The 54,950-nt window shown below is 66.5% G+C and carries 57 protein-coding genes and 1 other RNA gene (1 of these 58 only partly in view); 20 read left to right on the top strand and 38 right to left on the bottom strand.

Going from position 1 to position 54,950, the window contains the following annotated elements; genetic code table 11:
• From CRO07_RS06045 to CRO07_RS06020, 6 genes are all read right to left on the bottom strand, one after another.
• Nucleotides 1-50 carry the beginning of a ribbon-helix-helix domain-containing protein gene (locus CRO07_RS06045; protein ID WP_097029772.1) on the bottom strand. Its footprint begins 166 nt before the window's first position, so the window shows 50 of its 216 coding nt (coding positions 1-50); it begins with the start codon at nt 48-50; its stop codon lies off the left edge, out of view.
• A complete protein-coding gene (locus CRO07_RS06040; RefSeq protein ID WP_097029771.1) occupies nt 47-295 on the bottom strand; it encodes a DUF4169 family protein in 249 nt (82 codons plus the stop codon). The genes CRO07_RS06045 and CRO07_RS06040 overlap by 4 nt, the downstream gene beginning before the upstream one ends.
• Complete coding sequence (fumC, locus tag CRO07_RS06035; protein WP_097029770.1) at nt 295-1,689, bottom strand: class II fumarate hydratase; 1,395 nt, start codon at nt 1,687-1,689, stop codon at nt 295-297. Before fumC ends, CRO07_RS06040 begins: the two co-directional genes overlap by 1 nt.
• Before the next feature lie 159 nt (nt 1,690-1,848).
• Complete coding sequence (locus CRO07_RS06030; RefSeq protein ID WP_097029769.1) at nt 1,849-2,298, bottom strand: SspB family protein; 450 nt, start codon at nt 2,296-2,298, stop codon at nt 1,849-1,851.
• 223 nt (nt 2,299-2,521) lie between these two features.
• Nucleotides 2,522-2,875, bottom strand: a transfer-messenger RNA (tmRNA) gene (ssrA, locus tag CRO07_RS06025).
• Nucleotides 2,876-3,105: 230 nt separating this feature from the next.
• A complete protein-coding gene (locus CRO07_RS06020) occupies nt 3,106-4,152 on the bottom strand; it encodes an extracellular solute-binding protein (protein WP_097029768.1) in 1,047 nt (348 codons plus the stop codon).
• Between the two features lie 164 nt (nt 4,153-4,316).
• On the opposite strand from CRO07_RS06020, the gene CRO07_RS06015 reads away from it, so the two are divergent.
• The 9 genes from CRO07_RS06015 to CRO07_RS05975 all read left to right on the top strand — a co-directional run bounded on the left by CRO07_RS06015 (nt 4,317) and on the right by CRO07_RS05975 (nt 15,642).
• On the top strand, nt 4,317-5,306 hold the full coding sequence (locus tag CRO07_RS06015; RefSeq protein WP_097029767.1) for an MDR family oxidoreductase: 990 nt from the start codon (nt 4,317-4,319) through the stop codon (nt 5,304-5,306).
• A gap of 72 nt (nt 5,307-5,378) precedes the next feature.
• On the top strand, nt 5,379-6,665 hold the full coding sequence (locus tag CRO07_RS06010) for an aminotransferase class V-fold PLP-dependent enzyme (RefSeq protein ID WP_097029826.1): 1,287 nt from the start codon (nt 5,379-5,381) through the stop codon (nt 6,663-6,665).
• 154 nt (nt 6,666-6,819) lie between these two features.
• Nucleotides 6,820-8,232 carry a cryptochrome/photolyase family protein gene (locus tag CRO07_RS06005; RefSeq protein ID WP_097029766.1) on the top strand — a complete coding sequence of 471 codons (1,413 nt, stop codon included), beginning with the start codon at nt 6,820-6,822 and terminating at the stop codon, nt 8,230-8,232.
• A gap of 37 nt (nt 8,233-8,269) precedes the next feature.
• The gene (locus tag CRO07_RS06000) at nt 8,270-9,481 is read left to right on the top strand and encodes an SAM-dependent methyltransferase (protein ID WP_097029825.1); all 1,212 of its coding nucleotides are present in this window, start codon (nt 8,270-8,272) and stop codon (nt 9,479-9,481) included.
• A 24-nt stretch (nt 9,482-9,505) separates the two neighbouring features.
• Nucleotides 9,506-9,946, top strand: coding sequence for a TrgA family protein (locus tag CRO07_RS05995; protein WP_097029765.1), 441 nt, complete (start codon nt 9,506-9,508; stop codon nt 9,944-9,946).
• On the top strand, nt 9,922-11,052 hold the full coding sequence (locus CRO07_RS05990) for an NUDIX domain-containing protein (protein WP_097029764.1): 1,131 nt from the start codon (nt 9,922-9,924) through the stop codon (nt 11,050-11,052). The genes CRO07_RS05995 and CRO07_RS05990 overlap by 25 nt, the downstream gene beginning before the upstream one ends.
• A 306-nt stretch (nt 11,053-11,358) precedes the next feature.
• Nucleotides 11,359-12,393 (top strand): cysteine synthase A, encoded by a 1,035-nt coding sequence (locus CRO07_RS05985; protein WP_097029763.1) that lies wholly within the window; start codon nt 11,359-11,361, stop codon nt 12,391-12,393.
• Nucleotides 12,394-12,400: 7 nt separating this feature from the next.
• Nucleotides 12,401-14,923 carry a DUF3772 domain-containing protein gene (locus CRO07_RS05980; RefSeq protein ID WP_097029824.1) on the top strand — a complete coding sequence of 841 codons (2,523 nt, stop codon included), beginning with the start codon at nt 12,401-12,403 and terminating at the stop codon, nt 14,921-14,923.
• Nucleotides 14,923-15,642 (top strand): alanyl-tRNA editing protein, encoded by a 720-nt coding sequence (locus tag CRO07_RS05975; protein WP_097029762.1) that lies wholly within the window; start codon nt 14,923-14,925, stop codon nt 15,640-15,642. Before CRO07_RS05980 ends, CRO07_RS05975 begins: the two co-directional genes overlap by 1 nt.
• A 122-nt stretch (nt 15,643-15,764) precedes the next feature.
• Here CRO07_RS05975 and CRO07_RS05965 read toward each other — a convergent pair whose 3' ends face one another.
• Both CRO07_RS05965 and CRO07_RS05960 read right to left on the bottom strand, forming a co-directional pair.
• Nucleotides 15,765-16,868: a glycosyltransferase gene (locus tag CRO07_RS05965; protein WP_097029761.1), complete on the bottom strand. Its 1,104-nt coding sequence runs from the start codon at nt 16,866-16,868 to the stop codon at nt 15,765-15,767.
• Nucleotides 16,865-17,659 carry a UDP-2,3-diacylglucosamine diphosphatase gene (locus tag CRO07_RS05960; RefSeq protein ID WP_235840940.1) on the bottom strand — a complete coding sequence of 265 codons (795 nt, stop codon included), beginning with the start codon at nt 17,657-17,659 and terminating at the stop codon, nt 16,865-16,867. Before CRO07_RS05960 ends, CRO07_RS05965 begins: the two co-directional genes overlap by 4 nt.
• 306 nt (nt 17,660-17,965) lie before the next feature.
• Here CRO07_RS05960 and rpmG point away from each other — a divergent pair, with 306 nt between their 5' ends.
• From rpmG to CRO07_RS05940, 4 genes are all read left to right on the top strand, one after another.
• Entirely contained in the window at nt 17,966-18,133 is a 168-nt protein-coding gene (rpmG, locus tag CRO07_RS05955) for a 50S ribosomal protein L33 (RefSeq protein WP_002722806.1), read from the top strand.
• Nucleotides 18,134-18,469: 336 nt separating this feature from the next.
• Entirely contained in the window at nt 18,470-20,296 is a 1,827-nt protein-coding gene (locus tag CRO07_RS05950) for an OmpA family protein (protein WP_097029759.1), read from the top strand.
• An 85-nt stretch (nt 20,297-20,381) separates the two neighbouring features.
• On the top strand, nt 20,382-21,356 hold the full coding sequence (locus CRO07_RS05945; RefSeq protein WP_097029758.1) for an XdhC family protein: 975 nt from the start codon (nt 20,382-20,384) through the stop codon (nt 21,354-21,356).
• Nucleotides 21,356-22,363 carry a molybdopterin-binding protein gene (locus CRO07_RS05940; RefSeq protein ID WP_097029757.1) on the top strand — a complete coding sequence of 336 codons (1,008 nt, stop codon included), beginning with the start codon at nt 21,356-21,358 and terminating at the stop codon, nt 22,361-22,363. The genes CRO07_RS05945 and CRO07_RS05940 overlap by 1 nt, the downstream gene beginning before the upstream one ends.
• A 366-nt stretch (nt 22,364-22,729) precedes the next feature.
• Here the strand turns inward: CRO07_RS05940 and infC are convergent, their stop codons facing one another.
• The 7 genes from infC to cobA all read right to left on the bottom strand — a co-directional run bounded on the left by infC (nt 22,730) and on the right by cobA (nt 28,372).
• Complete coding sequence (gene infC, locus CRO07_RS05935; RefSeq protein ID WP_097029756.1) at nt 22,730-23,275, bottom strand: translation initiation factor IF-3; 546 nt, start codon at nt 23,273-23,275, stop codon at nt 22,730-22,732.
• 321 nt (nt 23,276-23,596) lie between these two features.
• Nucleotides 23,597-24,403, bottom strand: a complete 807-nt coding sequence (locus CRO07_RS05930; RefSeq protein WP_097029755.1) for a ferredoxin--NADP reductase — start codon at nt 24,401-24,403, stop codon at nt 23,597-23,599.
• Between the two features lie 62 nt (nt 24,404-24,465).
• Nucleotides 24,466-24,873 (bottom strand): DUF934 domain-containing protein, encoded by a 408-nt coding sequence (locus CRO07_RS05925; RefSeq protein ID WP_097029754.1) that lies wholly within the window; start codon nt 24,871-24,873, stop codon nt 24,466-24,468.
• Nucleotides 24,870-25,625 carry a phosphoadenylyl-sulfate reductase gene (locus tag CRO07_RS05920; RefSeq protein ID WP_097029753.1) on the bottom strand — a complete coding sequence of 252 codons (756 nt, stop codon included), beginning with the start codon at nt 25,623-25,625 and terminating at the stop codon, nt 24,870-24,872. Before CRO07_RS05920 ends, CRO07_RS05925 begins: the two co-directional genes overlap by 4 nt.
• Nucleotides 25,615-27,285, bottom strand: a complete 1,671-nt coding sequence (locus tag CRO07_RS05915) for a nitrite/sulfite reductase (protein ID WP_097029752.1) — start codon at nt 27,283-27,285, stop codon at nt 25,615-25,617. The genes CRO07_RS05920 and CRO07_RS05915 overlap by 11 nt, the downstream gene beginning before the upstream one ends.
• Before the next feature lie 20 nt (nt 27,286-27,305).
• The gene (locus CRO07_RS05910; protein ID WP_097029751.1) at nt 27,306-27,611 is read right to left on the bottom strand and encodes a DUF2849 domain-containing protein; all 306 of its coding nucleotides are present in this window, start codon (nt 27,609-27,611) and stop codon (nt 27,306-27,308) included.
• Nucleotides 27,608-28,372: a uroporphyrinogen-III C-methyltransferase gene (gene cobA, locus CRO07_RS05905; protein WP_097029750.1), complete on the bottom strand. Its 765-nt coding sequence runs from the start codon at nt 28,370-28,372 to the stop codon at nt 27,608-27,610. Before cobA ends, CRO07_RS05910 begins: the two co-directional genes overlap by 4 nt.
• Before the next feature lie 142 nt (nt 28,373-28,514).
• On the opposite strand from cobA, the gene CRO07_RS05900 reads away from it, so the two are divergent.
• Nucleotides 28,515-28,976, top strand: a complete 462-nt coding sequence (locus tag CRO07_RS05900) for an Lrp/AsnC family transcriptional regulator (RefSeq protein ID WP_097029749.1) — start codon at nt 28,515-28,517, stop codon at nt 28,974-28,976.
• A gap of 112 nt (nt 28,977-29,088) precedes the next feature.
• On the opposite strand, the gene CRO07_RS05895 is transcribed toward CRO07_RS05900, so the two are convergent.
• The 6 genes from CRO07_RS05895 to CRO07_RS05870 form a co-directional block, all read right to left on the bottom strand.
• A complete protein-coding gene (locus CRO07_RS05895; RefSeq protein WP_097029748.1) occupies nt 29,089-30,270 on the bottom strand; it encodes a cytochrome P450 in 1,182 nt (393 codons plus the stop codon).
• Nucleotides 30,271-30,339: 69 nt separating this feature from the next.
• Nucleotides 30,340-31,077: a triose-phosphate isomerase gene (gene tpiA / locus CRO07_RS05890; RefSeq protein WP_097029747.1), complete on the bottom strand. Its 738-nt coding sequence runs from the start codon at nt 31,075-31,077 to the stop codon at nt 30,340-30,342.
• A 63-nt stretch (nt 31,078-31,140) separates the two neighbouring features.
• Nucleotides 31,141-31,497 (bottom strand): HesB/IscA family protein, encoded by a 357-nt coding sequence (locus CRO07_RS05885; RefSeq protein ID WP_097029746.1) that lies wholly within the window; start codon nt 31,495-31,497, stop codon nt 31,141-31,143.
• Between the two features lie 22 nt (nt 31,498-31,519).
• Nucleotides 31,520-31,882, bottom strand: a complete 363-nt coding sequence (locus CRO07_RS05880) for an SUF system Fe-S cluster assembly protein (RefSeq protein ID WP_097029745.1) — start codon at nt 31,880-31,882, stop codon at nt 31,520-31,522.
• Nucleotides 31,883-32,069: 187 nt separating this feature from the next.
• On the bottom strand, nt 32,070-32,849 hold the full coding sequence (locus CRO07_RS05875; protein ID WP_097029744.1) for a Bax inhibitor-1/YccA family protein: 780 nt from the start codon (nt 32,847-32,849) through the stop codon (nt 32,070-32,072).
• A 163-nt stretch (nt 32,850-33,012) separates the two neighbouring features.
• The gene (locus CRO07_RS05870) at nt 33,013-33,243 is read right to left on the bottom strand and encodes a DUF1127 domain-containing protein (protein WP_097029743.1); all 231 of its coding nucleotides are present in this window, start codon (nt 33,241-33,243) and stop codon (nt 33,013-33,015) included.
• A gap of 123 nt (nt 33,244-33,366) precedes the next feature.
• Here CRO07_RS05870 and CRO07_RS05865 point away from each other — a divergent pair, with 123 nt between their 5' ends.
• Nucleotides 33,367-34,308, top strand: coding sequence for a LysR family transcriptional regulator (locus CRO07_RS05865; RefSeq protein ID WP_097029742.1), 942 nt, complete (start codon nt 33,367-33,369; stop codon nt 34,306-34,308).
• Here CRO07_RS05865 and CRO07_RS05860 read toward each other — a convergent pair.
• On the bottom strand, nt 34,298-35,257 hold the full coding sequence (locus tag CRO07_RS05860) for an NADPH:quinone oxidoreductase family protein (RefSeq protein WP_097029741.1): 960 nt from the start codon (nt 35,255-35,257) through the stop codon (nt 34,298-34,300). The two genes, CRO07_RS05865 and CRO07_RS05860, sit on opposite strands and share 11 nt — an antisense overlap.
• Nucleotides 35,258-35,624: 367 nt before the next feature.
• Here CRO07_RS05860 and CRO07_RS05855 point away from each other — a divergent pair, with 367 nt between their 5' ends.
• Nucleotides 35,625-35,987, top strand: coding sequence for a helix-turn-helix domain-containing protein (locus CRO07_RS05855; RefSeq protein WP_002722818.1), 363 nt, complete (start codon nt 35,625-35,627; stop codon nt 35,985-35,987).
• Nucleotides 35,988-36,083: 96 nt separating this feature from the next.
• Entirely contained in the window at nt 36,084-36,887 is an 804-nt protein-coding gene (gene hisN, locus CRO07_RS05850; RefSeq protein WP_097029740.1) for a histidinol-phosphatase, read from the top strand.
• A gap of 57 nt (nt 36,888-36,944) precedes the next feature.
• On the opposite strand, the gene guaD is transcribed toward hisN, so the two are convergent.
• Nucleotides 36,945-38,222 (bottom strand): guanine deaminase, encoded by a 1,278-nt coding sequence (gene guaD / locus CRO07_RS05845; protein ID WP_097029739.1) that lies wholly within the window; start codon nt 38,220-38,222, stop codon nt 36,945-36,947.
• Between the two features lie 130 nt (nt 38,223-38,352).
• On the opposite strand from guaD, the gene mgtE reads away from it, so the two are divergent.
• Both mgtE and CRO07_RS05835 read left to right on the top strand, forming a co-directional pair.
• On the top strand, nt 38,353-39,723 hold the full coding sequence (mgtE, locus tag CRO07_RS05840; RefSeq protein WP_407919621.1) for a magnesium transporter: 1,371 nt from the start codon (nt 38,353-38,355) through the stop codon (nt 39,721-39,723).
• Entirely contained in the window at nt 39,720-40,280 is a 561-nt protein-coding gene (locus CRO07_RS05835; RefSeq protein WP_097029737.1) for a 5-formyltetrahydrofolate cyclo-ligase, read from the top strand. Before mgtE ends, CRO07_RS05835 begins: the two co-directional genes overlap by 4 nt.
• Here the strand turns inward: CRO07_RS05835 and CRO07_RS05830 are convergent.
• From CRO07_RS05830 to CRO07_RS05770, 13 genes are all read right to left on the bottom strand, one after another.
• On the bottom strand, nt 40,267-41,577 hold the full coding sequence (locus CRO07_RS05830) for a P-loop NTPase family protein (RefSeq protein ID WP_097029736.1): 1,311 nt from the start codon (nt 41,575-41,577) through the stop codon (nt 40,267-40,269). The two genes, CRO07_RS05835 and CRO07_RS05830, sit on opposite strands and share 14 nt — an antisense overlap.
• Nucleotides 41,578-41,601: 24 nt before the next feature.
• Nucleotides 41,602-42,096, bottom strand: coding sequence for a prepilin peptidase (locus CRO07_RS05825; RefSeq protein WP_097029823.1), 495 nt, complete (start codon nt 42,094-42,096; stop codon nt 41,602-41,604).
• Between the two features lie 4 nt (nt 42,097-42,100).
• The gene (locus tag CRO07_RS05820) at nt 42,101-42,946 is read right to left on the bottom strand and encodes a tetratricopeptide repeat protein (RefSeq protein WP_097029735.1); all 846 of its coding nucleotides are present in this window, start codon (nt 42,944-42,946) and stop codon (nt 42,101-42,103) included.
• 33 nt (nt 42,947-42,979) lie between these two features.
• Nucleotides 42,980-43,555, bottom strand: coding sequence for a tetratricopeptide repeat protein (locus CRO07_RS05815; RefSeq protein WP_235840939.1), 576 nt, complete (start codon nt 43,553-43,555; stop codon nt 42,980-42,982).
• Between the two features lie 6 nt (nt 43,556-43,561).
• Nucleotides 43,562-44,533, bottom strand: a complete 972-nt coding sequence (locus CRO07_RS05810; RefSeq protein ID WP_097029734.1) for a type II secretion system F family protein — start codon at nt 44,531-44,533, stop codon at nt 43,562-43,564.
• Nucleotides 44,534-44,537: 4 nt separating this feature from the next.
• Nucleotides 44,538-45,506 (bottom strand): type II secretion system F family protein, encoded by a 969-nt coding sequence (locus tag CRO07_RS05805; protein ID WP_097029733.1) that lies wholly within the window; start codon nt 45,504-45,506, stop codon nt 44,538-44,540.
• A 4-nt stretch (nt 45,507-45,510) separates the two neighbouring features.
• Nucleotides 45,511-46,953 carry a CpaF family protein gene (locus tag CRO07_RS05800; RefSeq protein ID WP_097029732.1) on the bottom strand — a complete coding sequence of 481 codons (1,443 nt, stop codon included), beginning with the start codon at nt 46,951-46,953 and terminating at the stop codon, nt 45,511-45,513.
• A gap of 22 nt (nt 46,954-46,975) precedes the next feature.
• Nucleotides 46,976-48,235: an AAA family ATPase gene (locus CRO07_RS05795; protein WP_097029731.1), complete on the bottom strand. Its 1,260-nt coding sequence runs from the start codon at nt 48,233-48,235 to the stop codon at nt 46,976-46,978.
• A 236-nt stretch (nt 48,236-48,471) separates the two neighbouring features.
• A complete protein-coding gene (locus tag CRO07_RS05790; RefSeq protein ID WP_097029730.1) occupies nt 48,472-49,113 on the bottom strand; it encodes an OmpA family protein in 642 nt (213 codons plus the stop codon).
• 4 nt (nt 49,114-49,117) lie between these two features.
• Complete coding sequence (locus tag CRO07_RS05785; protein WP_097029729.1) at nt 49,118-50,497, bottom strand: type II and III secretion system protein family protein; 1,380 nt, start codon at nt 50,495-50,497, stop codon at nt 49,118-49,120.
• A gap of 213 nt (nt 50,498-50,710) precedes the next feature.
• Nucleotides 50,711-51,535 (bottom strand): Flp pilus assembly protein CpaB, encoded by an 825-nt coding sequence (gene cpaB / locus CRO07_RS05780; RefSeq protein WP_097029728.1) that lies wholly within the window; start codon nt 51,533-51,535, stop codon nt 50,711-50,713.
• A gap of 105 nt (nt 51,536-51,640) precedes the next feature.
• A complete protein-coding gene (locus CRO07_RS05775; RefSeq protein ID WP_097029727.1) occupies nt 51,641-51,832 on the bottom strand; it encodes a hypothetical protein in 192 nt (63 codons plus the stop codon).
• 169 nt (nt 51,833-52,001) lie between these two features.
• On the bottom strand, nt 52,002-52,211 hold the full coding sequence (locus CRO07_RS05770) for a Flp family type IVb pilin (protein WP_097029726.1): 210 nt from the start codon (nt 52,209-52,211) through the stop codon (nt 52,002-52,004).
• A 358-nt stretch (nt 52,212-52,569) separates the two neighbouring features.
• On the opposite strand from CRO07_RS05770, the gene CRO07_RS05765 reads away from it, so the two are divergent.
• Nucleotides 52,570-53,445, top strand: a complete 876-nt coding sequence (locus CRO07_RS05765; protein WP_097029725.1) for a lytic transglycosylase domain-containing protein — start codon at nt 52,570-52,572, stop codon at nt 53,443-53,445.
• A gap of 144 nt (nt 53,446-53,589) precedes the next feature.
• On the opposite strand, the gene CRO07_RS05760 is transcribed toward CRO07_RS05765, so the two are convergent.
• Nucleotides 53,590-54,219 (bottom strand): CoA transferase subunit B, encoded by a 630-nt coding sequence (locus CRO07_RS05760; RefSeq protein WP_097029724.1) that lies wholly within the window; start codon nt 54,217-54,219, stop codon nt 53,590-53,592.
• 2 nt (nt 54,220-54,221) lie between these two features.
• Nucleotides 54,222-54,923: a CoA transferase subunit A gene (locus tag CRO07_RS05755; protein ID WP_097029723.1), complete on the bottom strand. Its 702-nt coding sequence runs from the start codon at nt 54,921-54,923 to the stop codon at nt 54,222-54,224.
• Nucleotides 54,924-54,950: the final 27 nt, after the last annotated feature.

Raw genomic sequence — 54,950 nt, 5'->3', positions numbered from 1 at the left:
GTGCGGTGGCCGTGCAGGGTCAGCGAATGTTTCTCGGGGCGGCCACTCATTGCGGGCGGTCGTCCGGATCGTTGGCCGGGGTGGCGCCGGGGGGATTGGTGGCGGGGGATATCGGCGCTGGCGCCGCGCGGCGGTGGGCGTCAAGGTCGGCGCGGGCCTTGTCAGCCCGCGCCTGTTCCAACTCGCGTTCGGCCTTGGTGCGGCCGAACTTCGCCGCATTCTCGTCGCCCTTCCGGCGGCGGGCGTCGCGCGCCGCCGCCTTGCGCCTTTCGCGAAGGTTGACGATCTCGGCCATCAGCCCTTGGGGCCGATCATGTCTTCGGGGCGCACGATGCGGTCAAAGGTTTCGGCATCGACATAGCCCAAGGCAATCGCCTCTTCGCGCAGCGTGGTGCCGTTCTTGTGCGCGGTCTTGGCGACCTTGGTGGCGGCATCATAGCCGATGGTCGGCGCCAGCGCCGTCACCAGCATCAGGCTTTCCTTCATCAGCTTGTCGATGCGCGCCGTATTGGCCTGCGTGCCCACCACCATGTTGTCGGTGAAGCTGCCCGCGGCATCGCCCAGAAGCTGCATGGATTGCAGCACGTTATAGGACATCATCGGGTTGTAGACGTTCAGTTCGAAATGGCCCTGCGATCCGGCGAAGCCCACGGCCGCGTCGTTGCCCATGACATGGGCGCAGACCATGGTCAGGGCCTCGGCCTGGGTCGGGTTGACCTTGCCCGGCATGATCGAGCTGCCGGGTTCGTTTTCCGGCAGGATCAGCTCGCCCAGACCCGAGCGCGGGCCCGAGCCCAGAAGCCGCATGTCGTTGGCGATCTTGAACAGGCTGGCGGCGACCGTCTTCAGCGCGCCCGAGAACATCACCATCGCATCATGCGCGGCCAGTGCCTCGAACTTGTTTTCGGCGGTGACGAAGGGCAGGCCGGTGATCTCGGCGATCTTGCCAGCCACGCGGGTGTCCCAGCCCACGCGGGTGTTGAGGCCGGTGCCGACGGCAGTTCCGCCCTGCGCCAGTTCGTAGATGTCGGGCAGGCAGGCCTTCACGCGGGCGATGCCCTTTTCCACCTGCTTGGCATAGCCCGAGAATTCCTGACCCAAGGTCAGCGGCGTCGCGTCCTGCGTGTGGGTGCGGCCGATCTTGATGATGTCCTTGAATTCCTCGGATTTCGCCAGAAGTGCTGCGTGCAGCTTTTCCAGCCCCGGCAGCAGCACGTCGCGCGCCATCATGCCGATGGCCACATGCATCGCGGTGGGGAACGTGTCGTTCGAGGACTGCCCCATGTTGACATGGTCGTTCGGGTGAACAGGCTTCTTCGAGCCCATCACGCCGCCCAGCATCTCGATCGCGCGGTTCGAGATCACCTCGTTCGCGTTCATGTTCGACTGCGTGCCCGATCCGGTTTGCCAGACCACCAGCGGGAAGTTGTCGTCGAATTTTCCGTCGATCACCTCGGTCGCGGCGGCGGCGATGGCCTGGCCCAGTTCAGGTGTGATGTCGCCCTGATCGATGTTGACCAGCGCACAGGCCTTCTTGATGACGCCCAGCGCGCGGATGATGGCAACGGGCTGGCGTTCCCAACCGATGGGGAAGTTCTGGATCGAACGCTGGGTCTGCGCGCCCCAGTATTTGTCGGCGGGAACCTCGAGCGGGCCAAAGCTGTCGGTTTCGGTGCGGGTGGCGGTCATGCGAGGCAAGCTCCGTTGATGTGCTGCCAGCGTCTTAGGAAGAAGCGGCGTGGAAATCAATCGGTGTGCCGTGGCATGCGGGGGAAGGGGGGGCTTCTGCCCCCCGTCTCCGGCAAGGGCCGGAGACTCCCCCCGAGGATATTTGGGCCAGCGTGAAGGTTACTTGCGGAACTTGTCGAGGCTGACCACCTGTGCGTCGTGGCGCGGCGGTTCGTCATCGTCGTCAGGTTCGGCTTCGGTGTCGTCATCCTCGTCGTCGTGGGTTTCGAAGCGCAGGCCGAATTCGACCGACGGATCGACGAAGGTGCGCATGGCATCGAAGGGGATCACCAGCGGTTCGGGCTGGTTGCCGAAGTTGAGGGTCACCGCAAAGCCGCGGTCGTCCACCGACAGGTTTTCATACCAGTGCTGAATCACCACGGTCATTTCCTGCGGGTAGCGTCCGCGCAGCCAGTCGGCCATTTCGACATCGGGGTGGGTGGTGTCGAAGGTGATGAAGAAATGGTGCGCCCCCGGCAACCCATGCTCGGCCACGTCGGCAAGCACACTTTGGATCAGGCCCCGCATCGCGCGGTGCATGAGGTTGCCGTAGTCGATGGAACGCGCCATGCCGGATCCTCTTTCCGTTTCGGGGTCAGCATAGGGGATTCGGATTGGAAGGGAAGGGGGCGGCGCGGGCGATTTTCCGCTTTGGCCCGCAACCTGTGGGTGCAACCCCTTGCGCAGGAGAGGGGCGGGCGCTGTGTCGGCGGTTGTGGTCTTGGCTGCGCGGTTTGATCCCGACGGGTGTCGGATGGCGGCGGGTGCCGGTCTGGTCTTGCGGAGAGGGGAAAGTGCAGGTTTCTGTTGCCAGGTACCTGCGAACCCCGCCTTACGCGGCTAAGCGCAAGGGCTTAAGTTTCGATCGCTCGAACTGCTTACGCAGCCAGAGCCATCGGAGCACGGTTGTCGTTGGCAACTGTACTTTTCGGACCGATAACGGTGGTACCTCACCGGGACAAAGCAACCCCTTTAGACGTTCGTCGATCCTGTTTCGGCCCCCTCCGCCCCCAACGAGGGAGTTTTGGTGGAGCCGCCGGGTACCGCCCCCGGGTCCGATCCGCTTATGACGAGCGCGTTTATGCCCATAGTCCGGATTGCTCCGGACAGGGCGAATATAGGGCGGGGGCATGGGGTGTGCAAGGGTGGCGCCGGGGCCGTGGCATCGCGCGTATCGGCGGGCGGTGGTGACGGTCAAGCGCGCTGTGGCATCGCGCGTATCGGGCTTGCGCTGCCGGCACGCGCCGGCCCGTCTTGCCAGCAGGTGCTTTGCCCCTTTTGGTCGAAGGATCGGCGTGATCCGCGCATCGGCTGTGGCGCCGATGCCGTCTTGGGTGGCGCGCCCGGACGGGTCCGGGCGCGGGCATTGGCGAGGGATCAGAAGCCCGACTTGATCTTTTCGAACTCTTCCAGCATCCGGTCGCGCATCTTGGCATCAAGCGGGTTTTGCGCCAGCAGCGTCGCGTTCACCGGCGCCAGTTCCGCGGCCTTGATATCTTCGGCCGGGATCTCGGCCATCGCGGCATCGTTGGAATGGGCATAGCCATGGCTGGCCAGCAGCGATTTCGCCGAGCTGTGAGCGAGCCACGCGTTCATGAAATCATAGGCCTTGTCTTCGCTACCGGGGGCGTCCTTGAAGTTGACGTAGCCGCAGAAGAAGGTGGCCGAGCCTTCCTTGGACTCACGCTGGAAGCCGACGGGGAAGCCTTCCTGCCGCATCAGTGCGATGGCGTCGTTCCAGGTCCAGGCCAGTTGCACCTCGCCGGTGGCCATCAGTTGTGCCAGTTCCGACGGGTCGGCCCAGTAGGCGCGGACGTTCTCATGCGCCTGCCGCAGCCAGGCGGCGCCGGCCTGGAACTGTTCTTCGGTCAGGTTGGTCCAGTCCGAGACGCCCGTTGCCAGCAGTGCAAGCGACCAGATGTCGTCGGTGTTGTCAGGCAGCGAGATCCGGCCGGCATATTTCGGATCAAGGAAGATCTGAACCGAGGCGACATCTTCGGGCGGCACGGTCTCGGTGTTGTAGGCAAGTGCGGTGTAGGCGTAGTCGGTCGGGATATACCAGACGCCCTGATCGTCCGAGAAGATCTTCGATTCCTTGAACCGCTGCGGCAGGTTCGCGTATTCGGGGATGCGGCTGACGTCCCACGGCTCGATCAGGTCCGCGTCGCGGTATTTCGACACCATTTGCGAGCAGGGATGCGCGACATCCGCCTTGAACCCCGAGGCGACCTTCTGGAACGCTTCGTCGTCGTCGCCATAAAGCGCATAGGTCGGCATCTGGCCATGTTTGGCGACATAGTCCGAGACGAGGCTTTCGCTTTCGAAGCTCGCCCAGTCGAACACGATCAGATCGGGATCGGCGGCGGCGGCGGGCAGGGCCACGGCTGCGGCAAGGCTGGCCAGAAGGGAAATGCGACGGATCATGGAAGCTCCTTCGATCGTGGGTCTGTGGCGGGTCCGGGCTGGCCGGGGGATGAAGGAACGCTAGAATAGGCCCGGGGTTCGCTCAAGCACAGAATCAGCGTGTGGCTGGAACGGCTTGTCGGGCCGGTGTGGGCGGGATGGCACTGAACGCGAGGGGTGGGAACATGTTTCGGGCGCTGGTGGTCGAGAAGGATGCCGCAGGTGCAACGCGCGCCGTGGTGCGGGAACTGGAGGACTCCTGCCTGCCAGAGGGCGAGGTGACGGTTGCGGTCGAATACTCGACCCTGAACTACAAGGACGGGCTGTGCCTTGGGGCGGGGGGCGGTCTGGTGAAGGTCTGGCCGCATGTGCCGGGGATCGATTTCGCGGGGCGGGTGGAAAGCTCGGCTGACCCGCGGTTTCAGCCGGGGGATCGGGTGGTGCTGACCGGCTGGCGCGTCGGGGAAATCCGCTGGGGCGGGTATGCGACGAAGGCGCGGGTGAAGGCCGACTGGCTGGTGAAGCTGCCCGAGACGCTGACGACGCGGGCGGCGATGGCCGTGGGCACCGCCGGGTTGACGGCCATGCTGGCGGTGATGGCGCTTGAGGATCACGGGCTGGTGCCGGCATCGGGCGAGGTGCTGGTGACGGGGGCCGCGGGGGGTGTGGGCTCGGTTGCGACGGCGATTCTTGCGGCGCGGGGCTACCGGGTGGCCGCGGTGACCGGGCGGCCCGAGACGGCGGACTATCTGCGTGGTCTGGGTGCCGCACGGATCGTTCCGCGCGAGGATCTGGCCGAAACGGTGAAGCGCCCATTGGAATCAGAGACCTGGGCCGGCTGTGTGGATGCGGTGGGCGGCGCGATGCTGGCCCGCATTCTGGGGCAGATGGCCTATGGTGCCTCGGTTGCGGCGGTGGGGTTGGCCGGTGGGGCGGCGCTGCCGGCGACGGTTGTGCCGTTCATTCTGCGCGGGGTGAACCTGCTGGGCATCGACAGCGTGATGCGCCCCTTGCCCGACCGGGTGCGGGCATGGGCGCGGATTGCCACCGAACTGCCGATGGACAAGCTTGAGGCGATGGTCCGTCCGGCCACGCTGGCCGATCTGCCGGCGCTGGGCGAGGCGATCCTGAAGGGCGGCGTGCAGGGCCGGGTGGTGGTGGATGTGACGGCCTGAGCGTCGGGGCGGCGGCACCTTGTCAGCGAAAGGGGCGGGGTCTAGCCTTGGCCGATGATCCCCGGAGATGCCATGACCACCCTCGATATCGACTTTGTCCGCGCGCGGTTTCCTGCCTTGTCCGAGCCGTCGTTGGCGGGGCAGGCGTTCTTTGAAAATGCGGGCGGGTCCTATACCTGCGGCGCGGTGATCGACCGGCTGTTCCGGTTCTATCACCAGCGCAAGGTGCAGCCCTATGCCGCCTATGCCGCCAGCCATGCCGCGGGCGCCGAGATGGACGAGGCGCGCAGCCGGCTGGCCGCGCTGATGGGGGTGGATGAGGACGAGCTGTCCTTCGGTCCCTCGACCTCGGCCAATACCTTCGTGCTGGCGCAGGCGGTGCGCGGCTGGCTGAAGGGACGGGCCGGGGCGGTGGTGGTCACCGATCAGGACCACGAGGCGAACTCGGGCGTGTGGCGGCGGCTGGCCGAGGACGGGATCGAGATCCGCGAATGGAAGATCGACCCGGACACCGGCCATCTCGACCCTGCGGGACTGGTGCCGCTGCTGGCGGACGGGCAGGTGCGGCTTGTCTGTTTTCCCCATTGTTCCAATGTGGTGGGCGAGATCAACCCGGTGGCCGAAATCTGCGCCACGGTGCGCGCGGCGGGTGCGTTCAGCTGTGTCGACGGCGTCAGCTATGCGCCGCACGGGTTGCCGGACATGGGGGCGCTGGGGGCGGATGTGTATCTGTTCTCGGCCTACAAGACCTATGGGCCGCATCAGGGGCTGATGCTGATCCGCCGCGCCTTTGCCGGGATGCTGCCGGCGCAGGGGCATTTCTTCAACGCGGATGTGCTGTTCAAGCGTCTGACACCTGCGGGGCCGGATCATGCGCAGGTCGCGGCCTGCGCCGGGATGGCCGATTACATCGACGAGGTGCACGTCCATCACGCCGCCGCGGCGGTCGGAGGGGGCGGGGCGGGCGAGGCGCATCCGCGGCTGGCAGCCGCCGGCATCGCCGGCCCGGTCGACCGCAACCGGGCGGTTCACCGCCTGATGCGCGAGCATGAGATCCGGCTGCTGCGTCCGCTTCTCGATCAACTGGCGGGGCGGCGCGGCATCCGTCTGCTGGGGCCCCGGCAGGCGGAACTGCGGGCGCCGACGCTGGCGATCGCGCTTGACCGGCCGGCGGCGCCGGTGGCGGCGGCGCTGGCGGCGCAGGGGATCATGGCGGGTGCGGGCGATTTCTATGCTGTGCGCCCGCTGGCGGCGATGGGGGTCGATCCGGCCCAGGGCGTGTTGCGGCTGAGTTTCGTGCATTACACATCAGAGGCCGAGGTGGCGCAGCTGATGCTGGCGTTGGACGCGGTTCTCTGACGTTCGCGCGGGGGGCTGTCTGCCCCCCGGCCCGGCCCTTGGGGGCCGGGCTCCCCCCGAGGATATTTCTGCCAGAATGAAGGTCGTAGCCGGATGGAGTGATCCGGTTCGGCGGCTGTGGCGTAATGTGTTGAAACGAGGTGCAGAAGGTCAGATGTCAGAGGCTCCGCTTATTCTGTGGTTCAGGCGCGATCTGCGGCTGGCGGACAATCCCATGCTGGCCGAGGCGGTGGCCTCGGGGCGTCCTTTGCTGCCGGTGTTCATCCTTGATCCCGAGACCGAGGCGTTGGGGGCTGCGCCGAAGTGGCGGCTTGGGTTGGGGCTTGAGGTGTTTGCCCGGGCGCTGGAGGCGGTGGGAAGTCGTCTGGTGCTGCGGCGGGGGCCGGCCTTGCAGGTTCTGGCCGATCTGGCGGCCGAGGTCGGGGCTGTGGGTGTGCGCTGGGGGCGGCTTTATGAACGCGGCTGGCGAGCGCGGGACGAGGGGGTGAAGGCCGGCTTGAAGGCGCGTGGGCTGGAGGCGGTGAGCCATCCGGGCCACACGATCCACGAGCCCTGGGAGGTCGAGACCGGGCAGGGTGGGTTCTACCGGGTTTACACTCCGTTCTGGCGGGCGGTGAGGGATCGGCCGGTGGGCGGGCCGCTTCCGACGCCGAAGGAGGTGCGGCCGGTGTCGGTCTGGCCGGCGTCCGACCGGCTGGAGGACTGGCGGCTGGGGCAGGCCATGGTGCGCGGGGCGGGTGTTGTGGCGCGCCATGTCGGGGTGGGCGAGGCGGTGGCGCGGGCGCGGCTGGCCGGGTTTCTGGATGGGCCGGTGGATCGTTATGCGGCGCTGCGCGACGTGCCTGCCGAGGCTGTGACCTCGGGTCTGTCCGAGAACCTGACCTATGGCGAGATTTCGGCCCGCACCGTCTGGCATGCCGGGATGCGGGCGCTGGATGAGGGGCGGGCGGGTGCGGCCAAGTTCCTGCAAGAGCTGGTCTGGCGCGAGTTCGCCTGGCATCTGTTGCATCACACCCCCGAGATCGCCTTGCGCAACTGGCGGGGAGAGTGGGACGCGTTCCCCTGGCGCGGCGACAGCCCCGAGGCCGAGCTTTGGCGTCGCGGCATGACGGGCGAGCCCTTCGTCGATGCCGCGATGCGCGAGATGTTTGTGACCGGCACCATGCACAATCGTGCCCGGATGATCGCGGCCAGCTATCTGACCAAGCATCTTCTGACCGACTGGCGGGTGGGGCAGGCCTGGTTCGAGGACTGTCTGATCGACTGGGACCCGGCTGCGAATGCGCTGGGCTGGCAGTGGGTGGCTGGATCGGGGCCGGATGCCGCGCCCTATTTCCGCATCTTCAACCCGGCGACGCAGGCCGGGAAATTTGACGCGGATAGCGTTTATCGCCGCCGTTTTGTGGCAGAATTGTCCCGCGATCCGGGTGCCGAGGCGCTGGCGTTCTTCGAGGCTGCGCCGCGCAGTTGGGGGCTGTCGCCGCGGCAACGTTATCCGGCGGCGGTGGTGTCGCTTGTGGCAGGGCGAGAGCGCGCCCTTGCCGCCTATGGGCAACGCAACAAATGAAAAGGGCGCGCAGGCGCCGGAACGGGAAGGGAACGGGATGACGGCACTGGTCAGCACGCGGGGGCAGCACGATCTGCCGAGATATTTCTCGCAGGTGTATGAGGTGATGCAGAACCTGCGGCATGGGCGGCTGGATTTCGTTCTGGACGACGGCCGCCGGTTCCGGGTCGAGGGGGCGGGGCCAGGGCCGGTGGCGGAACTGGACATCCACGATCCCGACATCTTCGCCCGGCTGATTCGCGAGGGCGATCTTGGTTTCTGCGAAGCCTATGTGGATGGCGGCTGGTCCACGCCGGACCTGCAAGCCTTCATGGATCTGGTTCATGCCGACAATGACGGCGTCTATGACGGCTTTCCCGGCATGGCTTTGCTGCGTGCCTATGAAAATCTGCGCCACTGGTTGCGGGGCAATTCCAGGCGGCAGGCGCGGCGCAACATTGCCGCGCATTACGACCTTGGAAACGAGTTCTATGCCCTGTGGCTGGACGACAGCATGACCTATTCCTCGGCGCTGTTCCGCACCGGGCAGGAAAGTCTGGAAGAAGCGCAGCGGTTGAAATACGCCAGCATGGTCGATCGGATGGGGGCGAAGCCCGGCGATCATGTGCTTGAGATCGGCTGCGGCTGGGGCGGGTTTGCCGAATATGCCGCCAAGGAACGCGGGTTGCGCGTCACCGGCCTGACGATCAGTCAGGCGCAGCACGATTACGCGGTCGAGCGGATCGCCCGGGCGGGCCTGTCCGACCGGGTCGAGATCCGCTTGCAGGATTACCGGGACGAGCGTGGCAGCTATGATGGCATCGCCTCGATCGAGATGTTCGAGGCGGTGGGCGAGAAATACTGGCCGGTCTATTTCCAGACCCTGCGCGAAAGGCTGAAGCCCGAGGCCCGCGCCACGCTTCAGATCATCACCGTTCAGGACAAACGCTGGGAGGTCTATCGCCGCAGCGTTGATTTCATCCAGAAATATATCTTCCCGGGGGGAATGCTGCCGTCTCCGATGGCGCTGCGGGCCGAGATCGGCCGGGCGGGGTTGACGGTGGTGGACAGCATCGAGTTCGGCGAAAGCTATTCCATGACGCTGCGCCGCTGGCACGAGACGTTCAACGAACGCTGGGATCGGGTGGCGGCGATGGGTTTTGACGAGAGGTTCCGCCGCATGTGGAACTTTTACCTCACCTCTTGCGCGGGCTCTTTCCACGGTCGAAACTGCGACGTGACACAGATCACGGTAATGCGGGCCGCCTGAGACGGCCCCTTGGGGCAGGTGGGAATGCCGACGGCAGCCAAACTTTTCGCCGCGCTGGCGTTTGCCGCGCTGGGCTTTCTGGCGGGCGGGCTTTTCGGGCAGCAATTGCCCGAAGGGACGCCCACCGCCACCTTCGGTCCGGCGGCGGCGCTGATCGGGCTGATCTGCGGCTGGCGGATCAGTGGCGCGCTGGCCGGGCGCGGGTTCGGGGTGGCGATGGGCACCGGGGTCCGTACCGCCGTGACCATCCTGTTCTGGGGGCTGCTGGCCTATTCGATCCAGATCATGCTGATCCGCGCCATGCGCAAGCTGTATCACGGCCCGATGGAGGCGCTGGTCGGGGTGGTGGATCTGATGCTGGATCACGCAAGGCTTGCGCTGGCGCCTGAACTGTTGGCCGCGCTGCTGGTGGGCGGGTTTGTCGGGGGTGCGCTGGCCGAATGGGCCGGGCGGCGGTGGTCGTGACCTCTGTCCGCGTCTTTCTGGCCGGTCCGCTGGCATCTGATACCTTGCGCGCGGCGGTTCTGGGACGCGCGGTTCAGGGCCATGCCGCGCGGCTGGCGGATCATGCGATCTGCGCCGATCGGGCGCGTGTGGGGCTGGCCGCAGCGCCGGGGGCCGAGGCCGAGGGGCTGCTGGTCACGCTTGGCCCGGACGAGGCCGCGCGGCTTGGGTTTTACCAGACTGCCGTGGGGCTTTGCCCGGGGACGGTCACGGTGGCGGGGGCCACGGCCACGGCCCATCTGCTGGCGGTGCCAGACGCCGGCCCGTGGCAAGCCGCGTCATGGGCGGCGCAGTGGGGGCCGACCGTCGCCGCCACTGCGGGCGATGTGATGGCGCTGTGGCCCGAGGTTCCGGCCCGGTCGGTCGCGGCGCGCTACGGGATGATGCTGGTGCATGGGGCCAGCCGGGTGCGCGCGGCGGCCGAGGCCCCGTCGGGGCCATGCCGCCGGCCCGGCCCCGACGATCTGGCGGTGGCCCGCCGGCGTCAGGTCTATGCAAGGTTTTTCGCGGTCGAGGAATATGACCTGCGCTATCGCCGCTTCAATGGCGAGATGAGTCCGCAGGTCAATCGTGCGGTGTTCCTGTCGGGGGATGCGGTGACGGTGCTGCCCTATGATCCGGTCCGCGACCGGGTGTTGCTGGTCGAACAGTTCCGCATGGGCCCCTTTGCCCGCGGTGATGGCCAGCCGTGGCTGCTGGAGCCGATCGCCGGCCGGGTCGATCCCGGCGAAACCCCCGAGGACACCGCCCGCCGCGAAGCGGTGGAAGAGGCCGGCCTTGCGTTGGGGGCGGTGCTGCCGGTGGCGAATTACTACCCCACGCCAGGAGCCAAGGCGGAATATCTTTACTCTTTCGTGGCGATTGCCGATCTGCCTGACGGGGTCGAGGGCGTCTTTGGCATCGAGGGCGAGGCCGAGGATATCCGCGGCCATCTTGTCGGCTTCCACCGGCTGATGGATCTGGTGGCATCCGGCGCGGTCAGCAATGGCCCGCTGATCCTGACCGCGCTCTGGCTTCAGCGCGAGCGGGACGGGTTGCGGGCGGCGGTGGCCCGGTCTGCGCCCTGACGGGGCTGCGCGGCGGCGGCGGTCACGGCAACGGCGCGCGTGGCGATTGTGCTTCCTGCCCGATCCAGCGCCTTGTGCAGTGTAACGGCAGGCCGCGTGCCCTTGCCGTCCGCAGTCGGGCGGCGGGCGGGCTGTGCCCCCGCACGGCGGGCCGGGCGCGCGCCTCTGCCCGGCGATCCGCCCCAGCCGACGACCCTGTGCGTTCCCCGCCTTTCCGACCGGCGCCGATCCGCCTTTCCCGCAGGGGCGGCGCTTGAGTTCCGACCCCCTCGCCCCTACACAGGAGCCACAGCAAAGGACAAGGCCATGCGCATCCAAAGAGACCTTGCCGACACGATCGGCAACACCCCCCTGATCCGTCTCCGCAGGGCCTCGGAACTGACCGGCTGCGAAATCCTTGGCAAATGCGAGTTTCTGAACCCCGGCCAGTCGGTCAAGGACCGCGCGGCGCTTTACATCATCCGCGATGCGGTGGCGCAGGGCGTGTTGCAGCCGGGGGGCACCATCGTCGAGGGCACGGCCGGCAATACCGGCATCGGTCTGGCGCTGGTCGGCGCCTCGATGGGGTTCCGCACCGTGATCGTGATCCCCGAGACGCAAAGTCAGGAAAAGAAGGACATGATCCGGCTTGCGGGGGCGCAGCTGGTGCAGGTGCCCGCGGCGCCCTACCGCAACCCGAACAACTATGTGCGCTATTCCGGCCGTTTGGCCGAGGCGCTGGCCCGGACCGAACCCCGCGGCGCGATCTGGGCCAACCAGTTCGACAATGTGGCCAACCGTCAGGCCCATATCGAGACCACCGGCCCCGAGATCTGGGACCAGACCGGCGGCAAGGTTGACGGCTTCATCTGCGCCGTCGGCTCTGGCGGGACGCTGGCGGGCGTGGCCATGGCGCTTCAGCCCCGGGGCGTGAAGATCGGTCTGGCCGACCCGGAGGGCGCCGCGCTGCATTCCTATTACACCCAAGGCACGCTGGACGCGCCCGGAAGCTCGATCACCGAAGGCATCGGGCAGGGGCGGATCACCGCCAATCTGGAAGGGCTGCACCCGGATTTCAGCTACCGCATCCCCGATGCCGAGGCGCTGCCGATCATCTACGATCTGGTGCAGGACGAAGGGCTGTGCCTTGGCGGCTCGTCCGGGATCAACATCGCCGGCGCCATCCGCATGGCGCGCGAGATGGGGCCGGGCCACACCATCGTCACGGTGCTGTGCGACTATGGCAACCGCTATCAGTCCAAACTGTTCAACCCCGCCTTCCTGAAGGACAAGGGCCTGCCGGTGCCGCGCTGGCTGGATGAGGCGCCGCCCGCCCTGCCTTCGGTGTTCGAGGATTTCTGATCCGATGCTGCCCTTGGTGCGATTGCTGCGGCTTTGGCTGCTTTGTCTTGTTCTGGCCGGTGCCGCGGCGCAGGCCGGCTGGTTTGCCGCCCCAGCCGTCGCGCAAGAGGCAAGCAGCCCCGCGAAGGATGGCGACCAGTTCGATCCGCCCGACTACCGGGCGTGGGAAAAGACCGCCACCCGCGCCGAACGCGAGGTGGCCGACCGCGAGACGCCAAGCGCCGATTACGATGCGACGCGCGGCTATCTGGTGGAATGGCGCGACACGTTCCTGCGGGCGCAGGGGATCAACGCCAGCCGCATCGCCTCGACCCGGGGCCAGATCGACGCGCTGGGCCCAGAGCCTGCCGATGGCGCGGCCGAAGCCCCCGAGATCTCCGAGCGACGCAGGAAACTGGCCGATGAACTGGCCGAACTGCGCGCCCCGGTCACCGCGGCCGAGGAAGCCTATCGCCGCGCCGACGGCCTGATCCGCGAGATCGACAGCGTGGTGCGCGACCGTCAGGCGCAGGAACTGCTGCGCGACTGGCCGCTGCCGGTGAACCCGGCCAACTGGGCCGAGGCCGCCGGCGCCCTGTCCGAGGCCACGCTGCTGCTGTGGTCCGAGGGGCAGGAAGGCTGGCAGTCCAATGAGGTTCAGGACGGTATTCGCGAGAACCTGCCCGTGCTGCTGGGGCTGCTGGCGGTGGGCCTTTTGCTGATCGCCCGCGGCCGCGCGCTGATGGAGGGGCTGACCCAGCGGATGCAGGATCAGGCCTCGGCCCGCGGGCGCAAGGTCTGGTCGCTTCTGGTGTCGCTGGGCCAGATCGCGGCGCCGGTGGCGGGGGTCGTGGCGCTGGCCCATGCGATCACCCTGTCGGGTCTTGCCGGGCCGCGAACGGCCGTCGTGGTCGAGGCGCTGCCCGCCATTGGCTTCATCCTTTATGCGGCGGGCTGGCTGGCGGGGCGGCTGTTTCCGAAAGACCCCCACCAGTCCGCGCCCTTGCGCCTGCCGGCCGAGCGTCTTCGCGAGGGGCGCTTTCACACGGCAGCCTTCGGGGTCGTCATTGCCATCGATGCGCTGCGGCTGGTGGCGCTGCCGCCGGCGCGGGTGGGCGAGGCGGCGACCTCGGTCTTTGTGTTCCCGCTGATCGTGGTGGCGGGGCTTTTGCTGTTCCGCATCGGGCAACTGATGCTGGCACATCTGCGCAGCGACACAGCCGGGGACGAGCCGACAAGCTATCGCAACGGCCTGATCGGGCTTCTGGCGCGCGGGGCGATCCTGATCGGCGTCGTGGGGCCCCTGCTTGCTGCCGCGGGCTATGTCGCGGCCGCCACGGCGCTGGTCTATCCTGCCGGGGTGACGCTGGGCCTTGTGGGGCTGCTGTTCATCCTTCAGACGCTGGTGATCGACCTTTACGGTCTGGCCACAAGGGCCGAGAACGACGGCCGCGACGCGCTGTTGCCGGTGCTGATCGGCTTTTTGCTGGCACTGGGCATGGTGCCTTTGCTTGCCTTGGTCTGGGGCGCGCGGGTGGCCGACCTGACCGAGATCTGGGCGCGGTTCCGCGAAGGCTATACCATCGGCTCGACCCGGATTTCGCCCACCAGCTTCCTGTTGCTGGCGGTGGTGTTTTCGGTGGGCTATGGCGTCACGCGGCTGTTTCAGGGCGCGTTGAAGGCCTCGATCCTGCCCAAGACCCGGCTGGATCAGGGCGGGCGCAACGCGGTGGTGGCCGGCGTCGGCTATGTGGGCATCATCCTTGCCGGCCTTGTCGCGATCAATTCCGCAGGGCTTGACCTGTCGAACCTTGCCATCGTCGCCGGTGCGTTGTCGGTCGGTATCGGGTTCGGTCTGCAAACCATCGTGTCGAACTTCGTCTCGGGCATCATCCTGCTGATCGAGCGTCCGGTGTCCGAAGGCGACTGGATCGAGGTGGGCGGCGTGCAGGGCACGGTCAAGTCGATCTCGGTCCGCTCGACCCGGATTCAGACCTTCGACCGCACCGATGTGATCGTGCCGAACCAGGATCTGGTGGCCGGCCGGGTGACGAACTGGACCCGCTACAACATGACGGGGCGGCTGATCGTGCCGGTGGGCGTGGCCTATGGCAGCGACACCCGCCATGTCGAACGCATCCTGCGCGAAATCGCCGAGGCGCAGCCGCTGGCCATTCTGAAACCGCCGCCCACCATCGCCTTCATGGGCTTTACGCAGGAAGTGCTAAGCTTCGAGATCCGGGTGATCCTGCGCGACGTGAACTTCTCGCTCGCGGTGCGGTCCGACATCAACCACATGATCGTCAAGCGTTTCGCCGAGGAAGGCATCGGTCTGCCGCATATCGCGCGCGAGGTCTGGCCCCCGGCGCAGCCCGAGAACGGGCTAGGCGAGGCCGAACTGGTCGCGCTGATGAACCCGCCCGGGGCGGCACCGGCCAAGGCGCAGAAGGACGAGGTTCTGAAAGGCACCGCCGCCGTCCATTCCGACGAGGATGAGGATGCCGATGGCGACGATTCCGACGGCGACGAAGGCAACGGGGGCACCCGCTGATGACCGAACCGCTGTTCCGGCTTGATCCCTACCTGCGCGAGGCCGGGGCCACCGTCATCGGCCACACCGCCGAGGGCGCGATCCTGATCGACCGCTCGATCTTTTATCCCACCGGCGGCGGTCAGCCCGGCGACAGCGGCGATCTGCTGTGGGACGGCGGACGGTTGCCCATCGCCACCACCCTCAAGGCCGAGGCCGGTCGCATCGCGCTGGTTCCCGCCGCGGCGCAGGCGATGCCGCCGATCGGTGCCCCGGTGCGGCAGGTGCTCGACTGGGACCGCCGTCACCGCCTCATGCGGGTTCATACCGCGCTGCATCTGTTGTCGGTGGTGATTCCCCTTCCGGTCACGGGGGGCCAGATCGGGGCCGAGCGCGGCCGACTGGATTTCGACATGCCCGAGCCGCCTTCGGACGTGGCCGAGCTGGAACAGCGGCTGAATGCGCTGATCGGGCGCGATCTGGCCGTGACCGAGGACTGGATCACCGACGAGGCGCTTCTGGCTGATCCCTCGATCGTCAAGACCATGTCGGTGATGCCGCCGGTCGGGCAGGGCCGGGTGCGTCTGGTGCGCATCGGGCAGGGTGCGGCTCAGGTCGATCTTCAGCCCTGCGGCGGCACCCATGTCGCCCGGACCAGCGAAATCGGTCGCATCGAATTCGCCCGGATCGAGAAGAAGGGCCGCCAGAACCGCCGCGTCACCATTGCGCTTGCGGACTGACCCCGGGGGCCTGACCCGGTCGCCGTGAAGGCCGTGAAGGCCGTGAAGGCCGTGAAGGCCGTGAAGGCCGTGAAGGCCGTGAAGGCCGTGAAGGCCGGTCAGCCGATTGTCCGGCCGCGGCGTCAGCCGCGGGTTGATCGGCGCCGCGGTGCGGGCGCCATCCTTGTGCCGCGCCATTCGAATCCGGGCCGTGCGAAGGTCGCCCCCCACAGCAGCGGCAGCGACAGGTCGCGCAGCAGCCATGCGGCCAGATCGCGGCCGCCGCGCGGCCAGTCCATTGCGCGGCACAGCAGCCATTCGCCGCCATACCAAAGCGCAAGGAACGGCAGCGCCAGCGCCGGCTGCACCAGCGACAGCGACGCCACCGGCAGCACCGGCGACAACAGCGGCTCCAGTGCGAACAGGCCCGGCACGCCATGGCGGCGGATGCGCGACCAGCGCAACTGCCGCGCCCAGACATCGCGCGGGTGGCGCCGGCCAAGCGGTTGCGCGAAGGGGTGCGGCACCAGCCGCACGTTCAGCCCCGCCTTGCGCACCACGCGGGTGGCCGCGACATCCTCGGCCAGTTCGCGGCCCAGCACGGCCAGCCCACCCTGACGGTCAAGAAGCTCGCGGTGAAGGAACATGGTCTTGCCCTGCGCATAGCCCAGCCCGCAGCGTGCGGCGGCCAGTTGCCAGCGCCCTTGAAGCCCGTTCAGAAAGGCGGCCTCGACCGCGGCGGCCAGCCCCTCGGGGCGGGTGCCGGCTGGGGGCGAGGTGACCAGCCCGATACCGGGTGCCCAATGCGCCAGCAACTGGCACAGGTAGTCGCGCGGCAGCATCAGGTTCGCATCGGCGATCACCACCCAGTCGGCCGCGCTGCCCGCCCAGCCCTTCGCCAGATTGTTCAGCTTGGGATTGTCCGAGATCGGATCGGTCCCGATCAGCAGTCGCGCCCGCGCGCCCGGATGCTGGCGGATCAGCGCCTCGACCAGCGGCACCGCCGGATCATCGGCCCGGGCGGCGCAGAACACGATCTCATGGGCGGGGTAATCAAGGCCAAAGCTGGATCCCAGCGTCTCGGGCTCGGGGCCGTCCAGACCGCAGACCGGGCGCAGCAGGCAGATGAAGGGGGTCTCGTCCGGCCGTGGCGGCGGCCTGCGGCGGGCGTGCGAAACCGCCAGCATCGCGGCAGCCAGATGCAGCGCAAGCACTGCGCCCGCCAGAAGCACCAGCGCCGCCGTCATGCCCGGGCCTCCAGCGGCAGGTGCGGGCCGAACTTTGCCGCCGGGGCGGGGGCCGCGGCGGCCTGCAACAGGGAAAGGCGCCCGTGCGCATCCTCGGCCAGTGCGGTGAAACTGTCGAGCCAGTCGCCGCAATTGGCATAGGTCAGGCCGTGGCGGTCATGCAGCGCGGGCTTGTGGAAATGGCCGCAGATCACCCCGTCACAGCCGGCGCGGCGGGCGCGCTCGATCAGCCGGATCTCACTGGCGCTGCCAAGGCCAAGGGCCGCATCGACGCCGGCCAGCAACGCCTCGATCAGGCTGCGGCGCCGGGGGCGAAGGGGGGGGCGCAGCTGTTGCAGCCGCGCGTCAAGATTGCGCAGCAACCAGTCCAGCCGGCTGCCGATCCGTGTCAGTCCATGCCAGCGCAGCAGCCGCCGGTCGCAGATGTCGCCATGCAACACCAGATAGCGCCGGCCGTCGGCGGCGACATGCACGGTTTCGGTCAGGATGGCGACGCGGCGGCCCCGGGTGCCCCGCCCCTTGCGCATCGCCGCATCGTGGTTGCCGGTCAGGTAATGCAGCCGCGTGCCCTGCCGCATCCGTTGCCAGAGCAGCGCAAGGATCGCGTCATGGGTGGGCGTCCAGTGCGGCAACGGCGGGTGCCACAGGTCGAGGATATCGCCGACAAGGTAGATGTCGCTGGCCTCATGCGCCTGAAGGAAGGCCAGAATACGCTCGGCCCGGCAGCCCCGCGCGCCCAGATGCAGGTCCGACAGGAACAGGCTTCGGTGGCGGTGCGGGGGGGCGATCATCATGGCAACCTTTGCATGCTTCGGCCGGGGCCTGTGGCCGGGCCATGCCGTGGCGCCGACCGCGACCGCTTGTCCCCCGTCGCTGCCCGCCGGGCAAGGGGCGGGCGTGCCGCAGGGCGGAAGATTGCCCGCCCGCCGCCTTGGAGAGGGGGCTTGACCCCGCCCGTCGATCGGTGGCGTCTTTCCCCTGTCGCCGCCTCTTTCGCATCGGGCTTTTGCGGTTGACTCTGGTTTCATCCCGGGTAAAAGGCGGGCCTCAAGGATTTTCGCGGGGGGCTTCTGCCCGCCGGCTGTAGGAGAGACACCATGGCGAAGCCGACGACGATCAAGATCCGGCTGAACTCGACGGCGGGCACCGGGCACTTCTATGTGACCAAGAAGAACGCCCGCACCATGACCGACAAGATGGTTGTGCGCAAATACGATCCCGTCAAGCGCGAGCATGTCGAATACAAGGAAGGCAAGATCAAGTAAGATCTGCCTTCAGCGGCGTCCGGACGGGCCGCGCCGCTGGCGCGGCCTTTGCCTTTGATGCCGCGGGTTCTGTGCACGACCGGCGCCGGGGGTGCCAGCCTGTCCGATGATCCGGGCGGGTTTCTGTTGTGTGTGGCATCGCTTCGGTCAGCTTTGCTGGCAGTTATGGTGGCGCCACATCCTTGGTTTGGCCTGCATCCTGTGTCATCGTTTGGTTGGCGCAGCAGCAGGCTTTGACGGCGGTCTTGGGAACGTTCCCCGTGCCGCTGCCGTTTCCTTCCCCGGACCGTCCGGGCCGCCCTGTGGCTGCCTGACGATGAAGGAAAGGAAGCGCCCATGAAAAGCCGCCTGTTAGGCACTACCGCTGCCCTGTCGGTGGCACTGGCTGCGTTCCAGCCGATGCCGCTTGTCGCGCAGGATGCGGGTGCGGACTGTATCCCTGCCGATGGCGTGGATTGCCCGCCCGCCGCGCAGAACGAGCCTCAGGCCATCGAGGATGAGGCGCCGCCGCCCGTCGAGGAACCTGCCGAGGCCCCGCCGCCCGAGCCCGAGCCCGACAGCGGCGATGCGGCGCCAGAGCCGGATGTGATCCCCCCGGACGCGCCAGAACCGGCGATGGACGAGATGCCCGCCCCCCCGGCCGATGCCGAAATCGCGCCCGAAGCACCGGCCGATGGCGCGGATCTGCCGGCCGAGGACAGTGCCCCGGCCGACGAATTCTTCGCCCCGGACGCTGGTGCGACCGTGGCCGAGCCGCAAGAAGCCCCGACAGACCCGGCGACAGAACCGCCGTCGGCCGAGGCGGACGGGGCCGATGCCGGCCCGACCGAAGGCGCGCCCCTGCCCGATGCAGAGCAGGCACCTGCGGCCGACGAACCCGCAGCGGAAGACGATGCCGCCGACACGCAACCCGACGCCGATGCGCTGCGCCAGATGCTGGAAGACAAGGCAGCGGCCGATGCGCTCGCGGATGCGGCCGGCGACGGTGTTGCCCCGAAGGCCGAAAGCCCGGCCCCTGATGAAGCAGGTCAGGAACCGGCCGAGGGGGCCGGCGCCCAGACAGCGGGTGACGAGGCGAAGGCTTCGTTGCTGGATGCGCTTGGCGATGATGCCGAGGACGGCGCCGAGCCGCCCGCCGCCGCCGAGGCCGAGGGCGAACCGGCCGGTGCTACGGCTGCCACCCGCATCACCGAAGACAACAGCCGATCAAGCAGCGAGGATTTCTCCTCGCATGCCAAGACCGGCGCCCAACGCCAGCGGACCGACGACGACGGCCTGAGCAATTTTCAGAAGTTCGGCCTTCTGGCGCTGGGGGCGCTGGCGGTCGGATCGGTGCTGAACAATGGCGATCAGGTGGTGTCCAACACCGGCGACCGGGTTGTGGTGCAGCGGCAGGACGGCCGCTACAGGGTGCTGAAGGACGATGACACTCTGCTGCGCCGGCCCGGCTCTGAGGTCAGGACCCGAACCTTCAGCGATGGTTCGACCCGCTCGGTTGTGCTGCGGCAGGATGGCAGCCGGATCGTCACGATCCGCGATGCCTCGGGGCGGGTGCTTCGGCGGTCGGCCGTCGATCCCTCGGGGCGCGAGGTGCTGCTGATCGACGATCTGGCAAGCTATGACCGGGTTGATGTTTCGCGCTTGCCGGAACCGGCGCCGGTCATCCGCTTTACCGAAGCGCGCGACGACCGCGCCCTGCGCGAGGCGCTGGAACAGGCCCGCAGCCGCGATCCGGGCCGCAGCTACAGCCTGCGTCAGATCCGCGACTACCGCGAGGTTCGCGCGCTGGCCCCGGCGATCGATGTCGATCAGATCACCTTCGAGACCGGCTCGGCCGCGGTCCGCCCGCAAGAGGCGGAAAAGCTGGCGGCACTGGGCCGGGCCATCACCCGGATGATCGACGAGCGCCCGAACGAGCTGTTCCTGATCGAGGGCCATACCGACGCGGTGGGGTCTGATGCCTCGAACCTTGCGCTGTCGGACCGGCGGGCCGAATCGGTGGCGCTGGCGCTGACGGAATATTTCCGCGTGCCGCCGGAAAACATGGTGGTGCAGGGCTATGGTGAAAGCGATCTGCGGGTGCGGACCGATGCCGCCGAACAGCTCAACCGCCGGGTGGCGGTGCGGCTGATCTCGCCCTTGCTTCAGACCGCTGCGCGCTGACGCCAAGGGGGCTGTCATGCCACCTTTTGCCAGTGGCGGCCCCCGGTTCCGCCCGCCATGATCCCCCGGCAACAGGGAGGATCGCGTGAGCGGCGGACACGACAACATCCCCGAAACCGCCCTTGGCTGGCACCGTGCCGGCCGCGGCGCCGTGCTGGCCACGGTGGTCGAGACATGGGGCTCGGCGCCGCGGCCGGTGGGCAGCCAGCTTGCAGTGGCCGGGAATGGCGAGATCGCGGGCTCGGTCTCGGGCGGCTGCGTCGAGGGCGCGGTGATGGCCGAGGCCGGGCTTGCGTTGACGGACGGCCGGGCGCGGGTTCTGACCTTCGGGGTCTCGGACGATCAGGCGTTCGCGGTGGGGCTTGCCTGTGGCGGCACCATCCGCGTGCTGGTGGAGCCCGTGGGCGCCGCGCTGCCCGAAGCCACGTTGGCAGAGCTGGTAACGGCCCGCGCCGCCCGCCGGCCCGTGGCGCTGCTGACCCATCTGGATGGCGGCGGGCACCGCCTTGCCGGCCCGGATGATCCCGCCGTGGCGGCCCGGCTGCGCAGCGACCGTTCGGGGATCGAGGACGGGGATTGGTTCGTGGGCATCCACAACCCGCCCCTGCGGTTGATCGTGGTGGGGGCGGTCCATATCGCGCAGCCGCTGATCGCGATGGCACGGCTTGCGGGCTTTGATCCGGCGCTGATCGACCCGCGCGGCGCCTTCGGCTCGGCTGCGCGGTTCCCCGGCGAGGTGATCCTGGACGACTGGCCCGACGAGGCGCTGGCGCGGCTGGCGCCCGATGCCCGGACCGCGGTGGTCACGCTGACCCATGATGCCAAGCTGGACGATCCGGCGATCCTGGCCACCTTTGCCACGCCGGCGTTTTACCTTGGCTGTCTCGGCTCGCCCCGCACCCATGCCAAGCGGCTGGAACGGCTGCGCGCGGCCGGCGCGACCGAAGATCAGATCGCCCGTATTCACGCCCCCGTGGGCCTTGATATCGGCGCCCGCAGCCCGGCCGAGATCGCAGTGTCGATCCTTGCCCAGATCACCCAGCGGCTAAGGCGGGGCTGATGCGGTTCGGCCCGGTTCCGACCGCCGAGGCGCTGGGCGCGATCCTGGCCCATTCCGTGCCGTTGCCGGGGGGCGGGCGGCTGCGCAAGGGCATGATCCTTGGCCCCGAGGATCTGGCGGATCTGCGCGCGGCCAGGATCGCCGAGGTCACCGTGGCCCGGCTGGACCCCGGCGACGTGCCCGAGGACGCGGCGGCCGCCCGGCTTGCCGCGGCGCTTGTCCCCGATCCGGCGGCGGCGCTGCTGGCGCGGTCGGACGCCTTCACCGGCCGGGTGAACCTGAACGCGATGGCGCCGGGTCTTGTGGCGCTGGATGCGGCGCGCATCCATGCGCTGAACCGGATCGATCCGGCGATCACGCTGGCGACGCTGGCGCCGCTGATGCGGGTGACGCCGGGGATGCTGGTGGGAACCGTCAAGATCATCTCTTATGCCGTTGCACCGGGGGCGCTGGCCGCGGCCGAGCATGTCGCGCGGGCGGCCATTCGCATCCTGCCGGTCACGCGGGCCTCGGCCGGATTGCTGCTGACCGAGGTGCCGGGACAGGACGAAAAGCTGGCCGCCAAGGGCCGCCGCGCGGTCGAGGGGCGGCTGGCCGCGCTGGGGATGACACTTGCGGGCTGTGTGGTCGCCGCCCATGACCCTGCCGCGATGGCGGCGGCGCTGGCGGATCTGCCGGGCGATATGCTGTTGATCCTGACCGGCTCGGCCACATCGGATCTGCACGACACCGCGCCGCAGGCGCTGACCCTTGCGGGCGGCCATGTGGCGCGGTTCGGGATGCCGGTCGATCCCGGCAACCTGTTGTTTCATGGCCGCCTGAAGGATCGGCCGGTGATCGGCCTGCCGGGCTGTGCCCGTTCGCCCGCGCTGAACGGTGCCGACTGGGTGCTGGAGCGGATGGCCTGCGGCCTTGACCCAAGCGATGACGACATCGCCGCCATGGGGGTGGGGGGGCTTTTGAAAGAGATCCCGATCCGCCCGCAACCGCGCGAACCCAGACCCTGATCGGAACTGAACCAGCCGAGCGGCCGCCCTCGCGCTTGCGCATCAGTGCGCTGCGCCGTCAAAGGGTCAGCCCCGCCGCCCCGCGCATCAAAAGCCCACGATGGGAAACCGGCGCGACAGCACGGCCAAGGCTGGCAGCCATGACGAGGCCGCCCCGCGCACCAGAAGCCCGCGATGGGAAACCGGCGCGACAGCACGGCCGCCCCGCCTTGCGCTGCGCCGGGAACCACGCGGCACGCCGTCAGGCCGACCGCGACTCCATCGCCCCGGAGGCCAAGGGGGCGGCTGTCGTGGCACGGGCGTCGCGGCAAACAAAAGGGGAGCCGCAGGCTCCCCCATGTGATCTGACGGGCGTGAATGCCGGGCCTATTTCGGGCCGATCATCATCACCATCTGCCGGCCTTCCAGCTTCGGCATCGACTCGACCTTGCCGGCTTCGGCTTCGGCCACCTGCGCGGCCACGCGGTTCAGAAGCTCCAGCCCCAGTTCCTGGTGCGCCATCTCGCGGCCACGGAAGCGCAGCGTGACCTTCACCTTGTCGCCTTCTTCAAGGAACTTCAGCAACGAGCGCATCTTCACGTCGAAATCGTGGGTATCCGTGCCCGGACGGAACTTGATTTCCTTGATCTCGATGATGTGCTGCTTCTTGCGGGCCTCGGCCTCGCGTTTCTGCTGCTCATACTTGAACTTGCCGAAGTCCATGATCTTGCAGACCGGCGGTTCCGCGTTCGGCGAAATCTCCACCAGATCGAGGCCAGCCTCTTCCGCCATCATCATCGCGCGGGACGGGGTGACGATGCCGATGTTCTCGCCGTCGGCGCCGATCAGGCGGATCTCGGGGCAGCGGATGCGTTCATTGACGCGGGGACCCGTATCGCGTTGCGGCGGGGCGTTGTGGGGTCTGCGGGCTATGGTGGCGTTCCTTCAGCGGTTAACAAATGTGTCGGGAAAATAGTGTCAGAGGGCCGGTCTTTCAACCGGATTCGCAGGCGCCGGCCAATGCCGACCCGGGGAATGCCTGCGACATGGCGGCGTGGGGCGCGGCAGGACACAAAAACGGGTGCCGGCGCAAGAGACCGGGAAAGCGCCCGCCGCCCCCAAGGTCCGCGGCACGGCGTGAAAAGCCGGGTCTGGCGGTGGGATCGGCTTGGCCACGGGGCGCGCGGCGGTGGCGAAAATGCAAAGGCGCCGCGCGACTGGCCGCGCGGCGCCTTGCCAAGGATCAGCCGGGCGTCAGATGCCGTCGCCGACAAACGCCTTCTCGACCACATATTCCAACGGTTCCGAGTTCGCGCCTTCACGCAGGCCGAAGCTTTCCAGCACGTTCTTCACATCGATGTTGAACTGAAGCGATCCGCAGACCATGGCGCGGTCTTCTTCCATGTTCATCTGCGGGATGCCCAGATCGGTGAACACCTTGCCCGAGGTCAGGTTGTCGGTGATGCGGCCCATCCGGTCCGACGCTTCGCGCGTGGTGGTGGGATAGTAAAGCAGCTTGTCGCCCACCATCTCGCCGATCAGCGGATCGTCCTTCAGGCTTTCGACCAGCTGCCGGCCGTATTCCAGTTCCGACGCCTCGCGGCAGGTGTGCATCATGATCACCTGCTCGTAGCGTTCATAGGTATCGGGGTCGCGCATCAGCGAGGCGAAGGGCGCAAGGCCCGTGCCCGTCGCAAGGAACCAGATCCGCTTGCCCGGCAGCAGCGCATCGAGCACCAGCGTGCCCACCGGCTTCGGGCGCAGGATGATCTGGTCGCCCGGCTGGATGTGTTGCAGCCGCGAGGTCAGCGGCCCGTCCGGCACCTTGATCGAGTAGAACTCCAGTTCCTCGTCCCAGTTGGGCGAGGCGATGGAATAGGCGCGCATGATCGGCTTGCCGCGTTCGTCCAGAAGCCCGATCATCACGAATTCGCCCGAGCGGAAGCGCAGCGACTGCGGCCGCGTCACGCGGAAGGAAAACAGGCGGTCTGTCCAATGCTGCACCGAGGTGACGGTCTGCGCATCGGGCATGGTTTTCACAACTGCGGCGTTCTGGTTCATGGCACGGTCCCCTTGGTCCGCTCTTTCAGTAAAACTTCGCACCTTGCGAAGAAAGCCCGGAATCAGGCTTTAAGCTGCGACTGATAGTCATGGTTTCGCCAGTCGGCGCGGAACAGCCACTGCTCCTGTGGCTGACGGGCGGCCAGATCGTCGGGGATCTCGACCTCATCAAAGCCGGACCGGCGGGCCATGGCATACTGGTCGGCCAGCAGCGGGCCATGGGCCCGCAGGCGGCCAGTATATCCCATCCGGCGCAGGCGTTTGGCCAGCGTGAAGCCGCGCCCGTCGCCAAAGGCGGGAAAGGCGATGCGGATCAGCTTCAACCCCGCCAGCCGGTTTCCAAGCCGGGCGGGATCGTCGGTATTGGCCAGATCCAGCGCCTCGGCGCCATCGGCAAGGCTGTCCAGACCTGCAAAGCCTGCCTGCCAGTCATCGGCGCGAAAGCCTGCGTCGGTGACGATGACGCTCATGCGGCGTCCTCCTTGTTGACGGGTCCGCGCACGGCGCGGCCGTTGATGAAATGGATGCCGCATTCGGTCTTGTCAGAGCCGCGCCACCGGCCCGCGCGCGGATCTTCGCCCGGTTTGACCGGCGAGGTGCAGGGCTCGCATCCGATCGACGGATAGCCCTTCGCCACCAGCGGATGCCGCGGCAGGTTGTTGTTCGCGATGTAGTCTTCCAGATCCTCGCGGCCCCAGTGCGCCAGCGGGTTCACCTTGATGCGGCGGTCGTCTTCGGCCTCGAAGAACTCGACCGAGGCGCGGTTGCCGCTTTGATAGCGTTTGCGGCCGGTGATCCAGCCGTCAAAATCCCTCAGTGCGCGTTCCAGCGGTTCGACCTTGCGCACGGCGCAGCAGGCGTCGGTGTTGAACTGGTTCAGCGTGCCGTCGGGATCTTCGAACGAGACCCGCGGCTGGGTGGCGCGGATGGTGCGGATGTCGCACAGATGCAGCGTGTCGGCCAGTTGGCGCTGATAGTCGAGCGTTTCCTGAAACAGCATCCGGGTGTCGATGAAGATCACCGGCGTCTCGGGCGCGATGACCGAGACAAGGTGCAACAGCACCACCGATTCCGCCCCGAAGGATGAAACCAGCGCCACCCGGCCCAGATCGGCATCCTTCAACGCATGTTCCAGCACCGTGGTGGCGGCGTGGTGGCGGTAGCGCGCATTCAGCAGCGCCACCCGTTCAGCCACCGTGCCTTGCGGCCGATCACGCAGCATCCCGTTTCCCTTCCGTGGGGTAAAGGGCAGCCTTGAACGGGCCTGCGCCCAAGCGCCGGTAGGTGTCAAGGAAGGTCTCGGACGGTTCGGCGCGGATGGCCAGATAGGCGCTGACCAGCCGCTCGATCGCGGGCACGATCTCGTCATAGGCGAAGCCGGGGCCGGTCTTTTCCCCGATGGTGGCGGTTTCGGTGCCATCGCCCCCCAGCGTGATCTGGTAGTTCTCGACCCCCGCGCGATCCAGCCCAAGGATGCCGATATGGCCGACATGGTGATGGCCGCAGGCGTTGATGCAGCCCGAGATCTTCAGCTTCATCGGCCCGATGTCGTGTTCCAGTTTCAGCGCGTCAAACCGGGTTGCGATCTCTTGCGCGACAGGGATCGAACGCGCGGTGGCCAGCGCGCAGTAATCCATGCCGGGGCAGGCGATGATGTCGGAAATCAGCCCGACATTGGCGGTGGCCAGCCCCGCCTGCGCCAGTGCGGCATGAACCGCCGGCAGGTCCGATTTGTGGACATGGGGCAGGATCACGTTCTGTTCGTGGCTGATGCGCAGTTCGTCATGGCCATACCGCTCGGCCAGATCGGCCATCACCCGCATCTGTTCGGCGGTGGCATCGCCCGGCGTCGCGCCATGGGCCTTCAGGCTGATCGTCACGATGGCATAGCCGTCGCGGCGGTGCCGGGCAAGGTTGGTGTCGGCCCAGGACCGGAACACGGGGTCGGCGGCGTAGAAGGCGTCGAACGCATCCGTGGGCGCGGTGCGGAAGGCGGGCGGCGCGAAGGCGGCCTCGATCGCGGCCAGAAGGGTCTGGTCGGCGCCGCCGAATTCGGCGCGGGTCTCGTGGAACCGTTCCTCGATGATGGCGCGCAGATCCTCGAGCCCGGTCTCGTGGACAAGGATCTTGATCCGGGCCTTGTATTTGTTGTCGCGGCGGCCAAGCTCGTTGTAGACGGACAGGATCGCCTCGACATAGGGCAGCAGGTCGGCCTTGGGCAGGAAGTCCCGCACGACGCGGCCGACCATCGGGGTGCGGCCAAGGCCGCCGCCCACGATCACCTCGAACCCTGCATCGCCGGCCGCATTGCGCACCATGCGCAGGCCGATGTCATGCGCCTTGGTCACCGCCCGGTCGTTCGGAGAGCCGGTGATCGCGATCTTGAACTTGCGCGGCAGGAACTGAAATTCCGGGTGGTCGGTGGACCATTGGCGCAGAAGCTCGGCCACCGGGCGGGGGTCTTCGATCTCGTCGGCGGCGGCGCCGGCGAAATGGTCGGCGGTGACGTTGCGCACGCAGTTGCCGCTGGTCTGGATGGCGTGCATTTCCACATCGGCCAGGGCCGACAGGATCGCGGGCACATCCGGCAGCTTCGGCCAGTTGAACTGGATGTTCTGGCGGGTGGTGAAATGGCCATAGCCCTTGTCCCACCGCTCGGCGATCAGGGCCAGTTGGCGCATCTGCCGGCTGGACAGCGTGCCATAGGGGATCGCCACCCGCAGCATGTAGGCGTGAAGTTGCAGGTAAAGTCCGTTCATCAGCCGCAGGGGGCGGAACTCGTCCTCGGTCAGCGACCCGTCGATGCGGCGCGCGACCTGTTGGCTGAACTGGGCGACACGGGTGCGGACGAAGGCTTCGTCAAAATCGGAATAGCGATACATGGCGGTCTTTCCCCCGGGCGTCAGCGCGCGGCCAGTTCCTGCTTGCCGTGGCGGTAGTTGGACGGACCGCGGGTGCGGAACGCCTCGCGGAAGTGGATCGGTTCGGGGCCGTGGGCGCCGGTCTTTGCGTCGGCAAGATAGGCGCCGACGACCTCGGCCTTGCGGGCCGATGCGAACAGAAGGCGCATCTGGGCGTGGGCCTCGTCCTCGATCAGTTCGGCCTCGTGGTGGTGGCGGGTCCAGCGGTCTTCGGCGGTCAGATAGACCACATCGCCTTCCAGAAGCGCGTTGGCGGTCACGACCTTGGGGGTGAACGGGCGGCTCATGCGTGGGCTTCCTTCAACTGGGGCAGGGCCGCCGCCGCGCGGCGCGGGGCAAGGCCGTAAAGCACGATGGCAGGCCCGGCAAGGCCCGCAACCGCATCAGGCAGGGTGGCAAGCGTGGCGGCAACGGTGCGCTCGTCGGCGCGGCTGACGTTTTCGACCACGGTGACGGGGGTGTCGGGGGCCGCGCCATGCATCATCAGGCGCCCCTGAATGAAGCGGGCGGATTTCTTGCCCATGTAGATCGCCGCCACCTCGCCGGGGCGGGCAAGGCCGCGCCAGTCCTGTTCAGCGAAACCGGCCATGTCGTGGCCGGTGACGATGCGCAACGCGGCGTTGCGGCCGCGTTTGGTCAGGCCTTGGCCGATGCTGGCGGCGGCGGCGGCGGCGGTGGTCAGGCCGGGCACGATGCGCCATGCGATGCCGGCGGCATCCAGCGCCTCGATCTCTTCGTCCAGCCGGCCAAAGATGCCGCTGTCGCCCGATTTCAGCCGGACGACGCGGCGGCCGGTGCCGGCATGCCCGACGATCAGGGCGTTGATCGTGTCCTGCGGGGTCGAGGGGCCGAAGCCTTCCTTGCCGGCTGCGATCCGCGTGGCCGAGGGCGGGATCAGCTCAAGGATGTCGGGACCGATCAGGCGGTCGTGGATCACCACCTCGGCCTGGGTGATCGCGCGGCAGGCGCCCATGGTCAGATGATCGATCGAGCCGGGGCCGGCGCCGACGAAAATGACCTGTCCGGGGGCGGTGTGCGCTTGCGTCATCCTTGGCATCCATCGCTGGGGGTTCGCTGAGCAATATAGGATATTTTCCCCCGGGGCGGCCATGGGCCCTTGCAGATAAGGAAGAACGTTCCCTACAGTGCGCTGGACGGAACGGGGTTCCGCAATCAGGGGAGTTGCGCGGATGGCGGTCCGGCTGGACGAGATGGACAGGAAAATCCTTGCCGAGTTGCAGGCCGACGCCAGCCAGTCGCTGGACGAGATCGCGCGCAAGGTGGGATCTTCGAAGACGCCAGTGTGGAATCGTATCCGCCGGATGCGCGAGGCCGGGGTGATCCTGCGCGAGACCGCCCTGCTGGATGCCGAGGCGCTGGGGCTGGAGGCATGTTTCTTCGTGCTGATCCGCACGTCCGAGCATGAGGCCGACTGGCAGCGCCGGTTCCTGAAGGCGCTGCGCGACCGGCCCGAAGTTCTGGAGGCGCACCGGCTGGCGGGGGACATCGATTATATCCTCAAGGTGCGGGTCTCGAATGCGCGGGCCTATGACAAGTTCTATCAGGCGTTGATATCCGAGGTGCGTATCCACAATGTGACGGCGCTTTTGTCGATGGAGGAGATCAAGTCGACGACGGTGCTGCCGGTCTGAGGCGCGGCGCCGGTGGACCGCGCCGGGGCGCTGCCCCGGACCCCGGGATATTTGGGCCAGAATGAACAGGCGGGTCTGGCCAGTGGATGGACATGCGGGCTGCCGGGGCGGATCAGCGGGTGACGGGCAGTCGTTCGAGGCCGCGAAAGTGCCATGTTGCGGCGTAGCGCGGGCGGCGGGTCAGGCGCAGGCCGGGCAGGCGGGTGAACAGGATCGGCAGCGCGGTGGCCAGTTCGAGGCGGGCGAGCGGGGCGCCGAGGCAGAAGTGGATGCCGGCGCCGAAGGCGAGGTGGGCGTGTTCGGGTCGGGTCCAGCGGAAGTGGTGGGGGCGGTGCCAGTGGCCGGGGTCGCGGTTGGCGGCGGCGAGGAGCAGGCCCACCGTTGCGCCTTGCGGGATGGGCTGGCCCATGATCTCGGCGTTGGCATAGGCGGTGCGGCGGAACAGGTGCAGCGGCGGGTTGAAGCGCAGAAGTTCCTCGACCGTGCGGGCGATGTTGGGGGTGCAGAGTGCCTCGGGCGGGGTGGCCTGGGTGAGGAGGGTTGCGACCGCGTTGCCGATGGCATGGACTGCGGCCTCGTGGCCGGCGTTCAGGATCAGGATGCAGGTCGAGATCACCTCATCGGGTGAGAGTTTGGCGCCGTCGGATTCGGCGGCGATCAGGTGCGTGAGGAGGTCATCGGCGGGGCGGGTTCGGCGGGCCTTGATGTGGAGGTTCAGGAACTCGGTGAAGATGGCGGCGGCGGTGGCGGCGCGTTCTTCCACCGCACGGCTGCGGCCGGTCTGATACATCGCGACCATGGCCGAGGACCAGCGCAGCAGTTCGGGGGCGAGGGATTCGGGGATGCCGATCAGCCGCGCGATCAGCGTGATCGGCAGGCGTTGGCAGAAGCCGGGGATGAGGTCGGTTTCGGGATCGGGCAGATCATCGATCAGGCGGTGGGCGAGGGTTGCGATTTCCGGCGCCATGGCGGCGATCCGGCGCGCGGTGAAGGCGCGCAACACGAGGCCGCGCAGCCGGGTATGGCGTGGGGGTTCCAGTTCCAGCATCGAGTGATCCTCGACCTGCTGGAAGGCTTTCAGGTGCTCGGGCGGCGGCTGGCGCGCGGTTGGAGGGGGTTCGCGGCCGAAGCGGCGGTCGCGCAGGATGGCGTTCACTGCGGCATGCGAGGTGGTGCAGGGCAGGCCTAGGTCGTTCCAGAAGAAGAACGGGCCCGCCGCGCGAGCCGTTTCGTAGAACCTGTAGGGGTTCTGCACGAAGCGGCGGTCGGTGGGGGACTGGGACAGGTCTTGCATGGTGGCCCGGCTTTTCCTGCCACGATGCCGGGGGCGGGGGCGCCTGTCCAGCGCCCGCCGCATGGTCGGTCAGGCGGCCGAGAGCGCCGCGATGATGGCGCCGAAGTCCGCGGCCTTGAGGCTGGCGCCGCCGACCAGCGCGCCGTCGACATTCGGGACCGCGAAGATTTCGCCCGCGTTCGAGGGTTTGACCGATCCGCCGTAGAGCAGGCGGAAGCCGGAGGCATCGGCGAACCGTTCGGCAAGGCGGGCGCGCAGGAAGGCGTGGACCTCGGCGATTTCGGCGGTGGTCGGGGTGCGGCCGGTGCCGATGGCCCAGACGGGTTCGTAGGCGATCACGGTATTGGCCGCGGTGGCGCCGTCGGGCACCGAGCCGGACAGCTGGGCGCCGATCACCGGCAGGGTCTGGCCGGCGTCGCGTTGTGCTTCGGTTTCGCCGACGCAGACCACGGCCACAAGGCCCGCGGCATGGGCGGCCTCGGCCTTCAGGCGGATCAGGGAATCGGTTTCGCCATGGTCGGCGCGGCGCTCGGAGTGGCCGAGGATGACGTGGCTTGCGCCCGCGTCGGCCAGCATCGTGGCCGAGATGTCACCGGTATGGGCGCCTGCGGTTTTCGGGTGGCAATCCTGTCCGCCGATCCGCAGCATCGCCGGCGCGTTGGCCGCCATGCGTGCGATCAACGTGGTAGGCGGGCAGATCAGCACCTCGCATCCGGGCGCGGGATGCGCCTTGGCCAGCGCCTCGATCTCGGCCAGATCGGCGCCGGTGCCGTTCATCTTCCAGTTGCCCGCGGCGAGCTTCTGCATGTGCGTTCCTTCCCGTTGTCGTGCGGGCATCCTGTTACGCCATGGGAAGGCCCGAGAAAAGGCTCAGGCTTCGGCGTCGCGGAACTTGATCGACTCGCCGCAGCCGCAGGCATCGACCACGTTGGGGTTGTTGAAGCGGAAGCCCGATTCGACAAGGCCGGTCTGATAGTCGATCTGGGTGCCGAACAGGAACATCTGCGCCATCGGTGCGATCATCACCCGCGCGCCGTCCTGTTCCACGATCTCGTCCAGCGGATCGATGGCGGCGACATAGTCCATGGTATATTCCATGCCCGCGCAGCCGCCCTTCTTGATGCCGATGCGCAGGCCCTTTGAACCTTGCTTCTCCATCAGCCGCGCGATCTGCCTTGCGGCGGCGGGGGTCAGGCTGAGGGCCTGTTTGCCGGGGATCGAGAACATGGTTTTCCTTGCCTTCAGGGGCTTACATGAAGCCCAGTTCCAGCCGCGCTTCGTCTGACATCATGTCCATGCCCCAAGGCGGATCAAAGGTCATGCCGACATTCACCGATTTGACGCCGGCAACCGGCTCGACCGCATCGGCCAGCCAGCCGGGCATTTCGCCGGCGACGGGGCAGCCGGGGGCGGTCAGCGTCATCAGGATCTCGACATCGTTCTCGGGCGATATGCTGATGGTGTAGATCAGGCCGAGGTCGTAGATGTTCACCGGAATTTCCGGGTCATAGACCGTGCGGCAAGCCTCGACGATGCTGTCGTAAAGCGGGTGGTCGGTGCTTGACGGCTTGATGAGGGGGGCGCCCTCGATCATGTCCTGCTGGTGGGTCATGGAACTCTCGCGCGGTTTGTTGACTGATTATATAGGGAATGTTGCGGGCAAGGTCCAGTGCCGAACGGGCCTTGGCCGGTTTCGTCAGGACTGACTGGGCCTGCGCGGGCGGTCGGGCAAGAAGAAACCCCGCCAGACGCGGGGTCTGGCGGGGTTTTTGACGGGTCTGGCCTGTCGCCTGCGTGAATTATTCGCGGTTGCCCATGAATTGCAGCAGGAACATGAACAGGTTGATGAAGTCGAGATACAGCTGAAGCGCGCCCATGATGGCGGCCTTGCCCAGCCATTCCTGATCGCCGGTATGCGCATGTTCAAGATAGGTGGTCTTGATGTTCTGCGTGTCATAGGCGGTCAGGCCGGCGAACAGCAGCACGCCGATCGCCGAGATCGCGAAGGCCAGCGCCGACGAGGCGAGGAAGATGTTCACGATCATCGCCACGATCAGGCCGATCACGCCCATCATGAAGAAAGTGCCAAGGCCCGACAGGTCTTTCTTCGTGGTGTAGCCGAAAAGCGACAGCGCCGCGAAGGCGATGGCGGTGATCAGGAAGGTCTGCGCGATCGAAGTGCCGGTGAAGACAAGGAAGATCGAGCTGAGCGACAGGCCCATCAGCGCGGCGTAGGCATAGAAGAACAGCTGCGCGGCACCTTGCGACAGGCGGTTGATCATCGCGCTGAAGGCAAAGACCATCACCAGCGGCAGGAACATGATCACCCATTTCAGCGGGCTGGTATAGATCAGCGCGCCAAGGTCGGTCAGATACTTGCCGCTGCCAAGCTGGCCGGCCGCAAGGCTGGGATCGGTGGTTGTCGCAAGGCCGGAAATCGACCAGGCCGCGGCGCCCGTCAGCAGCATGCCGACCGACATCAGCCCGTAGACCTTGTTCATGTGGGCGCGCAGGCCCTCGTCGATCCGTGCCGAACGGGCGCCCGCGCCCACCGAACGGATTGTCTGATATTCGGCCATCGGTTGCTCTCCATGTTGTGCCGTTGCGGCGCACCTTCGCGGATCTGGTCCGCGCGGCCGCGCCTATTGCCGCCAATATTGGAAAGCGGGGGGCGCAGTTCAAGGATTTCCGGCCGGAAAAGTGCAAGAAAATCCGGGCGCGGGAAAACCCGGATCTGTCGTTTCAGCAGCGCCAGTTTGACGGCACGTCCCAGATCGGGCGGGCGGTTTCGGCCTGTGCCTCGGCGGGGGTCAGGCCCACGTCGCTGAGCAGCCGGGGGTCGAGGTTGGCCAACGCGCGCCGCTGCCGGTGTGCGGCAAGCGCCAGACGGGCCGTGGTGGCCAGGCGTTGCAGATGCCCGCCCGTCTGCACGCCGCGGGTCGCGAGGCGGGCGGTGTGAAGCGAGACAAACATGATCGTTCCTTTCCGTGATCGGGTCGGCAGGCAGCAGGGCCCTCCTGCCGCTTGAACCTTGTGCCAGAATCATTCACATTTGGAAAATGAATGGTTTTGACGTGAAGCATCAGGATTGGTGATATGGCGCGCAATCTCGACCTGACGGCGCTGCGCTCTTTCGTGGCCGTGGCCGATGCGGGCGGCGTGACGCGGGCGGCGGGGTTTCTGAACCTGACGCAATCGGCGGTGTCGATGCAGATCAAGCGGCTTGAAGAGGCGCTGGATCTGGCGTTGCTGGACCGATCGGGGCGGAAGGTCGCGCTGACGGCGGCGGGCGAGCAGTTGCTGGGCTATGCCCGGCGGATGCTGGCGCTGAACGATGAGGTGTTCGGCCGGCTGACGCATGACGATTACGAGGGCGAGGTGGTTCTGGGGGTGCCCCATGACATCGTATACCCGGCGATCCCGCAGGTGCTTCAACGGTTCGCGGTGGAATATCCGCGGATGCGGGTCACGCTGCTGTCATCCTATACCCGGAAGCTGAAGGTGCAGTTCGCGCGCGGGGAGTGCGATGTCATCATGACGACCGAGGATTCGGTCGAGCCGGGCGGCGAGACGCTGGTCGAGTTGCCGCTGGTCTGGGTGGGGGCGCCGGGCGGACAGGCCTGGAAGCACCGCCCGCTGCGCCTTGCGTTCGAGCCGAACTGCATCTTCCGCATGGGGGTGCAGGCGGCCCTGGATGCGGCGGGGGTGCCCTGGACGATGGCGGTGGAATCCGACAGCTCTCGCACCATCGAGGCGAGTGTGAGTGCGGATCTGGCGGTGCATGTTTCGCTGGCGGGGGCCGAGCCGCGCTATATGGAGCGGATCGCCCATGGCGGGGCGCTGCCCGATCTGGCGACCAGCAAGGTCAATCTGTATGTGGCCGATCCGGTGCACAGTCCGGCGGTCGGGGTTCTGGCCGATCTGATCCGGCGTGCCTATGCCGGGCAGGCAAGCGGGGGGCTGTCTGCCCCCCGGCCTCCGGCGGGGCCGGAGGCTCCCCCCGAGGATATTTCCGCCAGAATGAAGATCAGGGCGTGATGACGACCTTGCCGGTGGCGGTGCGGTTGCGAAGCAGGGTGAGGCCTTCGGCGGCGCGGTCGAGGGGGTGGGTGTGGCTGATGTGCGGCTTCAGGCTGCCGTCGCCGAGCCAGCCGAGCAGGGTGGTGAGGCTGGCGGTCAGGGTTGCGGGGGCGAAGGTCAGGTAGCCGCCCCAGTAGAGGCCGATCACGCTGAGGTTCTTCACGAGGAGGAGGTTGGCGGGGATTTGCGGCACGTCGCCGCCGGCGAAGCCGATGGCAAGCAGGCGGCCCTCGGGGCGCGAGGCGCCAAGGGCGGCGTGAAAGCCGGTGCCGCCGACGGTGTCGTAGGTGACATCGAGGCCGCCGAGTGCCTTGAGGGCGGACTTGAGGTCGGGGGTGTCGCTGTCGATGGTTTCGTCTGCCCCGGCGGCGCGGGCGATGTCGAGCCGCTCTGGGCTGCGGGCGCTGGCGATGACGCGGGCGCCCATGCGTTTGCCGATCTCGACTGCGGCGAGGCCGGTGCCGCCGGCCGCGCCGGTGACAAGCAGCGTTTCGCCCGGTTGCAGGCGGGCGCGGTGGTCAAGGGCGAGATGGGCGGTGCCATAGGCGATCTGGACCGCGGCGGCGGACTGGAAGCTGACGCCTTCGGGCAGGGGCAGGCAGCGTGCCGCGGGCCAGCAGCCATATTCGGCAAGGCCGCCTGCGCTGCCGAAGGTTGCGACGCGGGTTCCGGGGGCGGGTCCGGTCACGCCGGGGCCGAGGGCATCGACCACGCCGGCGACCTCCATCCCGAGGGTGAGGGGGAGCGGTGGGCGTTCCTGATACCGGCCTTCGATCATCAGCAGATCGGCGAAGTTCAGCCCGCAGGCTGCGATGCGCAGGCGGATCTCGCCCGGGCCGGGTGTGGGCGGCGGAATGTCATCCAGCGTCGGGGCGGAGCCGGTTTCATGGAGGCGGAAGGCGCGCATGATGGGGATATCTTGGCCTTGTCTGGTGGGCGTTTTCAGGGGCCGATTTCAGCATTCGGGCCGCGACATTGCCAGAAAAAACCACATTCGTCGCAAAATGCGAAACTCTCTTTGCGAAAACATTGCATTATGCAATGCGTTTTGCAAAACGATTTTAGGGCGAGTAGAGTCTTTCCAGTGCGCCTGATGGGTGATCCGGGGCGGCGGTGCGTGGCGGTTCGGCGGTCTGTATGAATGGACATATCCAAAAAGACAGTTTTGTTACAGGCCAACTTTTTCTGGAAAGAAAAGGAATGTTAATGCCACATTGGCACGGTTCCTGCTTGTAAGTCTGGCAGGGACAGCTGGAAGATTACGGAGACATTTCATGAAACATCCCGTCGACGCCCATGTTGGCAAGCGGATCCGCCACCGGCGGTGGATGGTGGGCATGACGCAACAGCAACTGGCGGATTGCGTCGGCATCAAGTTCCAGCAGATCCAGAAATACGAGACCGGTATGAACCGCGTCAGCGCGTCCCGGCTGTGGGATATCGCCGAGGCGCTGGGCGTCTCGATCAGCTTCTTCTTCGAGGGTCTGGAAGGGGCGGGCGATCAGGCGCGTCAGGCCGAGGGCGACCGGATCACCGACAAGGAGGCGCTGGAACTGGTGCGGTCCTATTATGCGATCCCCGAGGCGCAGCGTCGGCGCCTGTTCGATCTGGCACGCGTGCTGTCCGAAGCGGCCTGAACAGACGGGTGAGCGGGCGCCCCCCATCGGCCCGGGGGCGCCGCCGCTTGACCCTGATCCTTTCGCGCGCTACCGGCGGAAGGCAGGAGGGCCGAGATGCCAATGCTTAGCGAAAGCGACCGTGCCGACCTGATCGGCACCGCGGCGGATCTTGCCGCAGCGGCCCGCGAGGCCACATTGCTTCATTTCCGCAGCGCCGGCCTGTCGGCCGAGACCAAGGAGGCCGATCGGTTCGATCCGGTCACGGTCGCCGATCGGCTGTGCGAGGAGCGGATGCGGGCGATCCTGGCGCATCGCAGGCCGCAGGACGGGATTCTTGGCGAGGAGATGGGCGCGCGTGCCGGGCAGAGTGGCCTGACCTGGGTGCTTGATCCGATCGACGGGACGCGCTCTTACCTGTGTGGGACGCCGACATGGGGGGTTCTGATCTCGGTCGCGGACGAGACGGGGCCGATCTATGGGCTGATCGACCAGCCCTATATCGGCGAGCGGTTCGAGGGCGGGCTGGGGCGTGCCGTCATGCGGGGACCCATGGGCGAGCGGGCGCTGGCCACACGCGCCCCGCGGCCCCTGGCCGAGGCGATCCTGATGTCGACCTTTCCCGAAGTCGGCAGCGCCGAAGAGGAAGCGGCCTTTCGCCGTCTGAGCCGGCAGGTCAAGCTGACACGCTATGGCACGGATTGCTATGCCTATGCGCTGTTGGCGGCGGGGCAGATCGATCTGGTGGTCGAGGCGGGTTTGCAGCCCTATGACGTGCAGGCGCCGATGGCGGTGATCGAGGCCGCAGGCGGTGTGTTTACCGATTGGCAGGGGCGGCGGAACCCGTCCGGCGGGCGGGTGATCGCGGCGGCCAATGCCGAGATCCATGCCGCGGCGCTGGAGATGCTTGGCGCTGGTTGAGGCGGCCGGGGCTCTGCCCCGGACCCCGGGATATTTGGGCCAGAATGAAACGGGGGGTCAGATGTGCTGGCGGCCCCCGATCCAGACGGCGCGGATCGCGCGGTCGTCGCCCATCATGATGGTGGGAAACAGCTGTTGCCAGAGCGTTTCCGCCCGTCGCGTCGCCTGTTCGATCGCGGGAGTGGAGGCAAGATCCAGCACCACGAGGTCGGCCTCGAGTCCCGGGGCGATGTTGCCGATCCGGTCTTCGGCGTGGAGGGCGCGGGCGGAGCCCTGGGTTGCCAGCCACCACAGATGTGCCGGGTGGAGGGTGTGGCCGCGCAGTTGGGCGATCTCGTAGGTGGCGGCCATCGTGCGCAGCATCGAGAAGGAGGAGCCGCCGCCGGTGTCGGTGGCAAGGCCCACACGGAGGGTTCTCGCGAGATCCATGTCAAACAGGCCGGAGCCGATGAAGCTGTTCGAGGTCGGGCAATGGATCAGGCTGGCGCCGGTTTCGGTCAGGCGGGCTTTCTCGCGGTCGGTCAGGTGGATTGCATGGCCAAAAACGGCCCCTTCGCGCAGAAGGCCGTGTGAGTCGTAGGTATCCAGGTAGTCGCGGGCTTCGGGGTGGAGGGATCGGACCCAGGCGATCTCGTCCGGCTGTTCGGAGAGGTGGGTTTGCATCAGCACCGTGGGGCGTTCGCGCCACAGGGCGCCGAGCGCCGCGAGTTGCCCGGGCGTCGAGGTGGGGGTGAAGCGCGGGGTGATGACGTAGGACAGCCGGTCCTGTCCGTGCCATGTGTCGAGCAGGCGTTTGCTGTCATCATAGGCGGATTGGGCGCTGTCCAGAAGTCCCGGGGGGGCGTTGCGGTCCATGCAGGTCTTGCCGCCCCAGGCGCGCAGGCCGCGGGCGCGGGCGGCGGTGAAGAAGGCGTCGACGCTTTCGGGGTGGATGGTGCAATAGCTGCATATTGATGTGGTGCCCTGCGATAGCACCAGATCGAGGTGGCGGCCGGCCACATCTGCGGCATAGGCGGGATCGGAAAAGCGCATCTCTTCGGGGAAGGTGTAGGCTTGCAGCCAGTCGATCAGGCGTTTTCCCCAGCTTGCGATGATGGCGGTCTGGGGGTAGTGGGCATGGGCGTCGATGAAGCCGGCCGAAATCAGCGCGCGGCCGTAGTCGGTGATGCGGGCCTGTGGATGGGCGGCGCGCAGGGCCGGTGCGGGGCCGGTGGCCGTGATCCGGCCGTTTTCAATCAGCACCGCGCCGCAGGAATCATGCCGGGCGGCGGTTTCTCCTTCGACAAACGGGTCGCCGGTGAAGGAGATCACCTGACCCAACAACAGATCGGCCATGCCGCCCCCTTTTCCTTTGGTGTCGGCCCAGCCTAGCCCCTTTCGCGGGAAGGGTAAATTTGCCTGCACCTCTGTTTCTTCGATCCCCCATCCGCTAAGGTCGCCGCACTGGCGAAGCGGGGGCGGCATGGTGCAGGCAGAGGGCGACGACGAGCGGCAGGGCCCGGCGGGTGAGCGGATTGTCGACTCCGTGCTGGAAGCGGTGGAAGCCCGCGATCAGGCCCGCCTGAGCGAATTGCTCGACCCGCTGCATGCCGCCGATATTGCCGACATTCTGGAGCAGATCGGTCCGACCGACCGGCGCGAGTTTCTGGCACTGTGGTCGGACGAGATCGATGGCGAGATCCTGTCCGAGATCAGCGATTCGATCCGCGAAGAGGTGATCGAGACCCTGCCGCCCGAGGTTCTGGCCGAGGCGGTGCGCGAGCTTGATACCGACGATGTGGTGGACATCCTTGAGGATCTGGAAGAGCCGCAGCAGGAAATCATCCTTGATGCGCTGGAACGCGCCGACCGGGTCGCGGTCGAGCAGGCGATGTCCTATCCGGAATACTCCGCCGGCCGCCTGATGCAGCGCGAGGTGGTGGTGGCGCCCGAGCACTGGACCGTGGGCGAAACCATCGACTTCCTGCGTCGCGCCGAAGAACTGCCGCTTCAGTTCTACCACGTCATTCTGGTCGATCCGCGGATGAAGCCGCAGGGGTATGTCACGCTGGGCCGGCTGTTGTCGGCGCGTCGCGAGGTGCGGTTGACCGATCTGGTCGAGGACAGTTTCCGCACCGTAAGGGCGACGGTCGAGGAAGCCGAGGTCGCCTATATCTTCAATCAGTATCACCTGATTTCCTGCCCGGTGGTGGACGAGGCCGACCGGCTGGTGGGCGTCATTACCATCGATGACGCGATGAACGTGCTGGATGAAGAACACGAGGAAGACATCCTGCGCCTTGCCGGCGTGGGCGATGAAAGCAACCTGTCGGACGGCCCCTTTGCCACTGCGCGCCAGCGGTTGCCGTGGCTGGTCGCGAACCTTGGGACGGCTTCGCTGTCGGCCGTCGTGATCTCGGGGTTCGAGGCGACGATTGCGCAGTTGGTGATGCTGGCGGCGTTGATGCCGATCGTCGCCTCGACCGGGGGGATCGCCGGGACACAATCGCTGGCGGTGGCGGTGCGGGCGCTGGCGACGCGGAACCTGACCTCGGCCAACGCGCCGCGGGTGGTGCGGCGCGAATTGATGGCGGGGCTGCTGAACGGGCTGGGGTTGGCGCTGATCCTTGGGCTGGCCGGGTTCGTGATCTTTGGCGATCCGCTGCTGGGCGCGGTGCTGGGCATGGCGATGATCTGCAATCAGGTGGTGGCGGCGCTGGGGGGGGTGCTGGTGCCCTTGGGGTTGAACCGGCTGGGGCTTGACCCGGCGCTGGCCTCGGGGACATTCGTGACCACGCTGACCGATGTGATGGGGTTCTTTGTGTTCCTTGGTCTGGCCACGCTGGTGCTGTTGTGACGCTGGCGGCACGCAAGGCCGATGCGCGCCGCGCCGCCGCCGCCGCCCGTGGGCTGGCCCATGCCGGCGGGCAGGGGCAGGCGGCGGAACTGCTGGCCGACTGGTTGGCGCCGCTGCGGGGGCGGGTGCTGTCGGGCTATATGCCGATCCGGTCCGAAATCGACCCGCTGCCGGCGATGGCCGCCCATGATGGGCCGGTTTGCGTGCCGGTGATCGTGGCCCCGGGCGAGCCGCTGCGCTTTCGCGAATGGGGCCCCGGCTGCCCCCTGACCGAAGGCCCGTTCGGCGCCCGTGTCCCGGCCGAGGGCGCATGGCTGGAACCCGAGGTGTTGATCGTGCCGTTGCTGGCCTTTGACCGGCGCGGCTTTCGTCTGGGCTATGGCGGCGGCTTTTACGACCGCACGCTGGAACGGTTGCGGGCCCGGCACCCGGTGACGGCGGTGGGCTTTGCCTTCGCCGCGCAGGAACTGCCCGAGGTGCCGACCGAACCCACCGACCAGCCGCTGGATGCGATCCTGACCGAGACGGGGCCGGTCCGGCTGCTTACTTCGCGATGACTTCGTCGCGGACGAACATGTTGGCCCAGGCCCTGTCGATCAGCGCGGGCGACATCTGGTAGGGCAGCCCTTCAAACTCGCAGACCGAAATCATCTGGTCGATCAGATAGACCGGCATGTAGTTGGCATAGCGGTTCTCGATGGTCGGGAATTTCACCTTCATCAGATGTAGAAGTGCGGATTCATCCAGCGGCATCTTGCGCTTTTTCGCCACCATCGCGAAGATTTTCAGGAAGTTTTCCTGGTTCGGCCCGTCGATCTTGATCTTGAAGAAGATCCGCCGCAGGGCCGCGCCATCGAAGATCTCGTTCGGGTGGAAGTTGGTGGAAAAGATCACCAGCGTGTCGAAGGGCACGGTGAATTTCTCGCCCGATTGCAGGGCAAGGATGTCGCGACTTTCCTCCAGCGGCACGATCCAGCGGTTCACCAGTTTCTGTGGCGGTTCGGCCTGACGGCCAAGGTCGTCGACGATGAAGATGCCGCCGGTTGATTTCAGTTGCAGCGGCGCCTGATAGGTCCGCGCCACCGGGTTGTAGGTCAGATCCAGCATATCCAGCGTCAGCTCGCCGCCGGTGATCACGGTCGGGCGTTCGCACCAGACATAGCGGTTGTCGAAGCGGTTCGAGGTGCGACGCAGGCTGGTCGGATCATCCACCGCCGCTTCGGCGGCACGATGCACGATCGGGTCATAGACCGTGATGACCTGCCCCGAATATTCCAGCGCGCGGGGCACATAGATCCTGTCACCCAGGGCGTCGCGAATCCCGTTCGAGATCGAGGATTTGCCATTGCCCGGCGGGCCATACATCAGGATTGACCGCCCCGAACTGACCGCGGGGCCCAGATGGTCCAGAAGCTCGTCCGGAAGGATCAGATGCCCCATGGCCGAGGTCAGTTGCGCCCGTGTCAGCTTGATGTTGCGCACCGACTGGCGGGTGACCTGCTGTTTGTAGTGATCCAGCGGCACCGGCATGGCGCCATAATATTCCGATTGGCTCAGCGCATCGAGGGCGCGTGCCTTGCCGGCATCGGTCAGTTGATAGCCCATCTCGTTGCCCGAGGTGGCATGCAGCGTGCCCGTCGCCTCGATCAGGCGCTGGCTGCGGGCCATGTCCACAAGTTCCTGGGTCAGCTGCACCGGCAGGCACAGGATCTGCGCAATCTGGCTGACCAGATCCAGATTCATGCGGAACATCGTCTTGATCAGGATGTCGCGCAGCATCACCAGCGAAAGGCCGGTCTCGGCCAGCGTCCGCGGCGAGGGCGGGGCGATCACGTTCGAGGTCTGCATGTTCATGGGCTCACCGGAAGCGGGGCTGGGTCAGGCGTCGAGGATAGCGGCAAGAAGGTAAAGGATCAGCATACCCGATAACGCCAGACCCATCGGAAAATCGCGCCGCTTCCAGCTTTCCCAATCGGCCGCTGCGGTGCGAAAGGCGGGCAGGCGGCCCAGACCGCGGTGGCTGACAAAAGCGGCCAGAAGCGCCGCCGAAAACAGCGCCAGCGCGAACCGCAGGTCGGCCGCGGCGAAAAACGGCGCCATGGCGGCGGCGAACTTGGCATCGCCCGCGCCGATCAGCCGGCCAAGGTTCATCACGAAGCCGATCGCCAGCACCACCACCAGATGCAGCCAGCGCCAGCCCCAGTCGCCCAAAGGCAGCGCCAGCGGCCCCAGCAGCAGGAACACCGCCGCCAGCGCCACCACTGCCTTGTTCGGGATCTTCATGAATTTCATGTCGCTCCATGCGACCCAAATCGCGATGGGCAGCACGAAGGGAAGAAAGATCAGCGCGGCAAGGGCGGGTGTCGTGATCATCGCATCAGCCGGCATCAAGCGCGTCGCGGCTGCGCACGGCGGCCTCGAAATGCTGCGGGTGGGTGTCGATGGCGTCCTGCAACAGCCCCTTGCCCACAGTCACATCGCCCTGCTTCACCGCCGCCAGTGCCAGCGTATACAGCAGCTCGGCCCGTTCCTTCTGGGTCATCTGGATCACCGGCAGGTCGTATTTGCGCTGCGCGCCGCGGGCAAGCACCAGATTGTTCTTGGTGGTGAACTGGTTCGGCTCGTAGGTCAGCGCCTCTTGGAACAGCTTTTCAGCGCCCGAGGCATCGCCGCGGGTCAGCTTGGAAAAGCCCCAGTTGTTCAGCACGCCGGCGGGCTGGGTCGTCATGCCGGTCGCGATCTCGTAGAAACTGTCGGCTTTTTTCCACTGTTTCTTGCTGTCAGCCACCATCGCCTCAAGCCGGTAACGTTGAAACGTCTCGTGCGTGGGGGGGATGCGGTTCAGTTCGGCCTCGGCCTTCTGCCAGTCGTTCGCGCGGATCAGCGCATCGGCATAGGCCACGCGGTCCTCGTTGGTGCCTTCGTGGCTGTTCACCACCTGCGACCAGACCGTTGCCGCCTCGGCCGGGTGCTTGGCGCGCACCAGCGACTTGGCCAGACCCCGCTTCAGGTCGATCCGGTCGGGCGCCTTCTCGACGGCGCCGCGGAAATAGGCCACCGCCTCTTCCGGCGCGCCCACCGTCAGCATGATGTCGTTCAGGTTGCTTTCGTCGATCACATTGACCGCTTCCAGCGCGCGGTCGACATCCGCATCGCGATTGCCGCAACCGGCCAGGGTCGCCGCGCCGGTCAGGCACAGCGCAATCAGGACTGGGTGGCGCATGGGGCGTCCTTTTTCTGCTCGATCCCGATATCGTTAAAGTTGTGAAAGCAGGACATACTGCCCCTGCCCACGCCGCACGAGCGAGAACTCGTGCCGCTCCTCCTGTTCAGCATAGATCGAGGCGTCGGACTTCGCGATGGCAAGGCGCAGATTTTCCCGGATGGAGTCCGTCGCGCCACTGTCAAGCGCGAAAGCCTGCTTGAACACCAGCTTGGCTTCGGGCGCGCGTCCCTGTTCCATCAGCACCACGCCAAGGTTGTTGATCGCGGGGACAAAGGTCGGGTCCATTTTGATCGCGCGACGCAGCAACTGTTCGGCCTGCTGAAGCCGGCCAAGCCGCAGGTTGGCCGACCCCAGCGCCGACAGCACATCCGCGGTGATGCCCCGTTCGGATGCCGCGCGCAGATAGGCCCGCAGCGCCAGTTCGTTTTCGCCGGCTTCAAGCAGCCTGTGCCCGACCAGAAGCCCGTCCACCCCGTGCCGGCTGGGATCAGCGCCGAACGGCGCGTTGCGGGCCGCGGCTTGCCGCGACAGCGCGTCGGGGCTTCCGCAGGCCGACAAAAGCCCCGCAACAAGGATAAGGCAGAAGGCCGGACCGGATCGTCTCACATCGACTCACTTTGCACCGAGCTGGGTGGCGATGCCGTAGACCGAAGGCCCGATCAGGATGATCATCAGCGGCGGCACCGTCAGCATCATTGTGCCCAGCGTCAGCTTTGTCGGCAAGGTGTTCGCCTTCTCTTCGGCGCGCATGATGCGTTTGTCGCGCATCTCGGACGAATAGACGCGCAGCGCCTCGGCGATCGAGGTGCCGAAAGTGGCCGACTGGATCAGCGTGGTGACGAAGGACGCCACGTCGGGGATCCCAACCCGCTCGGCCATGTCCTTGAGAACGGCCACCCTTTCCTTGCCGGCCTTGACCTCGTTGGCGACCATCGCGAATTCTTCCGACAGGGCGGGATAGCTGGGGGCGGTCTCGCGGGCGACGCGCAGGATCGACTGGTCAAGCGACTGGCCGGCCTCGACGCAGACCAGCATCATGTCCAGCGCATCGGGAAAGCCCGAGACGATCTGATCGTGGCGTTCCTGTGCCCTGCGCTTGACCCAGTAGATCGGCAGGTAATAACCGGCAGCGCCCGGCAGCAGGGTGAACATGATCATCTGCTGCATGCTCATCTGCTGCTGGGCCGAAACGATCAGCGTGTAGATCACGCCCAGCGCCAGCATCCCCACCCCCAGCACAAGCTGGGCGGCATGAAACGCCCGCACCGCCCCTTTCGAGCGATAGCCCGCGCGCATCATCTTCAACCGCGAGGCCGTCAGTTCCTCGGCGGTCTTCGGTTCGAGGATCGTGGCGAAACGGTCCAGCCGTTCCGATCCATCGACACGGCGCAGTGCCTGCCCGGTGGACGACTCGGCCGCGGTGCGCTGCGCCTTCAGCTTGTCGAACGGCTCGACCTTTTTCTTCAGGATGACCGGCAGCGTGACTGCAATCAGCACGATCCCGAACGCCCCCAGCACCAGCAGCGGGCCAAGCGGGCCAAGGGCGTCGGTCAGCATCGCTTCGATGGGGGCAAGGACGTCCATTCGCTTACACCTTGATGTTGACCATGATCTTCATGAAGATCACGTTGACGATAAGGAACAGGCCCACAACCAGCGCGGCCGGGACGAACATCGCGGTATCCTTGACCCCGTCATAATAGTCGGGCTTCAGGATCGAAATCGCGATCAGCGCGACAACCGGGAACGCCGATAGAAACGTGCCCGACCATTTCGCCTCGGCGGTGATGGCCTTCACCCGCCGGAACAGTTTGAAGCGCGACCGGATCACCTTGGCCAACCCTTCCAGGATCTCGGCCAGGTTGCCGCCTGACTGCTGCTGAATATTCACCGCGACCGCCAGAAAGCGCAGATCCTGACTGTCCATCCGGTCGGCAAAGGCGCGGATGCACTCGGCGATGTCGCGGCCATAGGCGGCCTCGTCCGCGATTACGCCGAACTCGGTGCCCAGCGGGTCGGCCACTTCCTTGGCGACAATGGCCACAGCCGAGGTGAACGGATGGCCCACCCGAAGTGAGCGCACCATCAGTTCCACCGCATCGGGAAGCTGCTCTTCGATCAGCGCCATGCGCTTCTTGGCCTTGCCGTTCACCCAGACATAGACCCCGCCCACGCCCATCGCGACCGCCACCGCAATCCGCACCGGCAGGCCGGCCGAGGTGCCCACCGTCAGCCCGAAATAGGCCACCCCCGACAACAGGGCCATGATCCCCAACAGCGCCTGCGGGGAAAAGGCGATGTTGGCCTTTTGCGCCTTCGAGGCAAGGATCGAATAAAGCGGGATGCCCCGCGCGTTCATGTGCTGGCTCATCTCCTTGCGGAGCTGTTCCAGCACCTGTTCGCGGTTCTGGTTCTTTTCCAGCAGCGCCAGCCGGCGGCTGACGCGGTTGTTCAGGCTGATCGATTTGCCGAAAACGGTCAGATAGATCCCCTCGACCAGCAGAAGCACGGCAAGGAAGATCAGGATATAGATGATGGGGGCGGCGCTGAGCTGCATGGCGTCACACGATCGGTTCGTAGATGCTGGCCGGCAGGTCATAGCCCCACTGACGGAAGCGGTCGGAATAGTGTGATCGCACGCCCGTCGCGTTGAAGCGCCCGATGATCTTGCCCGACGGCTCGACGCCCAGACGCTCGTAGCGGAAGATTTCCTGCATCGAGATCACCTCGCCTTCCATCCCGGTCAGTTCGGTGATCGACACCATCCGACGAGAGCCGTCCTGAAGCCGGCTCGCCTGCACGATCAGGTTGACGGCCGAGGCGATCTGCGCCCGAACCGCCTTGATCGGCATCTCGATCCCCGCCATCGCCACCATGTTTTCCAGACGGCTGATGCCGTCGCGCGCCGAGTTGGCGTGGATCGTGGTCATCGATCCGTCGTGGCCTGTGTTCATCGCCTGCAACATGTCGATGACCTCTTCGCCACGGGTCTCGCCGACGATGATCCGGTCGGGGCGCATCCGCAGCGCGTTCCTCAGACAGTCGCGCTGGGTCACCGCGCCCTTGCCTTCGACGTTCGGCGGGCGGCTTTCCATCCGGCCGACATGGACCTGCTGAAGTTGCAGTTCCGCCGTATCCTCGATGGTCAGGATGCGTTCCTTGTTGTCGATGAACGAGGACAGCGCATTCAGCGTCGTGGTCTTGCCCGAGCCCGTGCCGCCCGAGACGATGATGTTCAGCCGCGTCGCCACCGCTGCCTGAAGATAGGCGGCCATTTCGTCGGTGAAGGCGCCAAAGCGCACCAGATCGGGAATGCCCAGCTTTTCCTTCTTGAACTTGCGGATCGACACCAGCGATCCATCCACCGCGATCGGCGGCACCATCGCGTTGAAACGGCTGCCATCGGCCAGACGCGCATCGACGTAAGGCGTTGATTCATCGACGCGCCGGCCCACGGCCGACACGATCTTGTCGATGATGCGCAGCAGGTGGCGTTCGTCCTTGAAGGCGGTGTCGGTCAGTTCCAGCTTGCCGTTGCGTTCGACAAAGATCCGGAACGGGCCGTTCACAAGGATGTCGTTGACGGTTTCATCCTTCAGCAGCGGCTCCAGCGGGCCAAGGCCCATCACCTCGTCGTAAAGTTCCTGATTCAGGATCGTGCGCTCGTCCTTGTTCAGGACCACACTCATTTCATCCAGTGCCTCGCCGCAGATGGCGGCGATTTCGGATTTCAGGTTCGCTTCGGTCGCATGTTCGATCGCCGCAAGGTTCAGGTTGTCCAGAAGCCGGCGATGAAGCTCGACCTTCAGCTCCATCAGCCTTTCCTTGCGCTTCTTTTCCTTGTCTTGCGCAATGGCCTCGGCGCTGGGGCGCTGCGCCGCGACGGGGCGGGGCTGCATCACCGGCGTCTTCGGGGCCGTCACTGCGGGCGTTGCGGCCCCGACCGCCGCCGAAGGGGCGGACTTGTCGGACCCGTCGGTGGATTTCCGGTAGCGCGAGAACATTCGGCAGACTCTCCCGTGGTCGTCAGGCCTTGGCGGCTTCCGTGGACCGGCTGTGGTCGTGGATCGATTTCGCAAGCTTCTGCAATTCGCGCCGCAGCGGGTTCTTGGCCGCGGCTTCCGACAGCGGCACGCCGTGGTCATTGGCCTGCGTCACCGCGGCCCCGCCATCGGGCAGTTGCAACTCGATCACGATATCAAGGCTTTCTGCCATCCGTTTGACCCGGCTTTTTGCCGAAAGGTCGGTGAATTTCGGTGCGCGGTTCAGCAGATAGCGCAGCTTTTCCAGCGGCAGACCCTCGGCCTTCAGCGCGCGCACAAGGCGCAGGACGTTCTGCGCCGACCGCAGGTCAAGCTCCATCAGCGCGAAATAGATCTGTGCGCGGGCCAGCACCGTCTCGGTCCAGGAGACCACGGTCGATGGCATGTCGATCACCACGAAGTCGAAGTTCGCCTGCGCCATGTCAAGCAGACGGCCGATATCGTCGGCCGTCACAATGTCCAGGGGCAGCATGTCCGGCGGCGCAGTAAAGACGTGAAGCCGGTCGTTGTAGCTGAGCATCGCTTGCAGGAAACTGTCGCTGTCGGCCGATTCGGTATCCGACAGGATGTCAAACACCGCATCCCGGCGCGGCAGATCCAGATAGGTCGAGACCGCGCCATACTGGAAATCCAGATCGAGCAGGCAGACCCGCGGCGCATCGGTCTTGGAGATCGTCGCCAGTTCCCACGCAAGGTTGCAGGCGAAGGTCGAGGCCCCGACGCCGCCCGCCATCCCATGCACCGGCAGCAGAACCCCATCGCGGTCACCGCGCGCCTTGAAAGCCGGCGAATGTGGTGTGACCGGCACCATTGGCGCAAGCGGCACCGCTGCGGCAGGCCGTCTGATTCGCTCGATCGCGTCATGCAGTGCGCCATCGGGTAGCGGGTAGGGCACGAAATCGTCGGCCCCCAGGCGCAACAGGTGATGCAGCGCGATCGGGCTGACCTGATCGGCGATCAGGATGACCTTGATCTCTTGCGCCTTGGCGGTGCGGATCAACCCGCTGATCCGGGCCAGATCGCTTTCATCCTCGCCGTTGACGGCAAGCGCCACGAATTCCAGCGCCTTCGAATCGGGTTGTTGCAGAAACAGTTCGGCGTCATCGAAGGAAAGATCGCCCCAGCTTTCGCCAAGCTCGCTTTCCATGTCGTTGATCAGCATCTCGAAATTCTGGACATCGCGCGAGACCGTGCATGCCACTATCGGCGCGGGGTCCGGTTGAAGCGTCGCCACGCTGGTCATCCCATCACGTCCTTCCACTGGCCGGCGCCGAGCGGGGGCGATCCTTGCGAACCGATTTCGGACCGATGGCCCTGAACACCCGAAAACCCGACAACCTTTACCCGCCCATCGACGGAGCAGACTGTTTCCTATTGCGCACAAAGGTGCGGGCCAATGTTGGCAGGAATGGGGCTAAAAAAACGTTATTGTTTGATTTCTGGAAGCGGACCCCGGCAAGGGTCCGCCTATCCAACGCGTCAGCCGCCGGGATTGATCTGCGTCGCGATCTCGCGGTTTGTCGGGTGCGGACGGGTCGCGCCTTCTACATATTCGCGGAAAACCACCTGCGCATACTTGCCGTTCAGGGGCAGCGGATGGTTGCGCACGAAGCCCGAAACCTCGGTCACGGTGCGGCGGTTGCGCTCTTCCGGGGTGGCAACCGCAATCACCGGCCGCGTTTCCCCATAGGAAACAAGCGCCTCAAGCCGCGAGGTGCTGATGCCCTGCGTGGCAAGGAAGGCCACCACGGCCTTCGCACGCCGCAGACCCAGCCCCTTGTTGTAACGGTCCGAGCCAACAAGGTCGGTGTGGCCGTAGACGCGGAACCGCACCTCGGGGAACTGGCGGATCCAGTCGGCCTGACGGCGCAGAACGGCCTGCGCCTCGGGGGTAAGGGCGGCACTGTCGAACGGGAACGTGATCGTGGTCGGCACTTCGGCCGCGAATCGCTGCCCCAAGGCCTGTGTGGCCGAGATCGCCCCCATCTGAACCTGTGCGTTGTTCATCGTGGCCTGGCCGAAGGTGCCGTCGCCGATCTCGGAGCTGATCGGCTGGGTTCCGCACGACGCCAGCGCGATGGCAAGCGGGGCGAAGATCGTCAGTCGCAGTGCGCGCGTCATCGCCTTACTCCATCACATAACCATAGGAACCGCTGAAATCCTGCCGGGCGACTTCGCCCACCGCGCCCTTGCCGGTCACGCGGCCGAACAGAAACAGCTCCTGTTCCGACGGCAGTTTGACCCGGTCGGTCGGCAGTGCCAGCGCCTCGCCGCGCGTGGGGGTGACCAGATGCGGCGTCACGATGATGACAAGCTCGCTTTGCGAACGCTGGTACTCGGCGCTGCGGAACAGGGCGCCAAGGATCGGGATGTCACCCAGCCACGGCACCTGACCCTTCAGATTGCGGAAATCGTCCTGAAGCAGGCCCGCGATGGCAAAACTTTCGCCATCGCGCATCTCGACTGTGGTCGAAGTTTCGCGGCGCTTGAAAGCTGCGATCTGAAGGTCGTTGTTGCCGAATGTCACGGTGTTGTCGATCGCCGACACGGCGGCGTTGATCGTCAGGTTGATCCCGTTGCCGTCGACGACGACCGGGGTGAAGTTCAACTCGACGCCGAAAGGCTTGTATTCGACGGTCAGACCGTCCTCACCATCATCGACGGGGATCGGATATTCGCCGCCGGCCAGAAACTTCGCCTCTTGCCCGGAAAGCGCGGTCAGGTTCGGCTCGGCCAGGGTGCGGACCATGCCCTTCGATTCCAGCGCCGCCAGCAGAACGTCGAACTGAAGCGCGCCCAGCGACCCGCTGAACCCCAGCACGCCCTGCGTTCCGCTGGGCACGGTCACGTCGGTGGCGCCCGGCTCAAGAATGAAGTTGCCCGACGAGCCCGCGACCGAACCCGACCCGTTGCGGAACCCAACCGAAGAGCCCAGTGTCTTGGCCACTGATCGCTGCATCTCCGCAAACCGCACTTTCAGCATCACCTGCTGCGTGCCGCCGACATTCATCAGGTTGGACACCCGGTCGGGCGCATAGCGGTTGGCCAGATCCAGCGCACGGTCAAGTTTCGCGATGCTTGACACCGTGCCCGACAGCACGATGCCATCGTTCGCGGTGCGGACCTCGATATTCTCGCCGGGAAGGATCTGCCGCAGGCGTTCCTTGAACTCGGCCACGTCCGGCGTGACATGGACATCGACGTTCGAGATCAGTTTCCCGTCCGGCCCCAGAAGGGTCAGGGTGGTTCGCCCGGGCGCCTTGCCAAGGACATAGATCGATCTGTCCGAAAGCGTCGAGATATCTGCGATCCCCGGATTGGCGATCGAGAGTTCGGCAAACGGCGTTTCGCTTTCGACGACGACTGCACGGTTCATCGGAACGTTCAGCGCATTCGACACGCTGCCTTCCATCACCCGCAGTTGCTGCGCGAAGACCGGGGTCATCGCGGTAGTGGCCAAGGCGAGGGCGGCGAGCCCGGCCCTGCAAAGGTATCCCATGCTCATGTGACCTGCCTTTCCGATCACGCCCCGATGCAGGTCTTTACAGCCCGCTCGGCATCACGATGGAGGATTCGTATTTTATTTGCAATCTTCAGGGTCTTGTGAGGGAGCGTGAATGTGGACAACCGGCAACACCCCAAATCGATCCTTGAAAAACGGCAAGAGCCGGCGGTCAAACGCTGCCCGCCGGCATGGGACGGTTGCAGAGGCCACGGATCAGTTGGTGCAGGGGATGCTTTCGGCCAGCTCGGCGCCGCGGCGGGTGCGGATGACGCAGGTCGGCGCTTCCTCTTTGGTGGCAACCGCTTCGGGCTCGCCTGTCAGGTTGCGGGTGTCGACGGGTGTCGCATCGGCCACCGTCGTGTCGTTCTTGCCGACCAGCGACAGCATCAGCCGACCGCTGGCTTGCGCCTGCGCCAGTCTTGCAACCTGCTGCGGGGTCACTTCGACGGTGACGGTGCGTGCAATGGTCGCGGATGAGGCCAGATCGGCGTTGGCCGTCTGGTCGACGGCGATGATCGGCACCGTTGTTTCGATCAGCCGGGTGGTGTCGCCCGCGGCGCCGGCGCCCGTCCAGTAGACATCGACCCTGTCGCCCGGCTGCACGAAACCCGAAACGCCCGAGGCCACATCGACCTTGATCGCGAAGGCGCGCATCCCGCTGGCCACGCGCAGACCGGCCTCGACGCCGGGTTCGGTCATCTTCACGCCCAGCACGGGTTCAAACTTTTCCATCTGGCGCAGGACGTAGCGCGGTTTGTTCGCCTCGGGGAACAGAGCGGCCTCGTCGGTGAAAATCGAGTCGGGCAGGGCGGATTTCGGCCAGTAGATCCGTTGCACGTCATTCGCAGTCAGCGGGTCGCCGTATTTCAGCGGCTTGTTGGTAACGAAGACCTCGACCATCGGGCCAAGCTTGGCACGAACCGCACGTTCCCTTTCAAGCGCGACCTGCGTCTGCGAGATATATCCCTGCGCAAGATAGACGGCGCCCCCGGCAAGGGCGAGCCCGAGAACGAGCACAAGGCTGAAGATCAGGCGCATGGGTCACCTTTCGTCTGCGGACGCCACCGACGGCAGCTGTATAGCGCGCGCCGGTTAACGGGGGATTGAGGCAAAAGCATGAAACAGGCGCCGGGGCGGGTGGGATCACTCTGGCCTGACGCCGTTCACCGCATCCAGCAGCAGGGCGACAAGCTCAGTCGTCGCGCCAGAGGCGCCGGTGTAATAGGGAATGGTCACAAGAAGGCAAAGCGCGATGATCGCGGCGGTCAGCACGACCCAATCCACCGTCACAGCGCCGTCCGTTTGCATCAGAAAACGCTTGAGATCGAGTGACATGGAGCGCACTTTCTTCTGCCGGTACGGACGTGGGATTGAAGTGGTGCGCCCCTGTCGGAACTGACAGCGCCGCGTCACGATATCAGACCCATTCCGGAGTGCGGGCCCAAGCCGACCGCGCCAAAGGGCGCAGTCGGCTGATTGTCAAAGCTTGAACGCTTGCCCGGTGTTACGGGGTGTCGTGCATGGTCGTGGCGGCGGTCATCGTGGTGCCAAGGTCGCTCACGAGATCGCCAGCCGCGGTCTGAAGTCCGCCCGAGACAGCGGTGACCACGGCGATGCCGAGGCCCACGATGGCGGCGGTCAGCACGACCCAGTCAACCGTCACGGCACCGTCTTCGTCTTTGCGGAAGTTCTTGAAGATGTTCAGAAGTTTCATGTTAATGACCTTTCTACAGGGATGGCTCGTGTCGCCGCCGTTCCGCTTTCGGGTGGTCCGTCTCTCGTGCCCGGCCCGTCTCCGTTTCGGCATGAGAGGAGTAAGCCTTCGGAATGTGGCGTCACTTTGGTCGCGGATGGGTTTTTTCCGGAACATCGGACGCCGGCACCCATTCTTCAGCAAGGCCATGAAATCGAAAGGATAGTTCACGACCCTGGAGCCGGGACCGCGCGGTTGACTGTGGGAAAATGGTCGTATCTTCGGCAGATTCTGCGCCCCGCCCGCGTGTCGGAGTGGTCTGCGGCGACTCGATTCCCTAGGGTTGGGATCAGCGAATGAAGAAACGGGCAGGCAGCCGATGCGGAACCGGACAGGCGCCATCATTCTGGGGTTGCTGACACTTGCCCCGTCCATTGCCTTGGCCGAGCTGTCGCCGTCCGAGGATTTCACCTTTCGGCGGGTGAAGCCTCCGGTTGCGGCGGCGGCGAAGCGGATCACCGTTCAGATCGATCCGATCGAACAGGCGCGCCGTCTGGCCGCCTTGCCCAAGGTCGAGCCGCGGCGGCCGGATGCGCCCAAGCCCCCCGCGGCGCCCGCGCCGGATCTGGGGCTTGAGCCCGGACCGACACCGGCGGGCGCGAATTACGCCTGGTTCTGGGACAAGGTGCCGGTATCGCGGACCGCGGTGCAGGGGCGGTTTCCGCAGGCGCTGGCGGCACTGTCGCAGGGGCCCGGGGGGGCGGTCGTGCGTGCGCCTCGGATGCAGCATCTGGAACGGATCGCCGAGAAGCACGGCACCGAGATCCTGAAGGCCACACTGGGCACGCGGGTGTCGCCTGCGCTGGTGCTGGCGGTGATCGGGATCGAAAGCGCAGGGCGCAGTGATGCGGTCAGCTCGGCCGGGGCGCAGGGGTTGATGCAACTGATCCCGGCCACCGCGCGGCGGTTCGGCGTGTCCGATTCGATGGATCCGGGCCAGAACATCCGGGGCGGTGTGGCCTATCTGGACTGGTTGATGGGCGAGTTCGGGGGCGATCCGCTGATGGTGCTGGCGGCCTATAATGCGGGCGAGGGGGCTGTCAGGGCGAATGGCGGTGTGCCGCCCTATGCCGAGACGCGGGATTATGTGCCGAAGGTGCTGGCGGCCTGGCAGGTGGCGCAGGGGCTGTGTCTGAGCCCGCCCGAACTGGTTTCGGACCCTTGCGTGTTCCGGATCGTGTCTGCGGGGCTTTGAGGACCGGGTGAAGCGGGGGGCTGTCTGCCCCCCGGCCCGGCCCTGGGGGCCGGGCTCCCCCCGAGGATATTTTCGCCAGAATGAAAAGGTGGGGCGCTGGTTGTCCGGCCGGATGTGCCCCGTGGGCGGTCCGGCCGGGGGCGGTCAGTCGACGAGGGTTGCTTCGGTTGCGGCGCGGATCTCGGCTTCGGTCACGCCGTCGGCGCATTCGACGATGCGAAGGCCGCCCTCGACCACGTCGAGCACGCCGAGGTTGGTGATGATGCGGTCGACCACGCCCTTCCCGGTCAGCGGCAGGGTGCAGGCATGCAGCACCTTGGATTCGCCGGCCTTGTTGGTGTGATCCATCACCACGACCACGCGGCCCACGCCGGCCACGAGGTCCATCGCGCCGCCCATGCCTTTCACCAGCTTGCCGGGGATCATCCAGTTCGCGAGGTCGCCCTGTTCGGACACCTCCATCGCGCCGAGGATGGCCATGGCGATCTTGCCTCCGCGGATCATCGCGAAGCTTTGTGCGCTGTCGAAATAGGCGGTTCTGGGCAGTTCGGTGATGGTCTGCTTGCCAGCGTTGATGAGGTCGGGGTCTTCCTCGCCCTCCCACGGGAAGGGGCCCATGCCGAGCATGCCGTTTTCGGATTGCAGGGTGACCTCGATCCCGTCGGGAATGTAGTTGGCGACCAGCGTCGGGATGCCGATCCCGAGGTTCACATACCAGCCGTCCTGAAGTTCCTGTGCCGCGCGGGCGGCCATCTGGTTGCGGTCCCAGGCCATGATCAAACCTCCCGCTTGCGCACGGTGCGCTGTTCGATGCGTTTTTCGTGGGTGCCCTGGATCAGGCGGTGGACGTAGATCCCGGGCAGGTGGATCGTGTCGGGATCGAGGCTGCCCATCGGCACGATTTCTTCGACTTCGGCGACGCAGATCCGGCCGCAGGTGGCCGCGGGCGGGTTGAAGTTGCGTGCGGTCTTGCGGAACACAAGGTTGCCCGAAGGGTCGGCCTTCCACGCCTTGACGATCGACAGGTCTGCCACGATGCCGCGTTCAAGGATATAGGTCTGGCCGTCGAAGTCCTTGTGTTCCTTGCCTTCGGCGATCACGGTTCCAACGCCCGTGCGGGTGTAGAAGCCGGGGATGCCTGCGCCGCCCGCCCGCATCCTTTCGGCCAAGGTGCCTTGCGGGTTGAATTCCAGTTCCAGCTCGCCCGAGAGATACTGGCGCATGAACTCGGCATTCTCGCCCACATAAGAGGAGATCATCTTGCGGATCTGCCGGCTTTCCAGAAGGACGCCAAGACCGAACCCGTCCACGCCGGCATTGTTCGAGGCGACGGTCAGATCCTTCGTGCCCGCGTCGCGGATCGCCTGGATCAGAAGTTCGGGGATCCCGCAGAGGCCAAATCCCCCGGCTGCGATCAGCATCCCGTCGAACAACAGCCCGTCCAGCGCGGCCTGCGCGCTGTCATAGACCTTCTTCATCAACACCTCCCGATGACATCGAGAGGA

The organism is Cereibacter ovatus, assembly GCF_900207575.1.
In the GTDB taxonomy this organism is placed as follows: domain Bacteria; phylum Pseudomonadota; class Alphaproteobacteria; order Rhodobacterales; family Rhodobacteraceae; genus Cereibacter_A; species Cereibacter_A ovatus.
The sequence above is the reverse complement of the archived record's forward strand: the minus strand, read 5'-3'. Positions and strand labels throughout refer to the sequence as shown.

Coding starts and splice junctions, on each gene's coding strand:
- CRO07_RS05855 (WP_002722818.1), top strand. CDS start 35,625: ATGAAACATCCCGTCGACGCCCATGTTGGCAAGCGGATCCGCCACCGG.
- CRO07_RS05860 (WP_097029741.1), bottom strand. CDS start 35,257: ATGCGCGCCTTCCGCCTCCATGAAACCGGCTCCGCCCCGACGCTGGAT.
- fumC (WP_097029770.1), bottom strand. CDS start 1,689: ATGACCGCCACCCGCACCGAAACCGACAGCTTTGGCCCGCTCGAGGTT.
- cobA (WP_097029750.1), bottom strand. CDS start 28,372: ATGACGCAAGCGCACACCGCCCCCGGACAGGTCATTTTCGTCGGCGCC.
- CRO07_RS05995 (WP_097029765.1), top strand. CDS start 9,506: ATGCCGACGGCAGCCAAACTTTTCGCCGCGCTGGCGTTTGCCGCGCTG.
- CRO07_RS05800 (WP_097029732.1), bottom strand. CDS start 46,953: ATGTTCTCGCGCTACCGGAAATCCACCGACGGGTCCGACAAGTCCGCC.
- CRO07_RS05885 (WP_097029746.1), bottom strand. CDS start 31,497: ATGTTCTCGATCCCCGGCAAACAGGCCCTCAGCCTGACCCCCGCCGCC.
- CRO07_RS05865 (WP_097029742.1), top strand. CDS start 33,367: ATGGCGCGCAATCTCGACCTGACGGCGCTGCGCTCTTTCGTGGCCGTG.
- CRO07_RS05785 (WP_097029729.1), bottom strand. CDS start 50,497: ATGAGCATGGGATACCTTTGCAGGGCCGGGCTCGCCGCCCTCGCCTTG.
- CRO07_RS05875 (WP_097029744.1), bottom strand. CDS start 32,849: ATGGCCGAATATCAGACAATCCGTTCGGTGGGCGCGGGCGCCCGTTCG.
- CRO07_RS05985 (WP_097029763.1), top strand. CDS start 11,359: ATGCGCATCCAAAGAGACCTTGCCGACACGATCGGCAACACCCCCCTG.
- CRO07_RS05990 (WP_097029764.1), top strand. CDS start 9,922: ATGGGCCGGGCGGCGGTGGTCGTGACCTCTGTCCGCGTCTTTCTGGCC.
- hisN (WP_097029740.1), top strand. CDS start 36,084: ATGCCAATGCTTAGCGAAAGCGACCGTGCCGACCTGATCGGCACCGCG.
- CRO07_RS05965 (WP_097029761.1), bottom strand. CDS start 16,868: ATGACGGCGGCGCTGGTGCTTCTGGCGGGCGCAGTGCTTGCGCTGCAT.
- tpiA (WP_097029747.1), bottom strand. CDS start 31,077: ATGCAGAAGCTCGCCGCGGGCAACTGGAAGATGAACGGCACCGGCGCC.
- CRO07_RS05940 (WP_097029757.1), top strand. CDS start 21,356: ATGCGGTTCGGCCCGGTTCCGACCGCCGAGGCGCTGGGCGCGATCCTG.
- CRO07_RS05765 (WP_097029725.1), top strand. CDS start 52,570: ATGCGGAACCGGACAGGCGCCATCATTCTGGGGTTGCTGACACTTGCC.
- CRO07_RS05950 (WP_097029759.1), top strand. CDS start 18,470: ATGAAAAGCCGCCTGTTAGGCACTACCGCTGCCCTGTCGGTGGCACTG.
- CRO07_RS05920 (WP_097029753.1), bottom strand. CDS start 25,625: ATGCTGCGTGATCGGCCGCAAGGCACGGTGGCTGAACGGGTGGCGCTG.
- CRO07_RS05760 (WP_097029724.1), bottom strand. CDS start 54,219: ATGGCCTGGGACCGCAACCAGATGGCCGCCCGCGCGGCACAGGAACTT.
- CRO07_RS06030 (WP_097029769.1), bottom strand. CDS start 2,298: ATGGCGCGTTCCATCGACTACGGCAACCTCATGCACCGCGCGATGCGG.
- CRO07_RS05925 (WP_097029754.1), bottom strand. CDS start 24,873: ATGAGCGTCATCGTCACCGACGCAGGCTTTCGCGCCGATGACTGGCAG.
- CRO07_RS05900 (WP_097029749.1), top strand. CDS start 28,515: ATGGCGGTCCGGCTGGACGAGATGGACAGGAAAATCCTTGCCGAGTTG.
- CRO07_RS05930 (WP_097029755.1), bottom strand. CDS start 24,403: ATGAACCAGAACGCCGCAGTTGTGAAAACCATGCCCGATGCGCAGACC.
- CRO07_RS05770 (WP_097029726.1), bottom strand. CDS start 52,211: ATGAAACTTCTGAACATCTTCAAGAACTTCCGCAAAGACGAAGACGGT.
- CRO07_RS05915 (WP_097029752.1), bottom strand. CDS start 27,285: ATGTATCGCTATTCCGATTTTGACGAAGCCTTCGTCCGCACCCGTGTC.
- CRO07_RS05820 (WP_097029735.1), bottom strand. CDS start 42,946: ATGCGCCACCCAGTCCTGATTGCGCTGTGCCTGACCGGCGCGGCGACC.
- CRO07_RS05880 (WP_097029745.1), bottom strand. CDS start 31,882: ATGACCCACCAGCAGGACATGATCGAGGGCGCCCCCCTCATCAAGCCG.
- CRO07_RS05830 (WP_097029736.1), bottom strand. CDS start 41,577: ATGAACATGCAGACCTCGAACGTGATCGCCCCGCCCTCGCCGCGGACG.
- CRO07_RS06000 (WP_097029825.1), top strand. CDS start 8,270: ATGACGGCACTGGTCAGCACGCGGGGGCAGCACGATCTGCCGAGATAT.
- CRO07_RS06020 (WP_097029768.1), bottom strand. CDS start 4,152: ATGATCCGTCGCATTTCCCTTCTGGCCAGCCTTGCCGCAGCCGTGGCC.
- CRO07_RS06015 (WP_097029767.1), top strand. CDS start 4,317: ATGTTTCGGGCGCTGGTGGTCGAGAAGGATGCCGCAGGTGCAACGCGC.
- CRO07_RS05795 (WP_097029731.1), bottom strand. CDS start 48,235: ATGACCAGCGTGGCGACGCTTCAACCGGACCCCGCGCCGATAGTGGCA.
- guaD (WP_097029739.1), bottom strand. CDS start 38,222: ATGGCCGATCTGTTGTTGGGTCAGGTGATCTCCTTCACCGGCGACCCG.
- rpmG (WP_002722806.1), top strand. CDS start 17,966: ATGGCGAAGCCGACGACGATCAAGATCCGGCTGAACTCGACGGCGGGC.
- CRO07_RS05910 (WP_097029751.1), bottom strand. CDS start 27,611: ATGAGCCGCCCGTTCACCCCCAAGGTCGTGACCGCCAACGCGCTTCTG.
- CRO07_RS05870 (WP_097029743.1), bottom strand. CDS start 33,243: ATGTTTGTCTCGCTTCACACCGCCCGCCTCGCGACCCGCGGCGTGCAG.
- CRO07_RS05825 (WP_097029823.1), bottom strand. CDS start 42,096: ATGATCACGACACCCGCCCTTGCCGCGCTGATCTTTCTTCCCTTCGTG.
- CRO07_RS05895 (WP_097029748.1), bottom strand. CDS start 30,270: ATGCAAGACCTGTCCCAGTCCCCCACCGACCGCCGCTTCGTGCAGAAC.
- CRO07_RS06005 (WP_097029766.1), top strand. CDS start 6,820: ATGTCAGAGGCTCCGCTTATTCTGTGGTTCAGGCGCGATCTGCGGCTG.
- CRO07_RS05805 (WP_097029733.1), bottom strand. CDS start 45,506: ATGCAGCTCAGCGCCGCCCCCATCATCTATATCCTGATCTTCCTTGCC.
- CRO07_RS06040 (WP_097029771.1), bottom strand. CDS start 295: ATGGCCGAGATCGTCAACCTTCGCGAAAGGCGCAAGGCGGCGGCGCGC.
- CRO07_RS05755 (WP_097029723.1), bottom strand. CDS start 54,923: ATGAAGAAGGTCTATGACAGCGCGCAGGCCGCGCTGGACGGGCTGTTG.
- CRO07_RS05775 (WP_097029727.1), bottom strand. CDS start 51,832: ATGTCACTCGATCTCAAGCGTTTTCTGATGCAAACGGACGGCGCTGTG.
- CRO07_RS05960 (WP_235840940.1), bottom strand. CDS start 17,659: ATGATCGCCCCCCCGCACCGCCACCGAAGCCTGTTCCTGTCGGACCTG.
- CRO07_RS05975 (WP_097029762.1), top strand. CDS start 14,923: ATGACCGAACCGCTGTTCCGGCTTGATCCCTACCTGCGCGAGGCCGGG.
- cpaB (WP_097029728.1), bottom strand. CDS start 51,535: ATGCGCCTGATCTTCAGCCTTGTGCTCGTTCTCGGGCTCGCCCTTGCC.
- CRO07_RS05810 (WP_097029734.1), bottom strand. CDS start 44,533: ATGGACGTCCTTGCCCCCATCGAAGCGATGCTGACCGACGCCCTTGGC.
- CRO07_RS06010 (WP_097029826.1), top strand. CDS start 5,379: ATGACCACCCTCGATATCGACTTTGTCCGCGCGCGGTTTCCTGCCTTG.
- CRO07_RS05790 (WP_097029730.1), bottom strand. CDS start 49,113: ATGACGCGCGCACTGCGACTGACGATCTTCGCCCCGCTTGCCATCGCG.